At 69.3% G+C, this 56849-nt stretch carries 52 protein-coding genes, 2 pseudogenes and 1 riboswitch (1 of these 55 running past the window's edge); of the genes and pseudogenes, 23 read left to right on the top strand and 31 right to left on the bottom strand.

Features of this window, described 5'->3' with window-relative positions:
• Positions 1-2938, bottom strand: the 5' portion of a protein-coding gene (locus tag ACFU5V_RS39470) for an SNF2-related protein (RefSeq protein ID WP_378706422.1). It extends 275 nt beyond the left edge of the window; 2938 of the gene's 3213 nt are visible here — the first part of the coding sequence; its start codon is at positions 2936-2938; its stop codon lies off the left edge, out of view.
• Positions 2939-3072: 134 nt separating this feature from the next.
• Between ACFU5V_RS39470 and mddA the strand changes: the two genes are divergently transcribed.
• Entirely contained in the window at positions 3073-3855 is a 783-nt protein-coding gene (gene mddA / locus ACFU5V_RS39465; RefSeq protein ID WP_378706420.1) for a methanethiol S-methyltransferase, read from the top strand.
• Here mddA and ACFU5V_RS39460 read toward each other — a convergent pair whose 3' ends face one another.
• The 3 genes from ACFU5V_RS39460 to ACFU5V_RS39450 form a co-directional block, all read right to left on the bottom strand.
• Positions 3856-4587, bottom strand: a complete 732-nt coding sequence (locus ACFU5V_RS39460; RefSeq protein ID WP_378706418.1) for an SDR family oxidoreductase — start codon at positions 4585-4587, stop codon at positions 3856-3858.
• A 24-nt stretch (positions 4588-4611) separates the two neighbouring features.
• A complete protein-coding gene (locus ACFU5V_RS39455) occupies positions 4612-5100 on the bottom strand; it encodes a hypothetical protein (RefSeq protein ID WP_378432521.1) in 489 nt (162 codons plus the stop codon).
• 79 nt (positions 5101-5179) lie between these two features.
• Positions 5180-6691: an ATP-dependent DNA ligase gene (locus ACFU5V_RS39450; protein WP_378706416.1), complete on the bottom strand. Its 1512-nt coding sequence runs from the start codon at positions 6689-6691 to the stop codon at positions 5180-5182.
• A gap of 92 nt (positions 6692-6783) precedes the next feature.
• Between ACFU5V_RS39450 and ACFU5V_RS39445 the strand changes: the two genes are divergently transcribed.
• A complete protein-coding gene (locus tag ACFU5V_RS39445) occupies positions 6784-8079 on the top strand; it encodes an NtaA/DmoA family FMN-dependent monooxygenase (protein ID WP_378706414.1) in 1296 nt (431 codons plus the stop codon).
• Here ACFU5V_RS39445 and ACFU5V_RS39440 read toward each other — a convergent pair.
• Positions 8076-8777, bottom strand: a pseudogene (locus tag ACFU5V_RS39440) (DUF427 domain-containing protein); the annotation flags it as partial. The gene ACFU5V_RS39445 and the pseudogene ACFU5V_RS39440 overlap by 4 nt on opposite strands.
• A gap of 32 nt (positions 8778-8809) precedes the next feature.
• On the bottom strand, positions 8810-9487 hold the full coding sequence (locus ACFU5V_RS39435) for a DUF998 domain-containing protein (protein WP_378706412.1): 678 nt from the start codon (positions 9485-9487) through the stop codon (positions 8810-8812).
• 121 nt (positions 9488-9608) lie between these two features.
• Between ACFU5V_RS39435 and ACFU5V_RS39430 the strand changes: the two genes are divergently transcribed.
• The 5 genes from ACFU5V_RS39430 to ACFU5V_RS39410 all read left to right on the top strand — a co-directional run bounded on the left by ACFU5V_RS39430 (position 9609) and on the right by ACFU5V_RS39410 (position 16480).
• Positions 9609-12518 (top strand): FAD-binding and (Fe-S)-binding domain-containing protein, encoded by a 2910-nt coding sequence (locus ACFU5V_RS39430; protein ID WP_378706410.1) that lies wholly within the window; start codon positions 9609-9611, stop codon positions 12516-12518.
• A 1-nt stretch (position 12519) separates the two neighbouring features.
• Positions 12520-12948, top strand: coding sequence for a pyridoxamine 5'-phosphate oxidase family protein (locus ACFU5V_RS39425; protein ID WP_378432512.1), 429 nt, complete (start codon positions 12520-12522; stop codon positions 12946-12948).
• Positions 12949-13090: 142 nt separating this feature from the next.
• Complete coding sequence (locus ACFU5V_RS39420; RefSeq protein WP_378706408.1) at positions 13091-14686, top strand: FAD-dependent oxidoreductase; 1596 nt, start codon at positions 13091-13093, stop codon at positions 14684-14686.
• Positions 14683-15021, top strand: coding sequence for a 4Fe-4S dicluster domain-containing protein (locus ACFU5V_RS39415; protein ID WP_378684834.1), 339 nt, complete (start codon positions 14683-14685; stop codon positions 15019-15021). The genes ACFU5V_RS39420 and ACFU5V_RS39415 overlap by 4 nt, the downstream gene beginning before the upstream one ends.
• A 91-nt stretch (positions 15022-15112) precedes the next feature.
• The gene (locus ACFU5V_RS39410; RefSeq protein WP_378706406.1) at positions 15113-16480 is read left to right on the top strand and encodes a bifunctional lysylphosphatidylglycerol flippase/synthetase MprF; all 1368 of its coding nucleotides are present in this window, start codon (positions 15113-15115) and stop codon (positions 16478-16480) included.
• Positions 16481-16490: 10 nt separating this feature from the next.
• Here the strand turns inward: ACFU5V_RS39410 and ACFU5V_RS39405 are convergent, their stop codons facing one another.
• Both ACFU5V_RS39405 and ACFU5V_RS39400 read right to left on the bottom strand, forming a co-directional pair.
• Positions 16491-16643 carry a hypothetical protein gene (locus tag ACFU5V_RS39405; protein WP_378706404.1) on the bottom strand — a complete coding sequence of 51 codons (153 nt, stop codon included), beginning with the start codon at positions 16641-16643 and terminating at the stop codon, positions 16491-16493.
• A 144-nt stretch (positions 16644-16787) separates the two neighbouring features.
• Positions 16788-17843 carry a 2,3-butanediol dehydrogenase gene (locus ACFU5V_RS39400; RefSeq protein WP_378706401.1) on the bottom strand — a complete coding sequence of 352 codons (1056 nt, stop codon included), beginning with the start codon at positions 17841-17843 and terminating at the stop codon, positions 16788-16790.
• 190 nt (positions 17844-18033) lie between these two features.
• Here ACFU5V_RS39400 and ACFU5V_RS39395 point away from each other — a divergent pair, with 190 nt between their 5' ends.
• Complete coding sequence (locus tag ACFU5V_RS39395) at positions 18034-18675, top strand: restriction endonuclease (RefSeq protein WP_378441286.1); 642 nt, start codon at positions 18034-18036, stop codon at positions 18673-18675.
• Between the two features lie 112 nt (positions 18676-18787).
• Positions 18788-19033 (top strand): annotated as a pseudogene (locus tag ACFU5V_RS39390) (PH domain-containing protein); the annotation flags it as partial.
• Positions 19034-19114: 81 nt separating this feature from the next.
• On the opposite strand, the gene ACFU5V_RS39385 reads toward ACFU5V_RS39390, so the two are convergent.
• Complete coding sequence (locus ACFU5V_RS39385) at positions 19115-19576, bottom strand: 6,7-dimethyl-8-ribityllumazine synthase (RefSeq protein WP_378441366.1); 462 nt, start codon at positions 19574-19576, stop codon at positions 19115-19117.
• 23 nt (positions 19577-19599) lie between these two features.
• Positions 19600-20112, bottom strand: coding sequence for an Lrp/AsnC family transcriptional regulator (locus tag ACFU5V_RS39380; protein ID WP_072945874.1), 513 nt, complete (start codon positions 20110-20112; stop codon positions 19600-19602).
• Between the two features lie 137 nt (positions 20113-20249).
• On the opposite strand from ACFU5V_RS39380, the gene ACFU5V_RS39375 reads away from it, so the two are divergent.
• The 3 genes from ACFU5V_RS39375 (at position 20250) to ACFU5V_RS39365 (ending at position 26065) form a co-directional block, all read left to right on the top strand.
• Positions 20250-23762: an indolepyruvate ferredoxin oxidoreductase family protein gene (locus ACFU5V_RS39375; RefSeq protein WP_378706399.1), complete on the top strand. Its 3513-nt coding sequence runs from the start codon at positions 20250-20252 to the stop codon at positions 23760-23762.
• 6 nt (positions 23763-23768) lie between these two features.
• Positions 23769-24863: a Glu/Leu/Phe/Val dehydrogenase dimerization domain-containing protein gene (locus tag ACFU5V_RS39370; protein ID WP_378441361.1), complete on the top strand. Its 1095-nt coding sequence runs from the start codon at positions 23769-23771 to the stop codon at positions 24861-24863.
• 80 nt (positions 24864-24943) lie between these two features.
• Positions 24944-26065 carry a methyltransferase gene (locus ACFU5V_RS39365; RefSeq protein WP_378706397.1) on the top strand — a complete coding sequence of 374 codons (1122 nt, stop codon included), beginning with the start codon at positions 24944-24946 and terminating at the stop codon, positions 26063-26065.
• A 15-nt stretch (positions 26066-26080) separates the two neighbouring features.
• Here ACFU5V_RS39365 and ACFU5V_RS39360 read toward each other — a convergent pair whose 3' ends face one another.
• The 5 genes from ACFU5V_RS39360 to ACFU5V_RS39340 form a co-directional block, all read right to left on the bottom strand.
• Positions 26081-27538: a PQQ-binding-like beta-propeller repeat protein gene (locus ACFU5V_RS39360; protein ID WP_378706395.1), complete on the bottom strand. Its 1458-nt coding sequence runs from the start codon at positions 27536-27538 to the stop codon at positions 26081-26083.
• A 5-nt stretch (positions 27539-27543) separates the two neighbouring features.
• A complete protein-coding gene (locus ACFU5V_RS39355) occupies positions 27544-28890 on the bottom strand; it encodes a hypothetical protein (protein WP_378706393.1) in 1347 nt (448 codons plus the stop codon).
• A gap of 139 nt (positions 28891-29029) precedes the next feature.
• Positions 29030-30364: a hypothetical protein gene (locus ACFU5V_RS39350; RefSeq protein ID WP_378706391.1), complete on the bottom strand. Its 1335-nt coding sequence runs from the start codon at positions 30362-30364 to the stop codon at positions 29030-29032.
• Between the two features lie 70 nt (positions 30365-30434).
• Positions 30435-31097 (bottom strand): ESX secretion-associated protein EspG, encoded by a 663-nt coding sequence (locus ACFU5V_RS39345; protein ID WP_378706389.1) that lies wholly within the window; start codon positions 31095-31097, stop codon positions 30435-30437.
• A 14-nt stretch (positions 31098-31111) separates the two neighbouring features.
• Positions 31112-32017, bottom strand: coding sequence for a hypothetical protein (locus ACFU5V_RS39340; RefSeq protein ID WP_378706387.1), 906 nt, complete (start codon positions 32015-32017; stop codon positions 31112-31114).
• 123 nt (positions 32018-32140) lie between these two features.
• Here ACFU5V_RS39340 and ACFU5V_RS39335 point away from each other — a divergent pair, with 123 nt between their 5' ends.
• The 4 genes from ACFU5V_RS39335 to ACFU5V_RS39320 all read left to right on the top strand — a co-directional run bounded on the left by ACFU5V_RS39335 (position 32141) and on the right by ACFU5V_RS39320 (position 36123).
• On the top strand, positions 32141-33352 hold the full coding sequence (locus tag ACFU5V_RS39335) for an MFS transporter (protein ID WP_378706385.1): 1212 nt from the start codon (positions 32141-32143) through the stop codon (positions 33350-33352).
• Between the two features lie 19 nt (positions 33353-33371).
• Positions 33372-33803: a hypothetical protein gene (locus ACFU5V_RS39330; RefSeq protein WP_378706383.1), complete on the top strand. Its 432-nt coding sequence runs from the start codon at positions 33372-33374 to the stop codon at positions 33801-33803.
• A 401-nt stretch (positions 33804-34204) separates the two neighbouring features.
• Positions 34205-35782: an FAD-binding protein gene (locus tag ACFU5V_RS39325; RefSeq protein WP_378706381.1), complete on the top strand. Its 1578-nt coding sequence runs from the start codon at positions 34205-34207 to the stop codon at positions 35780-35782.
• Positions 35779-36123, top strand: a complete 345-nt coding sequence (locus ACFU5V_RS39320) for a ferredoxin family protein (protein WP_095865769.1) — start codon at positions 35779-35781, stop codon at positions 36121-36123. Before ACFU5V_RS39325 ends, ACFU5V_RS39320 begins: the two co-directional genes overlap by 4 nt.
• A 10-nt stretch (positions 36124-36133) precedes the next feature.
• Here the strand turns inward: ACFU5V_RS39320 and ACFU5V_RS39315 are convergent, their stop codons facing one another.
• A complete protein-coding gene (locus tag ACFU5V_RS39315) occupies positions 36134-37123 on the bottom strand; it encodes an alpha/beta hydrolase (protein WP_378706379.1) in 990 nt (329 codons plus the stop codon).
• A 178-nt stretch (positions 37124-37301) separates the two neighbouring features.
• Here ACFU5V_RS39315 and ACFU5V_RS39310 point away from each other — a divergent pair, with 178 nt between their 5' ends.
• The gene (locus ACFU5V_RS39310) at positions 37302-38660 is read left to right on the top strand and encodes a wax ester/triacylglycerol synthase family O-acyltransferase (protein WP_378706377.1); all 1359 of its coding nucleotides are present in this window, start codon (positions 37302-37304) and stop codon (positions 38658-38660) included.
• A 13-nt stretch (positions 38661-38673) separates the two neighbouring features.
• Here ACFU5V_RS39310 and ACFU5V_RS39305 read toward each other — a convergent pair whose 3' ends face one another.
• From ACFU5V_RS39305 to ACFU5V_RS39285, 5 genes are all read right to left on the bottom strand, one after another.
• Entirely contained in the window at positions 38674-39486 is an 813-nt protein-coding gene (locus ACFU5V_RS39305; protein WP_378706375.1) for an ABC transporter ATP-binding protein, read from the bottom strand.
• Entirely contained in the window at positions 39479-40300 is an 822-nt protein-coding gene (locus ACFU5V_RS39300; protein ID WP_276139944.1) for an ABC transporter permease, read from the bottom strand. Before ACFU5V_RS39300 ends, ACFU5V_RS39305 begins: the two co-directional genes overlap by 8 nt.
• Positions 40278-41318 (bottom strand): ABC transporter substrate-binding protein, encoded by a 1041-nt coding sequence (locus tag ACFU5V_RS39295; RefSeq protein WP_378706373.1) that lies wholly within the window; start codon positions 41316-41318, stop codon positions 40278-40280. Before ACFU5V_RS39295 ends, ACFU5V_RS39300 begins: the two co-directional genes overlap by 23 nt.
• Complete coding sequence (locus ACFU5V_RS39290; protein WP_378706371.1) at positions 41303-42025, bottom strand: TenA family protein; 723 nt, start codon at positions 42023-42025, stop codon at positions 41303-41305. Before ACFU5V_RS39290 ends, ACFU5V_RS39295 begins: the two co-directional genes overlap by 16 nt.
• Positions 42019-42114, bottom strand: a riboswitch (TPP riboswitch). It overlaps the preceding gene by 7 nt.
• Before the next feature lie 58 nt (positions 42115-42172).
• Positions 42173-42850, bottom strand: coding sequence for an NUDIX hydrolase (locus ACFU5V_RS39285; RefSeq protein WP_378706369.1), 678 nt, complete (start codon positions 42848-42850; stop codon positions 42173-42175).
• A gap of 112 nt (positions 42851-42962) precedes the next feature.
• Between ACFU5V_RS39285 and ACFU5V_RS39280 the strand changes: the two genes are divergently transcribed.
• Complete coding sequence (locus ACFU5V_RS39280) at positions 42963-44516, top strand: carboxylesterase/lipase family protein (protein WP_378706368.1); 1554 nt, start codon at positions 42963-42965, stop codon at positions 44514-44516.
• Here ACFU5V_RS39280 and ACFU5V_RS39275 read toward each other — a convergent pair.
• The 6 genes from ACFU5V_RS39275 to ACFU5V_RS39250 form a co-directional block, all read right to left on the bottom strand.
• Complete coding sequence (locus ACFU5V_RS39275) at positions 44509-45750, bottom strand: MFS transporter (protein WP_378706366.1); 1242 nt, start codon at positions 45748-45750, stop codon at positions 44509-44511. The genes ACFU5V_RS39280 and ACFU5V_RS39275 overlap by 8 nt on opposite strands.
• Before the next feature lie 84 nt (positions 45751-45834).
• On the bottom strand, positions 45835-46362 hold the full coding sequence (locus ACFU5V_RS39270) for a DUF3558 domain-containing protein (protein ID WP_378706364.1): 528 nt from the start codon (positions 46360-46362) through the stop codon (positions 45835-45837).
• Positions 46359-46898 (bottom strand): DUF3558 domain-containing protein, encoded by a 540-nt coding sequence (locus ACFU5V_RS39265; protein ID WP_378706362.1) that lies wholly within the window; start codon positions 46896-46898, stop codon positions 46359-46361. Before ACFU5V_RS39265 ends, ACFU5V_RS39270 begins: the two co-directional genes overlap by 4 nt.
• The gene (locus ACFU5V_RS39260) at positions 46882-47157 is read right to left on the bottom strand and encodes a GNAT family N-acetyltransferase (RefSeq protein WP_012688515.1); all 276 of its coding nucleotides are present in this window, start codon (positions 47155-47157) and stop codon (positions 46882-46884) included. The genes ACFU5V_RS39265 and ACFU5V_RS39260 overlap by 17 nt, the downstream gene beginning before the upstream one ends.
• Before the next feature lie 64 nt (positions 47158-47221).
• Positions 47222-48340, bottom strand: coding sequence for a DUF4185 domain-containing protein (locus ACFU5V_RS39255; protein WP_378706360.1), 1119 nt, complete (start codon positions 48338-48340; stop codon positions 47222-47224).
• Positions 48341-48522: 182 nt separating this feature from the next.
• On the bottom strand, positions 48523-49896 hold the full coding sequence (locus ACFU5V_RS39250; protein ID WP_378706447.1) for an FAD-binding oxidoreductase: 1374 nt from the start codon (positions 49894-49896) through the stop codon (positions 48523-48525).
• Between the two features lie 513 nt (positions 49897-50409).
• On the opposite strand from ACFU5V_RS39250, the gene ACFU5V_RS39245 reads away from it, so the two are divergent.
• Positions 50410-50739: a hypothetical protein gene (locus ACFU5V_RS39245; protein ID WP_011594545.1), complete on the top strand. Its 330-nt coding sequence runs from the start codon at positions 50410-50412 to the stop codon at positions 50737-50739.
• 29 nt (positions 50740-50768) lie between these two features.
• On the opposite strand, the gene ACFU5V_RS39240 is transcribed toward ACFU5V_RS39245, so the two are convergent.
• The gene (locus ACFU5V_RS39240; RefSeq protein WP_378431635.1) at positions 50769-51452 is read right to left on the bottom strand and encodes a Type 1 glutamine amidotransferase-like domain-containing protein; all 684 of its coding nucleotides are present in this window, start codon (positions 51450-51452) and stop codon (positions 50769-50771) included.
• A gap of 5 nt (positions 51453-51457) precedes the next feature.
• The gene (locus ACFU5V_RS39235; RefSeq protein WP_378706358.1) at positions 51458-52276 is read right to left on the bottom strand and encodes a maleylpyruvate isomerase family mycothiol-dependent enzyme; all 819 of its coding nucleotides are present in this window, start codon (positions 52274-52276) and stop codon (positions 51458-51460) included.
• Positions 52277-52444: 168 nt separating this feature from the next.
• Between ACFU5V_RS39235 and ACFU5V_RS39230 the strand changes: the two genes are divergently transcribed.
• Positions 52445-53986 (top strand): AMP-binding protein, encoded by a 1542-nt coding sequence (locus ACFU5V_RS39230; RefSeq protein WP_378706356.1) that lies wholly within the window; start codon positions 52445-52447, stop codon positions 53984-53986.
• A gap of 10 nt (positions 53987-53996) precedes the next feature.
• Here the strand turns inward: ACFU5V_RS39230 and ACFU5V_RS39225 are convergent, their stop codons facing one another.
• Together ACFU5V_RS39225 and ACFU5V_RS39220 are read right to left on the bottom strand one after the other, a co-directional pair.
• Positions 53997-54161, bottom strand: a complete 165-nt coding sequence (locus tag ACFU5V_RS39225) for a hypothetical protein (RefSeq protein WP_378706355.1) — start codon at positions 54159-54161, stop codon at positions 53997-53999.
• Entirely contained in the window at positions 54158-54559 is a 402-nt protein-coding gene (locus tag ACFU5V_RS39220) for a DUF488 domain-containing protein (RefSeq protein ID WP_072945947.1), read from the bottom strand. The genes ACFU5V_RS39225 and ACFU5V_RS39220 overlap by 4 nt, the downstream gene beginning before the upstream one ends.
• Before the next feature lie 270 nt (positions 54560-54829).
• Between ACFU5V_RS39220 and ACFU5V_RS39215 the strand changes: the two genes are divergently transcribed.
• From ACFU5V_RS39215 to ACFU5V_RS39205, 3 genes are all read left to right on the top strand, one after another.
• Positions 54830-55942: a Re/Si-specific NAD(P)(+) transhydrogenase subunit alpha gene (locus tag ACFU5V_RS39215; RefSeq protein WP_378706353.1), complete on the top strand. Its 1113-nt coding sequence runs from the start codon at positions 54830-54832 to the stop codon at positions 55940-55942.
• Positions 55943-56272, top strand: coding sequence for an NAD(P) transhydrogenase subunit alpha (locus ACFU5V_RS39210; protein WP_378706351.1), 330 nt, complete (start codon positions 55943-55945; stop codon positions 56270-56272).
• Positions 56272-56849 (top strand): NAD(P)(+) transhydrogenase (Re/Si-specific) subunit beta (locus tag ACFU5V_RS39205; protein WP_378706349.1); only part of this gene is annotated, 578 nt, incomplete at its 3' end. The genes ACFU5V_RS39210 and ACFU5V_RS39205, both read left to right, overlap by 1 nt.

Below are 56849 nucleotides of genomic sequence, written 5' to 3'. Positions count from 1 at the left end.
CGGCCTTGAGGCTGATCAGGAACACGGGGGCGTCGCCCTCCTTGAAATCGCGGAGTACGTCGCCGCGGCGCCGGGTGCCCCCGTCGAGGTAGGCGTGCGCGATGCCCGCGTCGTCGAGGCGGTCGCGGACCTTTCCGAGGAACCCGGTGAACTGGCTGAACACCAGCGCCCGGTGGCCCCCGGCGACGACGTCGGCGAGCTGTTCGAGCAGCGCGTCCACCTTGGCGGACGGGACGTCCCGGTACTCGTCGTCGACCAGTCCGGCGTCGAGACTCAGCTGTCGCAACAAGGTGAGCGACTGCAGGATCGTGAAGCGGTTCTTGTCGACGTCGGCGAGCAGGCCGAGGATCTTCTGCCGCTCACGCTGCAGGTGGGTGTCGTAGATCGTGCGGTGCTTCGCGTGCAGGTCGACGTCGAGCACCTGCTCCTGCTTGGCCGGAAGATCCTTCACCACTTGCTCTTTGGTGCGGCGCAACATCAGCGGTTTGACGCGGCGGCGCAGTTGGGCGAGGAGTTCGGCGTCGCCCTGCTGCTCGATCGGCCTGCGGTAGTAGTCGGTGAACCGGGCCGGATTCGGGAACAAGCCCGGGGCGGTGATGGAGAGCAGCGCCCACAACTCCATCAGGTTGTTCTCCATCGGCGTGCCGGTGATCGCCAGCTTGAACGGGGCCTCCAGCCGGCGGGCGCACTGGTAGATCTTCGACTTGTGGTTCTTGGTGAACTGCGCCTCGTCGAGGATCAGCCCCGACCACGCACATCCCGCGTACGCCTCGAACTCCAAACGGAACAGGGTGTACGACGTGACCACGATGTCGGCGCCCTGCACCAGTTCGTCCAGCGGAACCTTGCGTCGTTTCAGGGTATCGGCGATCGCGACGACCTCCGCGCCGGGGGCGAAGCGCGCCGACTCGGACTCCCAGTTCGACACGACACTGGTGGGGGCCACGATGAGGAACGGCGGCGCGGCCGGATTCGACCGCCGCGCATGGCAGATCAGCGCCAGCGCCTGCAGGGTCTTGCCGAGCCCCATGTCGTCGGCGAGGATGCCGCCGAGCCCATGCTCCCAGAGGAACGTCAGCCAGCGGAACCCCTCCAGCTGATACGGGCGCAACTGCGCGTCGAGCGTGCCCGGGACGTCGACCTGATGGACGGTGCCCGGGGCCAGCAGGCCGTCCACCTGCTGCCGCCACGCCTTCGCCTGGCGCTCGACGGTGCCGAGGGCCGCGAACTCTTCCCACAGGCTCGCCTGGAACCGGCTGAGCCGCAGCGACCCGTCGGCGCGGTCGTGGAGGGCGCGGGCCTCGTCGATCAGCTTCCGCAGCGTGTGGAGTTCGGGTTTGTCGAGGGAGAAGTAGGCGCCGTCGGGCAGCAGCAGTTCGGACTTTCCCGCGCTGAGCGCGGAGAAGACCTGGTCGAACGGCACGTCCCGGCCCTCCACGGTGAGCGTGACCCCGAGGTCGAACCAGTCGGTGCTGCCGGTGGACGCCGCGGTGGAGACCCCGATGGCGAGCGAATCGCCGGCCTCGCGGTAGTCGGCGCGGTCGCCGGAGACGTCGATGGACACCCCGGTGTTGCCGTCGAGCAGGGGCAGGACCTCGGTGGTGAACCGCATCGTGTCGAGTCCGCGCAGCAGCGTCGATTCGGGGCTCTCCGGCCCCAATCCGTATTTGCTCCAGTCGATGTCGAGTGCGTCGAGCAGGGCCTGTTCGCGGGTGTCGTCGCGGTAGTCGTCACCGGACGTGGCCGTGAGCGGCGTGCGGTGCTCGTCGTCCCCGACGGTGTACAACCATTCCCAGTCGACGGTGACCTCGTGGTCGGGCAGATACGTGGCCCGCAGCGTCAGGGTGGGTGCCGAGATCTCGGGTGGGACGAACGAGCCGTCCGAGGAGATGACCGTGGCCAGATTGCGCAACTTCGGCAAGAAGTCCGTCAGGAACCGGGACTCCTCGGAATCGGGAACCTCGATGCGGGTGCGGCGGCGCACCAGATCCTGCAAGGGGCCGGGCACTACGGAGTCGAGCCGGGCGAGGTGGATGCGGTCGTCCGCGTCGACGTAGAACAGGCCGTGCGCGCGGAGCCCGATGAAGCCCACGGCCGACGGGTCGACCCGCTCGCCGTCGACGACGATCACCGCTTGCACGACCAGCGCGTCGAGGTCGTGGTTCCGGGTGACGTCGAGGCAGATCTCGGCCGAGCGGTAGGGGGCGAGTGCGCCCAGGCGCTTCGAGGAGTGCAGGAGCTCGACACCCACCCTGGCCGCCTCGTCGAGCAGCGACCACAGCTGGCGGCTCGGAAAGACACTGAGGTCGAGGTCGGTGTGGTTCTGCCGGCGGTAGTTCATGCCCCCGCCGGCCAGCAGATGGATCTCGTGCAGCACACGGATCTGCTCGGCGGGATGCTGGAAGTGGCTACCCAGCTTGTTCCACGCCAGCCCGCCGACGATCCAGCCCTTCGAACCGGGCTGGACCGGCTTCACGAGCAGTTGAGGTGCCGAGTCCCCGGCCGGCGCCTGGACCCGGAACTGGACGGCGAGCGGCGACCGGCGGCCGGAATCGCCGAACGGATCGGCCGGGGTGAGCAGCGAGCTCAGCGATCCGTCCCAGGAGGCTGAGACAGGCGCCTGCGCCTCCGACGTCGCCTCACGGATCGCCGTGATCAGCAGGGCCGCGATGTGCTTGCAGTTCATCCCGACCGGACACGTGCAGATTCCGTACCGGTACACCGTGCGGCCGGGAACGGGCGCAACGAAGGCCGATGCCGAGTACGGCTCCCTCGCCGTGCCCACCACCTCGCCCCACAGCTCCTTGGCCGCCGGATCCCACGACATCTCGATGACCGCGTGGTCGCGGGCGTACTGCTCGCCGCGGGTGTACGTGGTGGTTCCGAGGACCGCCTTGATCGACGCCACGTCGATGTCGCGGAACTCCCCAGGCAGCATGCCGACAGCGTAGTCAACCGCTCCGACAGGTCCCTGGGGTGCGGTGACCCTCACCCCAGGGTTACTGGTCGCGCCCGTCGTGTGGTCGCAGACTTCGGTGCGTCGGGGGAACCCCATGGATCGGAGAGAACATCATGGCCGAGATGGTCGAAGCACCGCAGAAACACCGCACCGGCGGCGTCGCCAGAACACTGATCACCGTGTACGGAACGGTCGTGTACGTCACGTTCCTGGTCGTGTTTCTCTACGCGATGGGATGGGTCGAGGGCCTCGTCGTGCCCCACACGATCAACGACGGTCACGCCGCTCCCGTCGCGGTGGCCGTGGTCGTCGACGTGGCGCTACTCATGGTGTTCGCCGTGCAGCATTCGGTGATGGCCAGGCCCTGGTTCAAGAAGCGCTGGACGAAGATCGTCCCGGAACCGATGGAGCGCTCGACGTACGTCCTGTTCGCCACGGCCGCTTTGGCGCTGCTGATGTGGCAGTGGCGTCCGCTGCCCGACCAGATCTGGCACGTGGAGACGAGCTGGGTCCGTGTCGTGATCTTCGCAGTGTCGCTCGGCGGATGGGCCCTCGTGCTGGCCGCGACGTTCGCCATCGACCACTTCGATCTGTTCGGGGTGCGCCAGGTGCTGCGAAATCAGAGCGGGAAGTCGGCTCTGCCCAGCAACTTTCGGACACCCCTGCTGTACCGGGTGGTCCGGCACCCGCTGTACGCCGGTTTCATCATCGCGTTCTGGGTGGCGCCGACCATGACCTGGGGCCGGCTGCTGTTCGCCGTCGGGACCACCGGTTTCATCCTGGTCGCGGTGCGGTTCGAGGAACACGACCTGATCGACACGTTCGGCGACGACTACCGCACCTACCGCGCGCGGGTGCCGATGCTCGTCCCGAGGTGCGGCGCACAGCCGCGGTAGTCACAGACCGCCGGCGACGGCGATGGTGGTGGCGGTGACGTAGGACGCCTGGTGGGACAGGGCCCACAGCACCGCCTCGGCGATCTCCTCGGGTGTCGCGACCCGGCCGAGGGGGATCCGACCGGCAATGCGGTCGGGTCGCCCCGCGTCGCCCGCGGCCGCGTGGATGTCGGTGTCGGTGGTGCCGGGAGCGACGCCGACGACCCGGATGTTCGCGGCCGCCAGTTCCCGCCCGAGCCCCGTCGTGAGACTGTCGACGGCCGCCTTCGAGGCCGCGTAGCCGACGTATTCGCCGGGTGCCCCGGTTCCCGCCGCGACCGAACTGAGGTTGACGATCACGCCGGGTCGTCCCTCCCGAACCCAGTGCTCGGCCGCCGCGCGGGCGTAGTTGATCGTCCCGAACACGTTGACGTCGAACACCTCCCGCAGCGACGCGTCGGCGGTGGTGAGGAATTGGCCGAGCGGGCCGGTGGTCCCGGCGTTGTTGACCACCGCGACCAGTTGCCCGCGGTCGTCGGCCGCACCCACCACCGCCGCGGCCAGTGCGGCGTCGCGCACATCGGCACGCACGGCGGTGGCGCGGATGCCGCACTGGTGCACGAGGTGGTCGGCGGCCTCGTCGTCGTTCTGATAGGTGAACGTCACCTGATAGCCGCGATGGACGGCCAGGCGCACGACGGCGGCGCCGATGCCGCGCGATCCACCGGTGACGAGGATGTGTTCGCTCACCATACGAGCGTATCCGGGTGGGCGCGGTCAGCGCGGGGGCCTGCCGAACGTGATGCTCGGCGCCGTCACCGTGATCGATGCGATCCGGACCGCGAGACCGGGAGGTGTCGGCGGCTCGGCGTCGATGACGGTGGGATGACGGTCGACCTGCTGGGGCGCCGGACGGGCCGGTGAGAAGACGCTCCGGACCACCCCGATCGGCGTGCGGGCGATCGCGTCCGCCGACTGCTGGATCTGCTCGAGCGTCCGGAACATCGTGTCGACATTGTCGGACTGCCTGCCCGTGCTCACCGCCTCCACCACCGGACGCATCGTCCGCAGCAGGAACACGACCTCTTCGAGCAGTTCCTCGGTGAGCCGGAGGATGCGGAACGACGTCTTTCCGACCTCGATCGGCACGGTGACGGTGCACACGGCGACGCGGACGGGACCCTCCGCGGCCTCTGCCGCCCTCCGGTACGCGTCCTCGACCACCGGGGCGACACACGACGGCACGAAGCGGGAAACGAATGTCACTGGTCGACCCCCTCGCGGCACGGCGACTTGTTGTGCCGGGGAGGCTACCGCCCCGGCGGGCGCCACGCAGGACGAGCGCTCACCCCGGCAGCAGGGCGCGGACGGCGTCGATGGTGTCGGCGTCCGCGGCCGCCTTGTCGGGGCGATACCGCAGCACGCGCGCGAACCGCAGGGCGAGCCCGCCGGGGTAGCGGGAACTGACCTGGACGCCGTCGAGTTCGATCTCCACGACGAGGTCCGGGTGCAGATACACGGTGTGGTCGTCGCGGTGGCGTTCGTGGCGGGGGAATTCGTCCGTCTGCCACTGCAGCAGCGCGTCGGTGAGGCCCTTGAACGTCTTGCCCACCATGATCGGTGCGCCGCCGTCCGGGTCGCGCGCCCCGAGGTGCAGATTGGACAGGTATCCGGTGCGCCGCCCGTATCCCCACTCCGCGCCGAGCACCACCAGGTCGAGGGTGTGCTCCGGTTTCACCTTCTGCCAGGCCCGGCCGCGTCGTCCCGCCGCGTACGGGGCGGTGAGCGACTTGACCATCACACCCTCGTGCCCGGCGGCGAGGGCGTCGTCGAAATGGGTTGCGGCCCCGTTGCTGTCGGGGCGGATCAGTCCGGGGATGCGGTGTTGCGGCGCGACCCGTTCCAGCGCGTCCAACCGCTGCTCCAGCGGAGCGTCCAGCAGGTCGACGCCGTCGAGATGCAGGCAGTCGAAGAAGTACGGGTGCAGCAGCAGGTCGCGGGAGGACTCGGCGCCGAAGCGGCTCATCGTCTCCTGGAACGGCCGGGGTCTGCCGCTGTCGGTGAGTGCGAGGGTCTCCCCGTCGAACACCGCCGACGTGCACGGCAGACCGGCGACGAGTTCGACGAGTTCCGGCACACTGGCCGTGATCTCACGCAGCGTGCGGGTGAAGATCCGCACCTCGTCGCCGTTGCGGTGCACCTGGATCCGCGCGCCGTCGAGTTTGTATTCGACGCTGACATCGCCGCCGAGTTCGGTCCATGCGTCGGCGAGGGATTCGGCGGGCGAGGCCAGCATCGGCCGCACCGGACGGCCCACCTCCAGCCGGAACGCGGTGAGCGCGTCGACCCCGCCGCCGAACGCCGCGACCGCGGTCGCGGGCAGCCGTCCCGACAACATGAATGCCCGGCGCACCGGTTCGACGGGCAGATCGGTGGCCGCCGCGATCGCGTCCGTCATCACGCCCTCGAGTGCGCCCTGGCGGAGGTCGCCGGTGACCAGCCGGATCAGGAAATCCCGCTCGTCGGTGGTGGTGCGGGAGAACAGGTCTGCGAGCAGTTCACGCCTGCGTGCCGCCGACCCGGAACCGGTGACCTGGGCGACGGCGGAGACGGTCCCGTCGACCTCGGACACCGTGACGGAACCGACGTCGACGGGCGTCGCCGGAATGTCCGCGACTGTCCGCCAGCCGATTCCGATGCGGCCCTGCCGGAGCTCCCCGGACAGCCACGCGACCACCGGTTCCACCTCGGACGGCTCCAGCCGGGTGAGGACCTCGCGGAGCGCCCCGACCTTCACCTTCCGCGACCGGGTGGCACCCACGTCCCGGGACGTCGCGACGATCTGCGAGAACAGCACACCCCGACGGTAGCGGGACGGTGTCGTGGGCGGTCAGAATCCGGCTGATCCGAACGCTGGGCCGACCGGCCCGCCGTTCCTAGGCTGGGCGAATGAGTACTGCGCGACGCCGCCCACTGAAGACGGTGACGGGAGTCAGCGGCGCCGTCAGCACCTACGCGGCGGCGATCGACCCTCAGCAGTCGACCGTCGCTTCCTCGATCGAGATCGCGAAGATCGCGGAGGCGAACAAGTTCGACGCGTTGTTCGCCGCCGACCTGCTGAGCTTCGGGGCGCAGGGCGCGATCGGTGCGCAGGAACCGCTGATCTTCCTGTCCGCGCTGAGCGCCGTGACCTCGCACGTGGGGCTGATCGCGACGGCAACCACCACGTTCCACCACCCGTACAACCTCGCGCGGCTGTTCGGCACCCTCGACCACGTGAGCAACGGTCGCGCGGCCTGGAACGCCGTGACGTCGTCGCTGGGTGAGGAGAACTACAGCGACCGCGACCTCCCCAGCCCCGAGGAGCGGTACGCCCGGGCAACGGAATCCCTCGAAGTGGTCAACGCACTGTTCGACAGCTGGGAACCCGGGGCGCTCACGTCCGACGGTGCCGGAGGTACCAGGCTGGACGCCGACCGGGTGCGGCCGATCGACCACGCGGGCACCTATTTCACGGTGAAGGGCCCGCTCAACATCCCGCCGCTGCCGCAGCGCCGGCCCGTGCAGTTCCAGGCCGGCCAATCCGCGGCCGGCGTGGAACTCGGCGCCCGCTTCGCCGAGGTGGTGTTCACGTCGCTGCCCACCCTCGAGGACGCCGTCACCTACACCAAGAGCATCCGGGCGCGGGCAGCCGAACTCGGCCGCGCCGACGGACTGCCCCTGGTCATGAGTTCGTTCCACGCCACCTACGGCGCGTCCGAGGTGGAAGTGCGGCGGCTCGTCCGGGAGCAGGAGGAAGCCACCGACCTCGACGCGGGCCGGATCCGGCTCGAGGACATGTTCGGTGGCGACATCGACCTGTCCGGGCTGCCGCTCGACAAGCCGATCCCGGCGGACGTGCTGCCCGACGTCGGGTCGGTGAACCGCCGCCGCGGCCGGGTCGAGATCTTCAGCCGGCTCGCCGCGTCCGGGCGGACGCTGCGCGAGCTGATCATCGCGTCCAAGGACACCGGGCACTGGGCGGTCGCCGGCACCCCCGATCAACTCGCCGACGCCGTCCAGGAACGCTACGACGCCGGTGTTCTCGACGTCATCTCCCTCAGCGGGCTCGCCGAGGACCGGACCCGGGACTTCGTCGTCAACGGGTTGCTGCCTGAACTGCGGCGACGCGGAATCGTCGGCGACGACTACGTGGGCGGCACGTTCCGGGACAACCTCGAACTGCCGCCGCTGCCGGCCCGCTAGTTCTCCACCGGGGTGCCGTCGACGACGATCCGCACACGGTCCGGGTAGAACGAGACGTGGTCGTCGATGCCCGACGCCTCCGCGGTGGTGAACGGGTAGAACCAGGCTGCGTCCTCCACCGGATCCGTGCCGTCGGTCCCGGTGAACGACAGATACGACGCCGTCCCCTTGTACGGGCAGGACGTCCGGGTGTCGGAGGCGGTGAAGAACTCGGACCGCACGTCGATGCGGGGAACGTAGTAGCGCACCGGCAGCGACGTCTCGAACAGCAGACGCGGACGGACCGTGTCGGCGACCAGGGTGTCGCCGACGAAGACCTCTACGTGCCGGGACGACGGCAGGCCATCCACCCGGACGTACGGGTCGCGGGCGTGGACGAACACCTGCTGATCCTCCTCGTACCAGGCGTCCATCCGGTGCCAGTAGAACGCGACGTACGCGCCGAGGTCGAGGGAATCCGCGAGTTTCTCGTCGTAACCCCACACCGATTGCTCGGCGCGACGGTCGCCGACGACGAGATCCCAGTACCGCGCCTTGCCCTTCCACGGGCAGGTGGTGGTCGCGTCGACGGGCTCGAGGACGTCGAAGTTCACGTCGTCGCGGGGAATGTAATAGACGGGCAGGTGACCCTTCTCGAACAGGTACACCGAACGGGTGGTGTCGGCGACCGGCTGACCGCCGAAGAACACCCGGATGCGCCATGGTGGCACCTTCGGCGCCCCGTGCGTGGTTAAGGAGTCTCTGGACTCGTCAACCACGCACGGGCGCGAAGCGCACTGAACCCGGCGGTCACGACCCACACCGTGAACGGGTAGAGCGCGAGGCGTTCGGTGATGCCGAACGGCCCCTCTCGGAGGAGGATCGCCGCCATCCCGACGATCCCGACGAGTCCACAGAAACCGGTCCACAGTGCGAAGAGGCGCCACCGCCCGTACAGCCCGATCGCGACGATGATCATGGCGGCGTTGCGCGCGACGAACGTCGGGGTCGCGACGACCTGATGGAGGTGGGCGTCCACGTCGATCGGGACGAAACCCGTCAGCGCGGCGCTGACCGCGGCGATACCGAACAGGGCCAGCGCGGCGCGTCGGAGGAGGCCGGGCGGGAGGAATCCGCGCAGGCACACCGCCCCCACGAGGATGAGCACCCCGGTCAGCACGAACGCGCTGTTGATCACCGTGTGCAGCGGCGAGCACAGCCGGACGGCCGCGACCTGGGCCGCCGACCCGTCGCAGCCCGTGACACCCAGATTGCTCACAGAGTTCGTCCGCACCCGGTACGGCCGCGGCCAGGCCCGCGCGGTCACGACCTCCGCGACGAAATACAGCGCGATCAGCACCCACGCGGCGCCGCCCACCCGCACGGCCAGCTGTCGCCGGGCGGGTGCAGACGTTCGCGCGACGCTCACCCCTCCGTACCGTACCGGCTCACGGAGTGGATTGTTGACAATCTTCGGGGGCGGCTCGACGATGTAGCCATGGCCCCGCTGACGACGATTCCGGTTGCTGACTCCGAGGGCAGGGCCGCGCGTGGCTGAGCAGACGCGCCCCGCCGCCGACCTGCATGCCCAGCTCGCCGAGCTGGGCATCGACCTCGACACCGGAACGCGCCGGCGCGCCGAATACTCCTTCGACGCCTCCAATTACCGGGTGCCGCCGCTGGCCGTGGCGTTTCCGCACACCCCAGCCGACGTGGTGGCGATCGTGCGGGCCTGCACCGACCGCGGCATCCCCGTCACCAGCCGCGGCGGCGGCACCTCGCTCGCCGGCAACGCGATCGGCAGGGGAGTGGTGCTCGACTTCTCCCGGCACATGAACCGGGTGCGGACCGTCGACGCGTCCGCCCGCACCGCCGTCGTCGAACCCGGCATCGTGCTGACCGACCTGCAGAAGGACGTGCAACTGGCGACGGACGGCGCATTCACCTTCGCACCCGACCCGTCCAGCAAGTCCCGCGCGACGGTCGGCGGCGCCATCGGCAACGACGCCTGCGGCAACCACTCCGTCCGCTACGGCCGCACATCCGACCACATCGTCGCACTCGACGTGGTGACCGCGAGCGGGCACCGGCTGACCGCCACCCGCGACGGGCTGCGGGCCACCGATCCCGACGACACGCCCGCGGTGGGCGAGGCCGCCCGGATCGCTGCCGGACTCGACGAGCTGACACGGGAGCATCTCGGCGACTTCCGGCTCGAGCTCGGCCGCATCCCACGCCAGGTGTCCGGATTTCACCTGGCGAACCTGTTGCCCGAGAACGGCTTCGATGTCGCCCGCGCCCTGGTCGGCAGCGAGGGCACGTGCGCGGTGATCGTGGCCGCGACCGTCGCGCTGGTCCCGGTGCCGCCCGCGGCGATGCTGCTGTGCCTCGGATACCACGACCTGGTGGACGCGGCCCGCGACAACGCGATCATCCTCGACTATTCACCCGCCGCCATCGAGGGCATCGACTCGGCGATCGTCGACACCATGCGGCATCTCCGCGGCGCCGACTCCGTGGTCGGGTTGCCCGACGGTCAGGCGTGGCTGTACGTCGACCTCGACGGCGAGGACCTCGCGGAGGTCGAACTCCGCGGGGCAGAACTGGTGTCGAAGCTGCGCGCGGCCGGACGCCTCGTCGACTCGCGCGTCGTCGGGGACCCGGCCGAACGCGCGTCGCTGTGGCGGGTGCGCGAGGACGGTGCCGGACTGTCCGCCCGGCTCGTCGAGGGCGGCGAATCCTGGACGGGCTGGGAGGATTCCGCCGTCGCACCCGACCAGCTCGCCGACTACCTCGTCGACATCAAGGCGCTGCTCGCCGAATTCGACCTCACCGGGGTGATGTACGGGCACTTCGGCGCCGGCTGCATGCACATCCGTATCAACTTCGACCAGCGCACCGACGAGGGCCGGGACGTGATGTCGCGGTTCATCCACCGCGCCGCCGAACTCTGCGTGCGGTTCGGCGGATCGATGTCCGGGGAGCACGGCGACGGCCGCGCCCGGTCGGCGCTGCTTCCGATGATGTACACCCCCACCATGATGGCGGCGTTCGCCACGTTCAAACGGCTGTGGGACCCGGCGGCCGTGCTGAACCCGGGCAGCATCGTCGAGCCCGAACCGCTGCTCGGCAACCTCGCCCTCGACGGCGTGAATCCGCGGGCGTGGCAGACCAGTTTCGACCTCACCCCCACCAGCGACGTCCCCATCGCACCGTTCGTGCATGCCGTCCAGGGCTGCATCGGGGTGGGCCGCTGCCGAGCGTCGACCGGCGGGGTGATGTGCCCCAGCTACCGCGCGACCGGCGACGAGAAGGACTCCACCCGCGGCCGGGCCCGCGCCCTGCAGGAGATGGTCCGCAACTCGCCGACCGTCGCCGACGGCTGGCGGTCCGAGGACGTCAAGGAATCCCTCGACCTGTGCCTGTCCTGCAAGGCCTGCTCCACCGACTGCCCCGTCGGCGTCGACATGGCCACGTACAAGTCCGAGTTCCTCGACCACCACTACCGTGGCCGGGTGCGGCCGCTGTCGCACTACTCCCTCGGCTGGCTGCCGGTGTGGCTGAAGATCGCGGAACGCTCGGCGCCCGTCGTGAATCGGCTCACCGCCGGCCGGCTCGCGAAGGTCGCGGCCAGGCTGGGTGGTCTCACCCCGCACCGGTCGATGCCGGAGTTCGCGTCCCGCAAGCAGATCCGCCGCGAGGTCGGCGAGACGTCGCGGGACGCCGGCGCGGACGTCGTGATACTTGCCGACACGTTCACCCGCGGGTTCCGCCCCGAGGTGGTCGGGGCCGCGTCGCGGGTGCTCGCCGACGCGGGCCTGAGTTCGCAATGCCGCAGCGACGTGTGCTGCGGGCTCACCTGGATCTCCACCGGACAGCTGAAACAGGCCACCAAGACCCTCACCAGGGCCGCCGAACTCCTCGACGACGGCACCGACCGGCCCATCGTCGTCCTCGAACCGAGCTGCGCCGCCGCATTCCGCAAGGACCTGCCCGAACTCGTCCACACCGACGCCGCACGACGCGTCGCGGCCCGCATCCGTAGCTTCGCCGGTGCGGTGCTCGAACGCGCCGAGTCCGGATGGAGCCCGAGCACGCCGGTGCCCGAAGACGTCACCGTGCAGACGCACTGCCACGAATACGCGGTGTTCGGCGCGGCGGCCCAGCGGAAGGCGCTGCAGGCTGTCGGTGTGCCGCGCGTGCGGGAAGCCACCGGATGCTGCGGCGTCGCTGGTAACTTCGGATTCGAGGCCGACCACTACGACCTCAGCATGCAGGTCGCGGAGCAGGCACTCGCCCCGGCCCTGCGCGAAAGTCCCGAAGAGGCAGAAATACTGACGGACGGGTTCAGCTGCCACATGCAGGTGCGGCAACTCGATCCGAACCGATCGTCGAAACACCTCGCCCAACTGCTCGACCCCGCACCACCGTCGAAACCCGATCACCAGAGCGGAGACTGAAATGTCGCAGTTGTCGATGACCAGTGACGAACGTCAGAAGTTCCTCGCCGACGTGCACGTGGGGGTGATCGCCGTCGACCGCGACGGACGCGCCCCACTCGCCGTGCCCATCTGGTACGGCTACGAACCCGGCGGCCAACCGTACGTCTGGACCGGGCGCGGCTCGCTGAAGGAGCGGCTGATCCGCGACGCGGGCCGCTTCAGCCTCGTCGCCCAGCACGAGAAGCCGCCGTACCGGTACGTCAGTGTCGAAGGTCCGGCGGAGTTCGACGAAGCACCCACCGCCGACATCGTCCGCGAGCTCGCCGCCCGCTATCTCCCCGCCGAGGAGGTCGACCCGTTCGTGGAGCAGGCGTATGACGACAACGCGATCGTCATCCGCATGCGGCCGGAGCACTGGCTGAGCGTCGACTACGGCAAAGGCGCGTAGCGCCCGTGCGTGGTTGACGAGTCCAGGGACTCGTTAACCACGCACGGGCGATTCGGTTCACGGTGATTCTGAAGATGGCGAGGACGCCCGAAGTGCGGAAGCGTCGGAGGGCAGTTGTTCCGCCTCGACAGGAGCGCCCTTCATGACCGAACTTCTCGACCTGAGCACCGACGTCCTCGTCATCGGCGGCGGCCCCGCAGGAACGTGGGCGGCGCTGCGCGCACGCCAAGCCGGGGCGGACGTCGTCCTCGTCGACAAGGGGTACTGCGGAACCAGCGGCGCCACCGCGCCTTCGGGCACCGGCGTCTGGTACGTCGACCCCGACCCGTCCGCGCGGGCGAAGGCCAAGGCCAGCCGCGAAGCACTCGGCGGTCACCTCGCCGACCACCACTGGATGGACCGCGTCCTCGACCAGACGTACGCGAACATGAACCTGCTTGCCGAGGAGGGCCGGTACCCGTTCCCCGTCGATCCCGACACCGGCAGGCAGATCCGCACCGGACTGCAAGGGCCCGAATACATGCGACGCATGCGCGCGTGGGTGAAGAAGGCAGGCGTCCGGATTCTCGACCACTCACCGGCCCTCGAACTGCTGGTCGACACCGACGGCCGGGTGCGCGGCGCGGCGGGCTACCAGCGCCACGACGGCCGCGACTACCGGATCAGCGCGGGCGCCGTCGTGATCGCGAGCGGCGGTTGCGCGTTCCTGTCCCGCGCGCTCGGCACGAACGTCGATACCGGCGACGGCGCGCTGATGGCCGCCGAGGTGGGTGCCACGTTCTCCGGCATGGAATTCTCCAACGCCTACGCGATCGTCCCCGCGAACTCCACCATCACCAAGACCGCCTACTACGGCTACGCCACGTTCTTCCACGCCGACGGACGCGTCCTCGAAGGTGCCGGCTCCACCAAGGGGCGGTCGGTGATCGCGAAAACGCTGCTGTCCGAGCCGGTGTTCGCCCAGCTCGACCGCGCCGACGACGAGGTGCAACGCCAGATGCGGCTCGGGCAGCCGAACTTCTTCCTGCAGTTCGACCGCCGCGGGATCGACCCGTTCACCGACCGCTTCGAGGTCAGCATGCTCGCCGAGGGCACGGTCCGCGGAACCGGTGGCATCGAGGTGGTCGACGACACCTGCGCCACCTCGGTGCCCGGACTGTTCGCGGCCGGGGATGCCGCCACCCGGGAACGGATCTGCGGCGGCTTCACCGGCGGCGGCAGCCACAACTCGGCGTGGGCGATGTCGTCCGGCAGCTGGGCCGGGACCGGGGCCGCGCGGTTCGCGCGAACCGAACGTCGGGTCGCGGCGGGCGAACTGCGTCCCGCCGGCCGGGCCGGGCTGCGTCCGGCGGGGCGGCCGCGGCTGGAGGCGTCCGACGTCGTCGCGGCCGCGCAGGCCGAACTCATCCCGTACGAGAAGAACTACCTGCGGGACGGGGCGCGCGTGCAGGGTGCGCTCGGCGAACTGGAGTCGCTGTGGACGGCACTGTCCGCCGGCCTCGGCGGCGACTCCGGCGACGAGCGGGTCCGTGCCCGGCAGGCCGCCGCGATCACCGCGGTGGGCCGGTGGATGTACCACTCGACGCTGGCCCGGACCGAAACCCGCGGAATGAGCAAGCGCGCCGACTATCCCGACCTCGACCCCACCCAGCACCACCACATCCTCACGGGCGGGCTCGACGACGTCTGGACCTCGACCGCCGCGGTGCACGACGGGCTGTTGCGGGTGGCCTCGTGATCGAGGTGCTGCTGGCCGAGGCGTGCATCGGCTGCGACAAATGCGTCGACGCGTGCCCCACCAACGTGTTCGACCGCACCGACACCGGGATCCCTGTGATCGCGCGGCAATCGGACTGCCAGACGTGCTTCATGTGCGAGGCGTACTGCCCGGTGGACGCGCTGTACGTCGACCCGCAGTCCACCCCGCTCGTCGACGGGCAGCGCATCCCGGAGGACCACATCGGCCGGTACCGCGAGAAACTCGGCTGGGGCAAGGGGCGCGCCGCCGGCTCGCTCACCGCGGTCGGGCCGTCCCTGCCGCACGGTGCGCCGCCGCCCAGGCTCCGCCCGTGAGTGGGTAACGAGTCCAGGGACTCCTTACCCACTCACGGGTGGCGGAGCCGCTAGATTGGAGGTACGGAAGCAGTCGTTTCCGGGTGCAGGGGTGCGCGTGCAGAATTCGAAATCGACACCGGCGACCGTTCCCGGGCTGCGGGTCTACCGGCCCGAATCGCCCGCGGCGCGGATGGCGCTCGTCGGCGCGACGGTCGTGGTCGGGTTCGTGCTCATGTGGATGGCGGGACGGTCGGGTCCCGTCCGCACGTGGATGGTGGCGGCCGGAATCGCCGTCCTGCTCGTGGCCCGGGGACTGCACCTGCGACGGCCCGTCACCGTCACGCATGCGGCTGCGGCGGTGCTGATGGTGGCGGCCGCGGATGTGGCGTATTCGAGCGCACATTCGACCCCGGGGTTCCTGCTCCTCGTGGCCACCGGACCCGTCCTGATGCTTCCGGTGCGCAGTGTGCCGCAGCCCGAGGACCGGGCCCGCGTCTTCACGTTGATCCAGCAGACCAGCGGCGACCCGTTGTCGCCGTTCGCCCTCAATTCGGCGAAGTCGTACTACTTCAACGCGTCCGGCACCGCGGCGATCGCCTACCGGGCCCGGTCCGGGATCGCCGTCGTCTCCGGCGATCCCATCGGAGACCCGCTCGAGTTCGCGGCGCTCCTGGACGAGTTCGACGAGTTCGCGGCCGAACGCGGGTGGCGCGTCGCGGTACTCGGCGCGGGGGAGCGGGTCACGCGGCTGTGGGAGATCGGCGGCGGCACCCGAAAGCCGCTGACGGCGGTCCCGATCGGCCGCGACGTGGTGATCGACGTCGGATCCTTCACCCTGCACGGCCGGCAGTTCCGCAACCTCCGGCAGGCGGTGCAGCGCACCCGCAACGCCGGGCTCACCACCGAGATCGTCCCCGAAGCCGCGCTCGACGAACCGACACGCCGCGAACTCACCGACATCGTCGACGACGCCCGAGCCGGACATCAGCGCCGCGGGTTCTCGATGATCCTCGACCACCTGCTGGACGGCACGCTCCCCGGTGTTCTTCTGGTGGTCGCCCGCGACGGCACCGGTCGCGCTGTCGGGTTCCAGCGGTACGGCACCGCCGATTCCGCCCGCGAGCTGAGCCTCGACGTTCCGTGGCGCGGTGACGGCGCACCGAACGGCACCGACGAACGCATGACCGTCGACGTCATCCGGTACGCCGAGCGGACCGGTGCACGCTACGTCTCGCTGTCGTTCGCGGCGTTTCCCGAACTCCTCGACCCCGACGCACCCGGTGCCGGCGCCCGGCTCTTCCGCCGGGTCCTGCACCTGGGCGACGCGCTGATCGCGCTGGAGTCGCTGTACCGCTACCTCGGCAAGTTCCATGCGACGGGGAACCGGCGCTACGTGCTCCTGCGCTTCCGCTACCTGCTGCCGGTGGCGTTCGCGTGCCTGACGTTCGAATTCGTGTCGCACCGGGAACGGGACTGACGCTCGGGTTTCAGAAGTCGAAGTTCTTCTCGTTCGTCGCCGTGAGCGCGTCGACGACGGCCGCGAGATCGGTCTTGGAGACGTCCGCGGTCTCCTCCTTCGGCGTCGATCGTGTCGCCTTGTCCGGTCGGGTCTGATTCTTGCCGGGCCGTTCGTCCGTCATCTGTGCACCTTCGCGATAGGCCGAGCCGGGCAGGGTTACTCACCAGTACACCGTCGGGAGCCTGCGTCCGCAACCCGGCGGGGTCCTGATGTGACGCGGTGCACGTCAATCCAGCTATCTGTCAGCTATTACGCCGACCGGCGCTCACGCCCGGACCAGGATCTTCACCGCCGTGTCGTTGTGCTCGATCAACGTGGTGAGGCCCTCGGACACCAGGTTGTCGAGTTCGATCCGGCCGGTGATGAACGGGGCCAGGTCGATCACCCCGCTGCGGACCATCTCGATCACCGCCTCGTGATCGCGGACGTAGGCGATGGTGCCGCGCAGGTCGATCTCCTTGAGGACGAGTTTCTGCATGTCGACCGTCGCGGGTTTGCCCCAGATCGACACGTTCACCACCACGGCCGCGGGACGGACGGCGTCGAGGATGGTGTCGAGGACGGCGTTCACACCCGCGCATTCGAACCCGAGATCGGCGCCGACGCCGCCGGTCAACTCGAGAACCCGGGCCTTCACGTCCTCCAAGGACGGGTCGACGACGTGATCGGCGACCCCGCTGGACAGCGCCTTCTGCTTCCGGGCGTCACTGAGTTCGGTGACGATCGTGGTGACGCCCAGACCCTTCAGGACCGCGGCGACCAGGAGTCCGATCGGTCCGGCCCCGCCGACCAGCGCGACGTCGCCGGCCTCGGCCCCGCTGCGGACGACCGCATGATGCGCGACGCTGAGCGGTTCGATCAGGGCCGCCTCGTCGAGCGGGATGTTGCCGATCTTGTGCACCCACCGGCGGTCGACCACCACCTTCTCGCTGAGTCCGCCTCCGCCACCGGCCAATCCGATGAAACCCATCTTCGTACACAGGTGATAGTTGCCCGCCGTGCAGGACGCGCACTCGTTGCACACGAAGTACGGCTCCACCACCACGTTGTCGCCCACCGCGACATCGGTGACGCCCTCACCGACCTCCTCCACCGTCCCGGAGAACTCGTGGCCCATCGTCACCGGCGCGTTCTCGTGCGACAGCGGATGCGGATGTCCCGGCGGGGAGATGAAGATCGGGCCCTCCAGGTACTCGTGCAGGTCGGTGCCGCAGATGCCGCACCACCCGACCCGGAGTTTCACGGCGCCCGGCCGCACCTCCGGTTCGGGGATGTCGTCGATCCGGATGTCGCGTCGTCCGTGGAAGCGCGCTGCTCTCATGAATCCGCCCTCACCTCGTTGTGAACGTGCTGATGGGCCGAACGGTACGACGCCGCCACGAGGCCGGGAAGGGTTGCAGTGCGTTGCAATCCGACGACGACTGTGTGACGTTCACCGGCGGATAGCTGGTTTGGCCGGATCCGCGGGTATCTTCGAGGGGAATGACTGGTTCGATCTGGGGGAGTGAGGCATGGCACGCATACGCACGGCGGCTGAAGCTGAAATCAACGCCGCCGAGCAGATGCAGAAGCTCGGTTACGGCGACGCGACAGCGCTACTCGGCGGAGCGGACGGCGGCATCGACGTCTACTCGTCGCGCGCGTACGCGCAGGTGAAATGGCGAGGTGGCAGCGCAGGGAAGTCGGACCTCGCGAACCTCTACGGCACCCGCGGAACGAGTCACGCCCGGAAACTGCTGTACTTCTCCGGCCCCGGATACACCGACGAAGCCGTCGACTACGCGGACACGGTCGGCATCGCCCTGTTCCGGTGCGAACCCGACGGCGAAACCCCGCCGGTCGGCGTCCACGCCCCGAAACTGGTGGCTGCCGCGCGTAACTCGACGGTTGCGGTGGCCCCGTCCCCGCCGCCCCCGCCAGAGCCCGAATCGCCCGCGCGCATCGTCGCCCGCAACGCATGGGCGATGGTCGCCGGCTTCTTCGGCGCGCACTGGCAACTCCTCGGCGCCGTCGTCTGCACGATCGTCCTCATGGTCGCCCCCTTCGGCGAAGGGAACGTCGGGCTCCGCGTGTTCGCGACCATCCTCGCCGTCGTCGGCGCTCCGGTGTTCTGGCTCCTCTTCGTTCAGCACCGGAGCGCGGTGCGCAGATAGTTCGGTGCCGTAACGATCTCGCTCCCGCCGACGACAGCCAGCGTGACTGTCGACATTTCGAGTGGAATCGCGGAGATGAATATGGGCTTGATGAACGGCCTGATGGGCCTTCCTGTTCACCAACCGGCGGCTCATTCTCGTCGACAAGCAGGGAATCACGGGAAAGAAGATCGAGTACCACAGCGTGCTGTACAAGTCGATCACGCATTTCGCGGTGGAGACCGCCGGGAACTTCGATCTCGACGCCGAATTGAAGATCTGGATCTCCGGCAATCCGGTTCCGCTGCAGAAGCGGTTCTCGAAGTCGGTGGACATCTACGAGGTGCAGGCGATTCTGTCGCATTTCGTCGCCGGGTAGCGCACCCGACCCGGAAATACGAGAACACCACCGCCGGTGTGTACCGGCGGTGGTGTTCTCGTTGCGGATTCGGGCGGCGAGTCAGTTCGCGGTCGGCAGCGCCTTCAGCGATGTGACGGTGGCGACGCAGGCCCGTGCGGCCTCGGCGCCCTTCTTGACGAAGTGCTCGCCGAAGTAGGTGAGGTGCTCGTCGTGCTCGTGGAAGTGGTGCGGGGTCAGCACAACCGAGAACACCGGCACGTCCGTGTCGAGTTGCACCCGCATGAGGCCGTCGATGACCGCGGTCGCGACGAACTCGTGCCGGTAGATGCCGCCGTCCACGACGAGCGCGGCCGCGACGACGGCGTCGTAACGCCCGGTGAGGGCGAGGCGGCGTGCGTGCAGCGGGATCTCGAACGCGCCCGGCACCTCGAAGAAGTCCAGGTCGTCCTTCGAATAGCCCAGCGTGGTCACCTCGTCGGTGAAGCCGTCGCGTGCGCGGTCGACGATGTTGCGGTGCCACGTGGCCTGGATGAACGCGATTCGTCCCTGACTCTCACTCATGGTCTGAAACTACTGCACCGGTCCTAGCGGTGTGAACGGGGCAGTGCCGTCGACCGGCCCCACCCGGAGTCGTCGGTGAGGTGCTCGAGCAGCGGCTGAATCCGGTACGGCAGCGGGCTCGTCAGCGCGATGGTGGTCGTCGAATGGGTGATGCCGGGCAGGTTCGCGATCTTCTCCAGCAACTTCTGCAGTTCCGCGTGCGTGGACGTGGCCACCCGCACCAGCAGGTCCTCCCGGCCGGTGGTGGCGTGGATCTCGATGACCTCCGGCAGGTCGACGAGGCGGTTGCCGACGGCGGTCAGCTTGCCCTGTTCGAGTTCGAGCCCGACGAACGCCTGGATGGGAATGCCGACCTCGGCGAGGTCGAGGTTGGGGCGGAAGCCGGTGAGCAGCCCGCTGGTCTCCATGCGCTTCATCCGGGACTGCACGGTGTTGCGGGCGACGCCCAGCGAGTTGGCGAGTTCGGCCACGCTCATGCGTGAGTCCTGGCCGAGCAGTCCGAGCAACTGCACGTCGAGCTTGTCGATGCTGAGCACTTTGGGTACCTCCGGGAAGTGACCACCGTCACCTATTGCGTGAACTGATCAGTTGATCCGATTTGCGTTGACCAAATCATAGAGCAGATACAGGATCAAGCTCACGAAATGCTCAACGCGACGGATCGGGAATCGCAATGACTCAGCTAGACGACGCTCGCACCAGTGCAGCATCCTTTGATCTCGCCGACCGATACCGGGCCGACTCGGGTCCGGTGTTGATGACCGGTGTCCAGGCCATCGCCCGCCAGCTGGTGGAGCAGCACGAACGCGACCGCCGCGCGGGCCTGAACGTCGCGACGTTCGTCTCCGGCTACCAGGGCAGCCCCCTCGCCGGCCTCGACCGCACCATCGCCGCCATCCCCACGCTGAGCACCGACCACGACGTGAAGTTCGTGCCCGGCATGAACGAGGAACTCGCCGCGACGTCCGTCTGGGGCAGCCAGGTGGACCTCCCGCAGGGCGAGCGCACCCACGACGGCGTCGTCGGCGTCTGGTACGGCAAGGGCCCCGGCCTCGACCGCGCCAGCGACTCCATCCGGCACGCCGCGATGTACGGCGCCAATGCGCGCGGCGGCGTCCTCGTCCTCGTCGGCGACGACCCCAACGCCAAGTCCTCCACCATCCCCTGCGCCAGCGAACGGTCCATGGCCGCGATGGGCATGCCCGTGTTCTTCCCGCGCAACGCCGAGGAGGTCATCACGTTCGGCCTCTACGGGGTGGCGCTGTCGCGGATCTCCGGCTGCTGGTCGGGCATGAAGATCGTCGCCGACGTCGCCGACGGACTCTGGACCCTCGACCGCGACTTCGCCGGCCTCGACATCGTGCTCCCCGAGATCGAGTGGAACGGCAAGCCGTGGTCGTACCGGCAGCGCGTGCTCGCGTCCCCGCCCGACAGCGTCTACGCCGAGGCCGACCTCTACGGCCCGCGCTGGGCGATGGTCGAGGCGTTCAACGCCGCCAACGACATCGACGCGATCGAGGTGAACCCGCGCACCGCGTGGCTGGGCATCGCCGCCGTCGGCACCGCCTACGACTCGCTGCGCCAGGCCCTGCTCGACCTCGGGCTCGGCGACTCCCAGCTCGAGGACGCCGGCATCCGCATCCTCCGGGTCGGCATGCCCTACCCGCTGGGCGCCGACAAGGTTCGCGAACTCGCCGACGGCGTCGAGCAGGTCCTCGTCGTCGAGGAGAAGATGCCCTTCGTCGAGTCGCAGCTCAAGGACATCCTCTACGGCGGCGCCAGTGCACCCGCCGTGCTGGGCAAGAAGAACGCGCAGGGCAAGAACCTGATCCCGGTCGACGGCGAACTGACCGCCGCCCGGCTCACCGGTCCGCTGCGCCGCGTCCTGAAGGACCGGGTCGCGCTGACCCCGGCCCCGCCGCCGCGCCTCGAGCTGACCGTCCTCCCGACGTCGCGGACCCCGTACTTCTGCTCCGGCTGCCCGCACAACCGCTCCACCGCGGTGCCCGAGGGATCGATCGCGGGCGGCGGCATCGGCTGCCACACCCTGGTCACCATGTCCGGCCGCACCGACAGTGCCGTCACCATGCTCACCCAGATGGGCGGCGAGGGCGCGCAGTGGATCGGGCAGGCCCCGTTCAGCGACGTCAAGCACATGTTCCAGAACGTCGGCGACGGCACCTACTTCCACTCCGGCCAGCTCGCCGTGCAGGCGTGCGTCGCGGCCGGCGTCAACATCACGTACAAGGTGCTCTACAACTCGGCCGTCGCGATGACCGGCGCCCAGGACGCCGAGGCCGGGCTGACCGTGCCGCAGCTGACCCACAAGCTGGCGTCCGAGGGCGTCAAGCAGATCATCGTCTGCGCCGAGGACCCGAAGCGGCACAAGGGTGCCCACTTCGCCGCCAACACGCTGCTGTGGGACCGCACCCGCCTCGACGAGGCACAACGCGTCCTGCGCGACATCGAGGGCGTCACCGTCCTCATCTTCGATCAGCAGTGCGCCGCCGAGGCCCGCCGCAAGCGCAAGCGCGGTAAGCTGCCCGCCCGCCGCACCCGCGTCGTCATCAACGAGGCCGTCTGCGAGGGCTGCGGCGACTGCGGCGTCAAGTCGAACTGCCTGTCCGTGCAGCCCGTCGACACCGAGTTCGGCCGCAAGACCAAGATCGACCAGACCAGCTGCAACACCGACTACTCCTGCCTCGAGGGCGACTGCCCGTCGTTCGTGACGGTCGAACTGCCCGAAGAGGGCGCGCCGAAGACGTTGCGCGAGATCCCGGTTCCGCCGGAGGTCGGCGACCCTGATCCCGCCGTGTGGACCGGAACCCACAACCTGTTCATGGCCGGTGTCGGTGGTACCGGCATCGTCACCGTCAACCAGGTGCTCGGCATGGCCGCACTGCGTGCCGGGCTGCACGTCGAGGGACTCGACCAGACCGGTCTCAGCCAGAAGGCCGGACCCGTCACGTCGCACCTGCGGCTCAGCGACCAGAAGACACGGTCGGGAAGCTCGGCGCCGTCCAACCGGATCAGCCCCGCCACCGCCGACTGCGTCCTCGCGTTCGACCTGCTGACCGCCGCCGACGCCAAATACGCCGGGTTCGGCAGCTCCGACCGCACCATCACCGTCGCGTCGACGAGCCAGACCCCGACCGGCGACATGGTCTACGACCCCGCCGTCCGTTACCCGGACGAGGACAAGCTGCTCGAGCGTCTCGACGTCTCGGCCCGCGAACTCACCGCGATCGACGGGCTCGCCGCCGCCACCGCGCTGTTCGGCAGCACCGCCGCCGCCAACTTCCTGCTGGTCGGCGCCGCCTACCAGGCCGGCGGGCTGCCCGTCCCCGCCCGGTTCATCGAGGAAGCCCTCGAGATCAACGGGGTTGCCGTCGAGTCCAACAAGGCCGCGTTCCACTGGGGACGCGTCGCCGTCGCCGATCGGGAAGCTTTCCTCGCCGCCACCAGTTCCGCGGCCGTGCCGCAGCGCAGCGACACCGTCGTCCCGGTCCACCTGTTCGCCGGGTCCACCCTCCACGGCACGACGCGCGAGCTCACCGAACGCCGGGCCGCGAACCTGGTCGCCTTCCAGGGTGACCGCGTCGCCGCCCGCTACATCGCGCTCGTGCAGCAGGCGTGGGACGCCGAGCGTGAGCTGGGCGACCGGACCGAGTTCAGCGAGGCCGTCGCCGCCGGGCTGCACAAGCTCACCGCCTACAAGGACGAGTACGAAGTGGCCCGGATGCTCACCGATCAGGCCTTCCTCGACGCGGCCGCCGGTGAGGTCCCCGGCGCGGGGAAGCTCACCTACAAGCTGCACCCGCCGGTCCTCAAGGCCATGGGCCGTAAGACCAAGATCGGATTCGGCCCCCGCTCCCACGTCGCGCTCAAGACCCTCGCCAAGGCGAAGTTTTTGCGCGGCACCGCGTTCGACCCGTTCGGCTACGCCAAGGTCCGTCGTCTCGAGCGTCAACTGCTCGCGCACTACGAGGTCACGGTCGCCGACCTGATCGCCGACCTCACCGCCGACACCTACGACACCGCCACGCTGATCGCCGCGACTCCCGACCTCGTCCGGGGCTACGAGGACGTCAAGCTGCGCAACGTCACCGTCTACCTCCAGCGTCTCGCCGAACTCGGCGTCGACACCTCCACCATCACCATCGCCACCCCTTCGGAAAGGTCCTGAGAAGACATGACTCTCACCGCGGAACGTCACGCCACCGCACCGCTCCAGAACGCCGGAGTGTTCGAACGGACCGATTTCCCCACCGACACCGCGCACGAGCAGGTGACGTTCTTCCAGGACCCCGCCACCGGACTCAAGGCGATCGTCGCGATCCACGACACCACCCTCGGACCGGCGCTCGGCGGCACCCGGTTCTACCCCTACGCCGACGAGGCCGCCGCCCTCAAGGACGTCCTGCGGCTGTCGCGGGGCATGACCTACAAGTCGGCGATCGCCGGAGTCGACCTCGGCGGCGGCAAGGCCGTCATCATCGGCGACCCGGCCACCGGAAAGTCGGAGGCGCTGCTCGAGGCGTACGCCCGCTTCGTGCAGACGCTCGGCGGGCGCTACATCACGGCCGGCGACGTGGGCACCAACTCCGACGACCTCGACGTGATGGGTCGCGCCACCGAGTACGTCGTCGGACGCAACACCGCCGCCGGCGGATCCGGTGACAGCGCCCCGATGACCGCGCTCGGCGTCTTCCAGGGCATGCGCGCCGGCGCACAGGAGAAGTGGGGCACCCCGAGCCTCACCGGCCGCGTCGTCGGGGTCGAGGGTGTCGGGAAGGTCGGCTACCAGCTGATCAGGCTGCTGCTCGCCGACGGTGCCTCGGTGGTTGCCACCGACGTCAACGTCGCCGCACTCGACCGTGTGGCCCGCGACTTCCCCGACGTCAAGATCGCGTCCAGCGTCATCGACCAGGAACTCGACGTCTACGCGCCCTGTGCGATGGGCGCCACCCTCACAGACGAATCCGTCGCCGCGATCACCGCCCAGGTGATCTGCGGGGCCGCGAACAACCAGCTCGCCCACCCGATCGTCGAGCACGATCTCGGTGACCGCGGCATCACCTGGATCCCCGATTACGTCGCCAACGGCGGCGGACTCATCCAGGTCGCCGGTGAGCGACTCGGAACGTCCGCCGACGACGTCCGCGCACAGGTCGAGAAGATCTTCGCCACCGTCGTGCAGATCCTCGACGTCGCGAAGCGGGACGGCATCCTCGCCGGCGCCGCAGCCGACGCCGTCGCCGAGGCCCGGATCGCGGCAGCGAAGTAGGCGGCTCCGCCGCCCGTGAGTGGTTAACGAGTCCCTGCACTCGTTAACCACTCACGGGCCGTAGGCCTAGGCTCTCCCTCATGGAAACCGAGTTCGTCCGCTGGACCGAGGACGGCACCGAGCGTTCGGCGGTGTGGCGGTCCACCAGCGGGGCGGCGCCCCCGAAGAAGATCAGGGTCGCCGACGACTCGATGACCGCCGACGAGGCCTACCGTCTGGCGTGTGAGGGGACGGCGCTGCTGTGGCGCGGCGATTTCCACAACGCCCGCCAGCTCGGTACCGCCGTCGCCGCCCGCACAGACCGCAAGGCCCGCAAGACGTCCACGGACCCGGCCACCGCGTTCCATCTGCACCGGCAGACGCAGTCGCGGCGGGCGCGGATCCTCGGGATGCTGCTGGTGCCGTTCGACGCCGACCAGACCGTCCCGTTGCGCCGCGCCCCCGACGTGCGGCAGGCGGCGCTCGCGGCGTACGGACCGACGGATCAGCCGACGGTCACCACGCTGCGGGATCTGCTCGGCGCGATCGGCGCCTACGAGTGGCAGAAGAAGGGCGTCGAGATCCCCGCCCTCGGCGCGCGCATCCACCCCGGCTACGGGGTGTTCTCACCGATTCGCGGCGAATACGTCGACCTCGTCGCCGACACCCCGCTGCCCTCGCTCGCGAAGGCATTCGACATCGGCACCGGCACCGGTGTGCTGGCGGCCGTCCTCGCGCACCGCGGTGTCGAGAAGGTGATCGCGACCGAACTCGACGCGAACGCGCTGGCCTGCGCGCGGGCGAATCTGGACCGGCTGGGCTACGCCGATGGGGTGCAGGTGGTGGAAACGGATCTGTTCCCCGACGGCCGGGCACCGCTGGTCGTGTGCAACCCGCCGTGGATCCCGGCCCGGCCCACCTCACCGATCGAGTACGCGATCTACGACCCGGACAGTCGGATGCTCCGCGGATTCCTCGCCGGACTGGCCGAGCACCTCGAACCCAGGGGAGAGGGCTGGCTCATCCTGTCCGACATCGCCGAGCACCTCGGACTGCGGACCCGCGAGGACTTGCTGACCCTGATCGACGACGCCGGCCTCACCGTTCTCGGGCGGCGGGACGTGGCGCCCCGGCACGGCAAGGTCGCCGACCGCTCCGATGCGCTGCACGCCGCCCGCAAGCGGGAAGTGACGTCGTTGTGGCGGCTGGGCGCGCAGGACTGACGGGCACATGGCGACTCACTTCGCCGAACCCAGCCCGACCATCGACCCCGACGTCATGTACACCAGGCGCGTATCGGACGCCGCGACGACGGGGGTGCTGTCCCACGAGTCGTCGTCGATCACGGTGTGCAGGGGCAGCACCCACAGTTCCTCGCCCGAACGGACGTCCAGGGCGTGCAGGACGTCGGATTCCAGTGTGACCGCGGTGTCGTCGTCCGCGGCGACGACGGTGCCGTGCGAGTCGGAGTCCCGGTGCCACAACCGTTCCCCGGACCGCAGGTCGAGTGCGGTTTCCGTCTTGCCCTCGTAGTCGCGTAGCAACACCACGTCGCCCAGCACGGCTACGGCGGTGCCCTGCGTGGTGTTGGGGCCGTACGACTCCGGCGTGTCGACTCGCGGCGTCGACACGAGATCCGTGCTCGTCCACAACAGTTCGCCCGTCGCGCGATCGTAGGCGGCGTCGCCGAGCAGCATCGGAATCGTCGCGTCGGTGGGGCGATCGAGGGCGAGGGTGTGCACCGCCTCCACCTCCGACGTCGCGAGGACGCGACCGGTGCGGTCGACGGCCTCCGAGCCCAGCACTTTGCCGAGGTTGCAGTCGCTGTGGACGCGGACGACCACGCCACCCTCGGTTGCCCGGGCCGACTGCGTGCAATCGGGGAGCGTCCGCGTGAACGTCGGGCTTCCCGTCGCGAGGTCGAATCCTGCGACCTCGCCGCCGAGTTCGAGCACCCCCTGCCCGTGATCGGTGCTCATCAGGTGGCCGCCGAACGCGTCCTCCCACGCGGCGCCGAGGTCGAACCGCTGGGACCAGCGGGCATCGGGGTCGGCAGGGATGCCGCCGTGCACCCGGATGTCGTCGGATTCCGGGTCGCCCTCCATCACGTACAACCAGTCGTCGGAGGCGGTCATCGCGAGGATCGTCCAGTCGGTCGGGGTGCGGGTGACGTAACCGTTCTCGGTGTCGACCGCCAGGATGGTCGGCGCCTCCTCGTAGGGCGTCGTGTAGCAGACCATCCGCCCGACGGCGAGAGTGTCGGCGCATCCGCCCAGCGATTCGATCGGCGTCTGCCAGCGTACCGACCCGGTGTCGGCGTCCACGCCGACCAGTGTTGTCTCGTCCAGTCCCGACGTCTGCTGGTTCACCAGCCCGATCATGGTGACCAGCGTGTCGCCGGCGTCGACGAATCCAGGCTCGCCCGAGTCGAATCCGCTGCCGTACACCGGGTTGCGGAAGACGGCGAACTGCCGGTCGTAGGTGGCGGCCGCATCCAGCGACCACTCGGCGGCCGGTGCGTCGGGCGACGCATCCGGGGTGTCGGGATTTGTGCTGAATCCGGACAGCCCGGGGATGTTCACCTCCTGCTGCGGCGTCGGCTCGTGCACGATCACGGTGGTGACGGCGCCGGCGACGGTCACGGCCGCCACGAGGGCTGCGGCCCACAGGTTTCGGGTGCTCTTGTCGAGGCCCATGTCGGCTACAGCTCCAGTCCGGGTGTCGTGGCCAGGGATTCGAGAACCTCGTAGGGGAGTGGGGTCGCGGGGGAGACGGTGGTCGAGCTGACCGAGACCTGCGTGCCCGACGGCCGCGTCAGCGTCACGTAACGACCGGCCTCGTCGACGGCGGGCACTCCGGGCCCGGAGGCCGCCGTGGTGTACCCGTCCTGCCGCTCCAGCACCGAACCGTCGGGCAGTCGGGTGGCCTTCGCGGCCTGCGGGTCGTAGGACGGGTCGTACTTGTCGGGTTCGGCCGGAATGCTGTGGCCGCCCTCGATCGAGATTTTCAGGGTGCCCTCCGATCCCGGGGTGGTGACGTCGACGCTCTCGCACACCGAGTTGTCGCTGTATTCGGCCAGTTGCAGGGACCCGAGTGGTTTCGACAGCGCGATGGTCCGATCACGCCAGGCGGCGTCGAGGACGGAATTGAGCCGGTCCAGATCGTCGCGGGTCAATGCCGATCCCTCGTCCTCGGAGCCGATCCCGGAACCGCAGGCAGTCGGGGGAGGCGGGGTGCCCGGTGGAACGGGTGTGCTCACCCGCAGTTCGGGGCGCAGCACGATGGTGGTGAGATCGTCGAGCGTGAGCGGGACAGTTCCGCTGTGCTTGCCGACCGGGTCGGCCTCGGTGAAATTCTCGTCGGTCGCGTTGGCGTGGATCCAGGTGCCGTCCGGGAAGTAGCCGGCGACACTCCGGGACAGTGTGCGGCGGCCGTTGTACTCAGTCCACGTGTCGTCCGCATCCAGAACCGTGCCGTCGGGCAGCGTGGTGCGGCGGTCGAGTTCCCCGGCCACGCACGGCGGAACCGGCTTGTCCGCCTTGCTGACCGACATCCACAGCGAACCGGGAACCGAGTCCCGGACCAGGGGTCCCCGGGCGCTGGTGACGCCGCCGAAATCGTCCTCGAAGTCCGGTACCTCGGCCTGGTCGTACACCGGAATCGGTTCGAACAGCAGCGACTCCGTCGGACTGACGAAGGGGATCTCCACGTCCTCGGGCAGCGCGTCGAGGACCGCCGCGGTCATCGACGACGCCTTCAGCGCCGAGAACCACGGGTAGCGCGGGTTGTCGTAACTCTGTTCCCCGAAAATGGTGACGCCGAAAGTCTCTCCCTCGGAGGGTGGTTCCACCGCCGCGCACCCGGGAATGTCGACGGGGTACTCGACCGCCGGCGTGACGTACGACGGAACCGCGGCAGCGTCCTCGACGGTGGCCGGGCCGGATCCGGAATCGAGCAGTCCCGCGACGATCACCCCGCTCGCCATGATCGACACCACGACCAGGCCCGTCGTCCAGCGGTCCTTGCGCCTGTCCACCCCGTCGCTCACGTGACCCACCCCTGTCGCAGGCGCTCACTCCGAACGAAGGAGCATCCGAAGTCCTATTCGTCACGATTGTGAGGAGTGTTACGCCCGTGAGTGGTTGACGAGTCCCTGGACTCGTTAACCGCGCACGGGCGCGGAGCGCCTACGGCTCCTCGGGGTTGTTGAACAGTCCCATCTGCTCGGGCCGCGGTGTGGTGTCGGGAGCGTTCTCCGGCGGCGGCAGTACGACGGTCCGGAGGGCGTTGCGCAGTGTGCGGACGACGCGCTCCCAGTGCTCGACCGACGCGTCGTCCGTGTCCCGCAGTCGGGACACCCACGCGGTGCCGGTGTCGAGGAGTGCGAGGATCCGGTCGCGGTCGTGACCGCACACGTCGGCGACGACGGCCGGATCGGTGTCGCCACCGCACCCGGGATCGAGATGGAACAGCGTCTGGAGTTCCTTCGGCAGTTCGGTCGCCGAAGTCCCGTTCCCGGTGCGGGGCGCCGACACTGGTTCGGTGTCCTCGTCGGGGCCGGAGTCCCGGTTGAAGAACAGTTCGCCGCCGAACCGCGCCGCGAAGTCGCTGTCGACGGTGCGCAGGAAATCGGCGAACGACTTGCAGCTGTCCGTGAGGTGCTGGGGGACGAACGGGTTGCCCGACACCTCCAGGAACGCCGACAACCGGTCGTCGACCAGCACGAACTTGATCCGCGACCAGGTGCGGTTGAGGTCGGCGGTGACCTCGGCCGCCCGGGTGCGGTCGCTGATGTCGTGCACCAGCGGCGCGAACAGTTGCACGTCGACGCTGTCGGCGAGCGGCCCGACGAACAGGATGGTGTTGCCCATCCGGATCGGGACGTCGCCGTCGGGGTCGCGTTCGGGCAGCAGCCCGAGCATCGGCACCAACGAGAGCGTGATCAGCTCGTGCAGGTGTTCGACGTCGCGCGGAACGACGGCGGCCGCGGGGTCGAGTTGCGCGACCAGCGGCGGCCGCACCGCAACGGGGTCGAACGTCGCCGCGGGGTCGGTGCTCGACGTCTCGGTGCTCAGGAACGCGGGATGCGTGATTCCCCAGACGTCGCGGAACGCGGCCACCGCCATCGCGGCCAGCTGATCCGACCACGACAGTTTCTTGTCCACGTAGAACGCGGGGGAGCCGTCGTCGGGTTCGTCGTCCGGGCCGCGGGTCGGACGGTTCCAGCCCAGTTCGGTGAGGTACGTCTGCTCGGCCTCGGTCAGCGCGCGGTCGGGGTGCAGGTAGTGGTTCGACGGCACCTCGCAGCGCACCGTGTCGCCGTCCCACACCACGAACTGGATGCACGGCATCAGCCCCTGGGTTACGTCGAGCTCCTCGAATCCCGATTCGAGCACCAGAAGGTCCTCGTCCTGCATCGCCGCCAGATAGTCCGCGAGGCGCCGCTGGAACTCCGCCCAGTCGCGGTTCACGCTCGAATCCAGATCGAAGTCCTGCATGTCAGCTCCGTCCGGGTCGGCCACAGGTCACCTACTTCCGCTGTATACGGTAGCGGCGATCGCCGACACCGCAGCGCAGCAGGGGGTGCGGCGCTCAGACGGGGTGACCGGCCGCGATCGGTCCGGTCAGCTGGGTGACGGCGTCGAGGAGGTCCCACGACGTGCCCGGTTCCACCGCGACCGCGGTGTCGCCCCACACGAGGTATCTTCCGTCGCCGTCGATGTCGCGCCACGCCAGACCGCCGACGGGGCGCGGCGAGTGCCGCGCGCCGCGGACGACGGTGACGACCCCCTGGCCCGTCGACGGGCGGTCGAGGATCCGGGCGACCTCCGCCTGCCGGTGCGCGGCGGCCGCCCGGTCGACCACGATGCCGCGTTGCCTGCCCGCGTCGGTGTCGGGAAGCTGCGCGATCAGCTGCCGCCCGACGTCGTACGGTTCACAGCTGCGGATCACCACCTCGCCGCCCGGATGCTGCACCGCCGCGATCCCGTGCCCGCGCGCGAGCGCCCCGATCAGGCGGATCGGCGTGGCGCCCTCCGACCCGGAGACTTCGATCCGGAGGTCGGGTTCGGCGAGCACCAGCAGCGCCGACGCGAGCGGGTCGTGTTCCGGTCCGGAGAAGGCGGCGCGGATCCGGCGCTGCTCGGCCTCGTACTCGTCGGCGGTGGCCAGCGCACTCGTGACCGTGAACGGATACGGAATGCGGTCCTGGCCGGTCCGCGCCCACGACGCCGAGAACTGCGGACCGCTCAACACCCAGTGCCCCACGACTATTCGCCGATCACCGCGGGCGTGACGAGGGGCAGTTTCCCGACGAGTTCGCTTTCCTCGTCGATGCTTTCGAGGTAGGTCGGCGGTTCCTCCTCGTCCTCGCTTTCGGCGGGCAGGGCCACACTGCCGGGCCGTTCGGGGGCGGGCGCCCGGTGCGCGGCCACGATGCCGTGCGCGTACTGCGCCACCCCGCTGCCGACGGCCCCGGCCAGCGCCGCACCGGGGATCGAACCGGGAGCGGCCTGCGCGGCCTGCGGCGGGACCTGGTCACTCTCGCGGGGCCCGGAGTCCGCGCTGGGTTCCGATTCGGGTTCGGCCACCTGCTGATCGCTGGGTATGCCGTGCACGCCGTTCGGTCCGATGTCGAAGCCCGCCGGCTGCGCGTGGGCCGTCGCCGCAGCGTGCGTCGCGGCAAGACCCTCGGTGGGGAGTCGCTCGTCGGCAACCCGATGCGCCGACGCGTACAGGGTGTCCATGGCGGCCTTCGCGTCCTGTTCCGCGGCGTCGGCGTCGGCTTCCGCGGTCCAGTTGCCGGGTAGAACCCGGGTCCAGTCGGCCGGGTGGTCCCGGGGCGGGCCGACTGCGCCGCGCACCGCTTCGCCGCCGGCGCTCGCGTGCCGCAGCGCATCCCCCACGTCGGTGAACCGGCCGCCGATCTGCCCGGCCCGGGCGGCGTAGTCGTCGAGTGCCGACACCACCGCCGTCGCCGACTGTGCGTGCCAGCCGGCGCCGACCGCGGCCCGCGTCGCGTCGTGGAACGCGGTGACCGACTCCTGGAATCGCCTACCGAGGTCGTCCCAGGACGCGGCGACCGCCTCGGACTCGGCGGGTCTCAGCGCGTCAACAGCGCTACTGATGGCGCGGTGATCCCAGACGCCCGATCGAAAATTCTCCCCGCCGTTCATCCCCGACCTCCGCTGCTGGACACTCTCGGTCCCGGAGTGGACCCCCCAATCCGGCGGGAAGCCACCTTACCGACTCCCACATCCGACTTGTCACCGCTCCTCGACTCCGAGAGGCTCGAGACCATGCACGCGTTCTCGCCCGCAGCGTCCACGACGCGCACCGGCCGGTCACCCACCCTCGCCATCGGAGCGACCGCGTTCGCGTTCCTCGTCACGATGATGGGAACGACACTGCCCACCCCGCTGTATTCGATCTATGCGCAGGAACTGGCGTTCAGCCCCCTCACCGTCACGATCCTGTTCGCCGTGTACGCGGTCGGGGTCGTGGCCGCGCTCGCCGTGTTCGGGCGGCTGTCCGACGACGTCGGCCGGCGCCCGGTGCTCTTTTTCGCTGTCGCCCTCGCCGCGGTCAGCGCCGTGCTGTTCCTGCTGCCGTCGACGCTTCCCGTGTTCGTGGTGGCCCGGGTGATCTCCGGCCTGTCCGCAGGCCTCATGACCGGCACGGGCACCGCCGCGGTGATCGACCTGTTCCCACCCGATCGGAAGGCGGTCGGCGGAATGCTCGCGGTCGCGGTGAACACCGGCGGCCTCGGATTGGGCACTCTCAGCGCGGGGGTGATCGCCGACGTCACGTCGAGTCCGCTGACCATTCCGTACGCGGTGAACCTCGTGCTCGCCGCCGTCGCCGTCGCCGGGCTGTGGATCTTCGCGCCGGCGCCGGCCACCCGGCCGACGTGGCGCATCCGGCCCCGCCGCCTGCGGGTTCCGGCGTCGATCCGCGGCGCCTTCGTCACCGCGGTGCTCGCGGCCGGAACGGCGTTCGCGGTGACCGGCGTCCTCACCGCCGTGTCGGCGCTGTTCCTGACGAGATACCTGGGGACGACGAACCACTCCACGGCCGGGCTCGTCGTGTTCCTGACGTTCCTGTTCATGGCCGCCGGCCAACTCCTCGCACGCCGGATGTCGACGGCCATCGCGATGCTCGCCGGGTGCCTCGGATTGATCCCCGCCGCCGGGCTGCTGGCGCTCGCGCTGGCGAACATCGTGCTCGCGCCGCTGCTCGCGTCCGCGGTGGTGCTCGGCGTCGCCGGAGGACTGTGCCTCAACGCGTCGCTCGCCACCACCGTGGAACGGGTCGAACCGCAACTCCGCGGCGGAGTGTCCTCGGCATTCTTCGCCGGGATCTACGTGATGCTGGCCGTTCCCGCGGTCGGTGTCGGTGTGCTCGCGCGGTTCACCGACCTACGGGCCGCCGGGATCGTCTTCAGCGCGCTGGTCGCCGCGCTGGGTGCCGGGGTGGCCGTCGCGCAACTGATCGCGCGCAGACGGGCCTGAGCGTCAGCCTCGTGGCCTGGTGGTGACCGGCGGGATCGTGATCACCGGACGCGTCGTCGTCGTGGTGGTGGTGGTCGGCGGCACGGCGGCCTGCGGCGGAACAGTCGCCTCGGTCGTCGTGACGACCGGGGGCCGGGTCACGGGCGTGGTGACCGGGGCGAGGCTGATCGTCGGTGGAGGCGGAGGGGGAGGCGGAGGCGGCGCGAGCGTCGTCCGGACCGTCGGCGGAGGAGGCGGTGCGGGGGTCGTCGAGGGCGCGGGCGGCGGCCCGGTGGTCACCGGCGCCGGTTCGGTGGGGAGCGTGACGACCCGCGGGGTGGTCAGCTCCGCCATCTGCCACGTGGGGGTCGGCGGGACGAACACCTGGAACGTCGCCGGTTCGGCGCTGTACGGTCCCGCGGCCTGCAAACCCTCCGACGACAGCGGTGGTGGCACGACTGCCGGTCCGTGACTGCCGAACGCGCCGCCCGCGGCGCCGATCATCAGCCCGGAGACCGCCGAAACGGTGGCAATCGCAAGCGCCCCGATCGCTACAGTCCTGTCGTCCATGCTTTACCCGTCGTCGGCGTGCAAATGCGTCCACCATAGAGGGCGTTGCCCCCGGCTGGTGCACGTGTCGGCAGACGAGTCGCCCGGGAGGGGTTCGCTCGAAGGTTGCCAGGCGGCTGTCGGGGTTCGGCGCACGCTGACGAGAACCCTTGCCCGGATGAGGTCGCGAGCCGACGATCGAGCGGTGTCCATACCGCTCCGACCGGGGGTAACGATGTCTCTGCTCGACAGATTGTTCCGCCGCCGCCCGCTGTCCGAACGAGCCGGGGCGGCCGTCGCCGCGTCGGCGATGCTGTTCGCGTCGTGAGCGCACTCGAGATCGTCGCCGACGTCCTAGTCCTCGGCGGCGGACCCGCCGCCACCTGGGCGGCACTGTCCGCTGCCCGGGAGGGTGCCCGGGTGGTGCTCGCCGACAAGGGGTACTGCGGAACCAGCGGTCCCACCGCGTCGGGTGGCAACAACCTGTGGAACGTCCCGCCCGGCCCCGCCCGCGAACGGTCGGTGCAAGCCCGCTTCGAGGACGGCGGCCGGCTGTCCGAACCGGCCTGGATGTACCGGGTGCTCGAGGAGACCCACCGCCGGGTGGACGAACTGGCCGATTCCGGCTACCGGTTTCCGTCCGGCGACGACGGCCGGGAGGTGCGCACCAGCCTGCAGGGGCCCGAGTACATGCGACGGATGCGCAGGCGCGTGCACCGGGCCGGGGTCACCATCCTCGACCACAGCCCCGCCTTGGAACTGCTCACCACCGGCGACGGCATCGTGTCCGGCGCCGCCGGTCTGCAACGGCAGAACGGGTACGCGCCGTGGTCGGTGCGCGCCGGGGCCGTGGTCGTGGCGACCGGCGGCTGCGCGTTCCTGTCGGGGAGTTTCGGAACGAACGTCGACACCGGCGACGGACTCCTGATGGCCGCCGAGGTCGGGGCGTCGTTCTCCGGCATGGAATTCTCCACCGCCTACGCGCTGGCGCCCGCGTGGAGCGGGCACACCAAGGGGTTGATGATGCAGTTTGCGACGTACTACGACGCGGACGGTCAGTCGCTCGGGGACGGCGGCTCCTCCGCACGCGGCGCGGCGATGGCGCACCTCGCCACCGGGCGCCCGGTGTACGCGCGGCTGGACCGGGCCCGGCCCGACATCCGCGCGGCCATGCGCACGTCGCAACCGAATTACTTTCTGCCGCTGGACAAGGCGGGCATCGACCCGTTCACCCAGAAATATCCCGTGCGGGCGGTGCTGGAGGGCACGGTGCGCGGAACCGGAGGCATCCGGATCACCGGCACCGACTGCGCCAGTGACGTTCCCGGCCTGTTCGCGGCCGGCGATGCCGCCACCCGCGAGTTGATCACCGGTGGCCGCAGCGGCGGAGGCAGCCACAACGGGGCCTGGGCGATCTCCTCGGGAACGTGGGCGGGCGTGGGTGCCGCCCGGTTCGCGCGGGGGCGTCGCGTCCCCGACGGAGTGCGCGGCGCGGGAACGGCCGGTCTGCGCGGCCCGTCCGCCCGGCGGCAGGCGTCGCGCGCCATCGTCGGACTGGTTCAGGAGCACACCCTGCCGCTGCGGCGCAGCTACCGGCGCAGCGCGGCGAGCCTGCAGGACAGCGTGACCGCGCTCGACGAAGCCTGGTCGGGTGCCGCCGATCTGCTCGGCGGGAGCGAACGGGAACTGCTGCAGGCACGTTCGGCCGCCGCGATGCTCGCCGCGGCCCGGTGGGCGACCCACTCGGCGCTGGCGCGGACCGAGACCCGGGGCATGCACGTGCGCACGGACCTGCCCGACACCAATCCGGCGCAGACGCGTCGCCTGTTGTCGGGCGGGCTCGACGAGGTGTGGGTGCGGCCGGAACACGGCACCGCCGAAAACAGGACGGTGGCGTCGTGATCGAGGTCGTCCTCGCCGACCGGTGCGTGCAGTGCGACATCTGCATCAAGGTCTGCCCGACGGACGTGTTCCGCCGGGGCGAGGACGGGGTTCCCGTCGTCGCGCATCAGGAGGACTGTCAGACGTGCTTCATGTGTGAGGCGAATTGTCCCACCGACGCGCTGTACGTCGCGCCGTTCGACACCCCGGTTCCCGAGGACTCGACCCACACCGACGCCGACGCGTTGGCGGAGTCCGGGGCGCTGGGCGCCTACCGCGCGGTGATCGGGTGGGGCGGCGGTCGCACGCCGGGTTCCACGCTCGACCGAAACCACCTGTTCGCACCCGTGAGTACTTCCTAACCGCCGGCGGTTAACAAGTACTCACGGGGGTGGCCCTGCGGATGAACCGGCCGATCTCGCGGATGGCGCGGGTGCCTTCGGGGAGCAGTCCGGCGGCGGCCTGGAAGACGTGCACCTGCCGCTCCCACACCTGCAGTTCGCACGGCACACCTGCCTGGGACAGCCGCTCGGACATCAGTTCCGCGTCGACGTACACCATTTCCTGCGAGCCGGTCTGGATCAGGGCAGGCGGCATGGAGGCGAGGGAGCCGTCCACGGGGGACGTGGACGGCTCGTGCCCGCCCCGGGTGTCCAGGCGTTCGATCAGCCTGGACAGGGCACCGACCGCGCGTGTGGGGAAGACGGCGCAGAGGTCGGCGTTGGGATGGGCCAGCTTGTTCACCGGGTCGAGGTCGGTGAGCGGCGACAGTGCGACGTCGGCGGCGGGACGCGGCAGCCCCTGACGCAGCGCTTCGAGCGTCACCATGAACGTGAGGAATCCGCCCGCCGAGTCGCCGGCGACGACGATGCGGTCCGAGGTGTAGCCGTGCGCGAGCAGCCATCGGTACCCGTCGACGCCGTCCTCGACGGCCGCCCGGATGGGGTTCCGCGGGATCATCCGGTACGCGACGTTCAGCGTCGACGCCTGGGACTCCGCCGAGATCCGGGACACCATCTGGCGGTGCGAGTTGATCCCGCAGCACAGGAACGCCCCGCCGTGGAGGTAGAGGATCGCCCGGTCGCCGAGCTCGCCCGGAGGCCGGATCCATTCGGCGCGGCAGTGCGGCAGCCGGACGGGCCTGCGCTGGGTTCCGCGGATGGGGCCGAGCGAGTACCCGAACAGGTCGACGACTCCGGTGGGCCACGGCAGTTCCGGGTAGCGCGCCCACCCGTCGAGGAACGGCCGGACCGTGCGGCGGAGGGTGTGGGCGAGGGCCGCCGACTGCAGGCTGGTTCCGGCGAACTCCCGCCGGGTCACCGGGAGCGGTGACGGGCAGAATTCGTAAGTCGCAGTGCTCATTGTCTGCCTCCGTTCCGGCCTCGGTGCCCTCCGACGTGCTGCCTTCAGGTTTGCCACCTCGGTGCGCCGTGTGGACTACATCGAAGTAGGTCGCACGGACGCTACGCCCGACGTAGCATCCAGGCGGAAGTCGTAATGGGATAGTGACCGAGCGGGGGTGAACGTCCAGGTGGGGATCATGCCGGTTACCGATTCGATATTCCTTCTCGGCGAATCGCGAGAGCATCCGATGCATGTCGGATCGCTCGAATTGTTCACACCGCCGGAGGATGCCGGTCCCGACTACGTGAAGTCGATGCACGAAACACTGCTGAAGCACACGGACGTCGACCCCACGTTCCGCAAGAAGCCGGCGGGCCCCGTCGGCAGTCTCGGGAACCTGTGGTGGGCCGACGAGTCGGACGTCGATCTCGAATACCACGTGCGTCATTCGGCCCTGCCGTCGCCGTACCGGGTCCGGGAATTGCTGACGCTGACGTCCCGGTTGCACGGCACCCTCCTGGACCGTCATCGCCCGCTGTGGGAGATGTATCTGATCGAGGGCCTCTCCGATGGCAGGTTCGCCATCTACACCAAGCTGCACCACTCGCTGATGGACGGGGTCTCCGGGCTGCGCCTGCTGATGCGGACGCTCTCGACCGACCCGGACGTGCGCGACGCGCCGCCGCCGTGGAACCTGCCGCGGTCGGCGTCGGCGAACGGAGTTGCCGCCCCCGACCTGTGGTCGGTGGTGAACGGGGTCCGTCGCACGGTCGGCGACGTGGCCGGTCTCGCGCCGGCGTCGCTGCGCATCGCCCGCACCGCGATGGGTCAGCACGACATGCGGTTTCCGTACGAGGCGCCCCGCACCATGCTCAACGTCCCGATCGGTGGCGCGCGCCGGTTCGCCGCGCAGTCCTGGCCGCTCGACCGGATCCATGCCGTGCGGAAGGCGGCCGGGGCCAGTGTCAACGACGTCGTGATGGCCATGTGCGCCGGGGCGTTGCGGGGTTACCTCGAGGAGCAGAACGCACTGCCGGACGAACCGCTGATCGCGATGGTTCCGGTGTCGCTGCGCGACGAGCAGAAGGCCGACGCCGGGGGCAACGCGGTGGGGGTGACCCTGTGCAACCTCGCGACGGACGTCGACGACCCGGCCGAACGCCTGACAGCGATCTCCGCGTCCATGTCGCAGGGGAAGGAATTGTTCGGCAGTCTCACCTCGCTTCAGGCGCTGGCGTGGTCCGCGGTCAACATGTCACCGATCGCCCTGACCCCGGTGCCGGGGTTCGTCCGCTTCACGCCGCCGCCGTTCAACGTGATCATCTCCAACGTCCCGGGACCGCGGAAGACCATGTACTGGAACGGGTCCCGGCTGGACGGCATCTACCCGACGTCGGTGGTGCTGGACGGGCAGGCGCTGAACATCACGCTCACCACCAACGGCGACAACCTCGATTTCGGTGTCATCGGGTGCCGCCGCTCGGTGCCGAGCCTGCAACGCATCCTGTACTACCTCGAGGCCGCGCTCGGCGAACTGGAAGCCGCCCTGCTCTGAGCCGCCGCGGGTTTCAGCGTCTGCCCGACTCCTGCTCGACGAGGGCCCGCCGTGATTCCTCGTGCAGCACGCCGAGCAGTTCGTGTTCGACGTCCGCGAATTCGGGTGACGTCATCATCGACAGTTCGCGGGGGCGGGGCAGACCCACCGTCACCTCGCGGCGCACGGTGGCGGGCCGGGCGGACAGCACGACCACCCGGTCCGACAGGTAGACGGCCTCCCGGATGTCGTGGGTGATCATCAGGACGGTCCAGCGGTAGCGCTGCCACACGTCCTGCAACCAGGTCTGCATCTCGGTGCGGGTCAACGAATCCAGGGCGCCGAACGGCTCGTCGAGCAGCAGCACCGGACGGTCCTGGACGACGGTCCGCAGCATCGCGGCGCGTTGCCGCATCCCGCCGGACAGCTGGCTGGGGCGGGCGTCCTCGAACCCGCCGAGACCGAAGACGGAGAACAGTTCCCGGGCTTTCTCCCGCGCCTGCTTCCGGGGCACGCCCTGCACCTCCAGCCCGAGGGTGGTGTTGTCGAGGACGCTGCGCCACGGGAACAGCAGGTCCTTCTGCGGCATGTATGCGCATTTCGACGGGCCACTGCCCGCGGGACGCACGGACTCGCCGCCGATCGTGACGGTGCCGGTGTCCGGTTGGTCGAGTCCGGCGAGCATGGCGAACGCGGTGCTCTTCCCGCACCCGCTGGGGCCGATCACCGACACGAACTCGCCCGGTTCGACGGTGAACGAGACGTTGTCGAGGACGGGACGGATGCCGCCGCGGACGGGGAATCCCTTGCTCAGTCCGGACAGTGCGACGCGCGCGGTCTCACTCATGCCGGGCCCTTTCGTTCTTGATCCAAGGGGCGACGACGCGTTCGACCGCGAACGTGAGCAGGTAGAGGCTGACGCTGATCACGGCGGTCACGAGCACCGCCGCCAGCACGAGGTCGGTGCGGAAGGAGTTCTTCTGCGTGGCCATGTAGATGCCGAGACCGGACGTGGCCCCGACGTATTCGGCGAACACGGCGCCCACCACGGCGTACGTGATGCCGATGCGCAGGGCGGTGAAGAACCGGGGGATCGCCGACGGCAGACGCACGTAGCGGAACTCCTGCCACCGGGAGGCACCCATGCTGCGCAACAGCGCACCCGCTTCCCGGTCGGCGGCGGCGAAACCCTCGATCAGGCCGATCGTCATCGGGAAGAACGTGGCGAGGGCGATCACGAGGACCTTCGGCAGCAGACCGAATCCGAACCAGATGATCATCAACGGCGCGATCGCGATGATCGGCAGCGTCTGCGACACGACGAACAGCGGAACGAATGCGCGTCGCAGCCACGGCGAGAAGTCCACGAGCACGGCGAGAGCCCACGCGCAGAGCAGGGACACGGCGAACCCGATCAGCGTCACCTGCAGTGTCGCGGAGGCGTGACCGGAGATGGCGTCCCGCGCCCGCCAGCCCTGCTGCACGACCCGCAGCGGCGACGGCAGCACCTGCGGCCGGATACCGCTGACCGTCACGTACACCTGCCACGCGACGACGAGCAGTGCCACGACCACGACCGCAGGCAGCACCCGCCGCAGCAGCGGGGACGTGCCCGGGGCCGGGGTCCGGACGGTCGGGTCAGGGCTGAGCGAGGTACTCATTGGTGAAATACGTCGACCAGTCGGGTTCCGTGGTCAGCGGTGCCCCGTCGGGGCCGGTGAGCAGGCCGTGCTGGAACAGGAAACCGGAGTACCCCGCCCACTGCTCGGCCGTCTGGGTCCCGACCTTTCCGGAAGCGTCCTTCATGTACTCGGAGGACAGCATCTGCTGGCTCTCCCGCACGAGGGACTCGTCCGTGAACGCGCCGGGATTGGCGTCGATCAACATCTGCGCGGCCTCGTCCGGCCGGTCGGCGGCGAACTGGTAGCCGCGCTGCAGGGCCTGGACGAACTTGCGGGCCTGCTCGGGATGCTCGTCCATCCACTGCTCGTTGCCCTCGATGACGAGTGCGTACGCGTCCGGGAAGCCGTAGTCGGTGTAGTGGAAGTAGCGCATCGGGGTGCCCCGGTGCTCGGCCTCGATGCCCTCCCAGCCGAAGAACGACACGGTGAAGTCGGCGGTGCCGGAGTACACGGCCTCGTAGGCCGACGTGCCGAGCGTGACGGTGGTGAATTCGCCCTTGCCGCCGTCGTTCCGGATGATCTGCTTCAGGGTCTCCTCGCCGTCGGGGTCCGCGAAACCGGCGTAGATCTTGCCGTCGAGATCCCGGGGGCGGGTGATGTCGGCGCGATCCGCCTTCACCGCGATACCCGTCGCCCAGTGCTGCAGCGGGGCCATGACCGACGTGGTCTGGGCGCCCGCGGCCTTCGAGAACGTCGCGGAACTCTGGAAGCTCACGCCGAACTCCGCGTTGCCGGCGTCGACGAGGGTGTCGGGTGAGGTGTCGTTGTACGGCAGCACCTGCACGTCGAGTCCGGCGTCCGCGAACCAGCCCTCCTGCTGGGCGACGAACAGGCCGGTGTGGTTGGTGTTCGGCGTCCAGTCGAGTGCGAACCGGATGGTGTCGTCGGACTGCGAGTTTCCGGCGCAGCCGGTGAGCATCGACAGGGCCGAGACGAGGATGACGGCTGCGGTGGCCGCGCGCTTGGTACGGGAGAAGAGAGTCACGACGCCGGCCATTCCTGCTTGTTGAGTGCTGTGTCCCAGAACATGAGTTCGTAGCGGCTGGCGATCGTGAACGCCTCCACCATCTCTTCGCGCTGGGCTTCGGTCGCGGCGTCCGCGGCGGCGTCCACGAGTTCGCGGGCCTTCGCGACGGCGGCGTGGAACTCCTCCGCGTCGTACGTGGTCACCCACTGTGCGTACGGGTGCGACGGATCGGCAGCCAGCACGTCCCGGGCGCTCGCCGCGAGCCTGCGTCCCACGTCCGCGTAGATCCAGAAACACGGCAGCACCGCGGCGGCGGACACCGCGTACGGCTCGGTGGCGGCGACCGCCGTCAGGTAGGAGATGTACCCGAGGCAGGCCTGCGAATGCTGCGGTTCGGCGTCCGACGCGGGGAGCCGTCCGCTGGTCAGCAGGTTCTGGTGCAACGTCGCCTCGACCGTCGCGGCCTCGGCCGCCGAGCCTGCCCAGAAGCCGGCCTCGACGGGGCCCGGCGCATGCGCGGCGACCAGGGACAGGGCCTTCGCGTACCCGGTCAGATACAGGAAATCCTGCTCGATATACGTGCGGAACACGTCCAGCGGCAGCGTTCCGTCGCCGAGGCGGCGCAGGAACTCGAGTTCGTCGATCGCCTCGCGCAGCACCTTGGTCCGGTCCCACAAGTGGTCCGTGAATCGGGCGTGCCGGCCTGCGCCCGCAGCACCTTGGACAGAGCTATTCACAACGTTGACATCCCTTCGTCAGCATTACCTGAGCAGGTTCCCGGGTGTGTTCTCAGCCCCGCCCGTGCGGAGCACCCCGTGTCAGAACAAGCCGACCCTAGCACCGGCCGTGCCGCGAACGGAAAGGCCCCGGGTGGGTGGACGCGCTCAGCCTGCGAGGAACGCGGCCGCTCCCGGTGGGAGGGGCGCGGGGCCGCGCGTGTAGATCTCGGCGGGCCTGCCGGTCCCGACGACGGCCATGTCGCCGGTGTGCTCGAGCGCGGGCATCACGTGCCGGCGGAACGAGTCCTTCGGGAGGGGACGGCCGAACACCACCTCGTAGACCCGGCGGAGTTCGAGCACCGTGAACGTGTCGCCGGCCAGGCCCGACGGGTCGACGGACCGCGCGTACCGCTCGCGCAGGTCGGCGACGGCGAGGGTGACGACGTCCGCGTGGTCGAACGCGAGGTCCTGCGTCACCCGGTTGCCGTCGACGGGGATCAGCAGCGCGTCGCGGGGGAGCGCCGTGCGCGGCAGCGCCGCACCGTGCGTCATCGACAGCACCCACCCGCGGTCGTCGCGGCCGGGGTCGTCGAACATCGCCAGCTGGTGGAACTCGGCACCCGTCAGGCCGGCCTTGATCCGCAGGCACCGCTCGGCGGCGTCCCGCAGTCGCTCGCCTTCGTGTAGGAAGGTGCCCGGGAGTGCGAGCCGGCCCGAACGGTGCGGAACCACAAGCACTTTCAGCTCGGCGCCGTCGACGGTGAGGACGGCGACGTCGACCGCCACGGACGGCCGCGGGTAGTCGAGGAGGCTCTTGCCCTCGGGATCGGTCGATGCGGCCACGGAGCACATGTTAGCGCGCGGTTGATCTATATCGCGTTCGAGCGGCCCTGCCTGCGCATCGTTGGTAGTTTGGCGAGAGATTCCCGTACGCGCTGCGTGAGGAGATTCGGCCGTGGATGTCGAGAAGTCCGGCGACACACTCGTCGTCCGCGCCCGGGACGGCGACGTGCGCGGCTATCCCGAAGGCGACGTCTACGCGTGGAAGGGCATCCCGTTCGCCGCCGCCCCCGTCGGCGATCTGCGGTTCCGGGCGCCGGCCCCGCCGACGCCGTGGCAGGGCGTGCGCGACTGCGTCGACTTCGGCCCGATGGCCCCGCAGGGCCACGGCACCGCCGTCCCGATCGACGCCGGACTCGAGATGGACGAGGACTGCCTGTCGGTCAACGTGTGGGCACCCCGGCCCGACGGCACCCCGCGGCCGGTGATGGTGTGGATCCACGGCGGTGCCTATTGCCTGGGAACCGCAGCTCAGGGCATCTACAACGGGCGGATCCTGTCCACTCTCGGCGACGTCGTGCTGGTCTCGTTCAACTACCGGGTGGGTGCGCTCGGCTTCCTCGACCTGTCGTCGTTCTCGACGGCCGAGCGGGTGTTCGAGACCAACTGCGGGCTGCGCGACCAGGTCGCCGCGCTCGAATGGGTGCGCGAGAACATCGCGTCGTTCGGCGGTGACCCGGACGAGGTGACGGTGTTCGGGGAATCGTCGGGAGCCGGGTCGATCACCACGCTGATGACGTGCCCGAGCGCGGACGGGTTGTTCCACCGCGCGATTGCCCAGAGCCCACCCGCCACATCGGTCTACGGCAGCGAGCGGGCGGCCACGGTCGCGAAGCAGTTCCTCGACATCCTCGACGTGGAACCCGCCCGGATCGACACGCTGCTGCGCCTCCCGTACCGCACGGTCATCGAGGCCAGCGACACGCTCGTCAACGAGGTGCCGACGAAGATCCCCGGCACACTCGCCATGGCGCCCGTGGTGGACCGCGACTTCCTGCCCCGCTACCCGGTGGCCGCGTTCCAGAAGGGCTACTCCCACCGCATCCCCCTCATCATCGGTTCCAACAAGGACGAGTCGTCGATCTTCAAGTTCATGAAATCTCCTCTGCTGCCGGTCACCTCGGATTCGGTGCAGGAGATGCTGCGGGCGATCGCGACCGATCACCCGGAACTGCCCGCGGCCCGCCTCGCCGACATCCTGTCGGCGTACCCGGACCGCGGGAAACCGAAGGGCGCACTCGCGATGTCCCGCGACGCCGCGTTCCGGATGCCCGCCCTGTGGGTGGCCGACGCCCACAGCAGGCACTCGCCGACGTGGATGTACCGGTTCGACCAGGCCACGCCGATGCTCAAGGCCGCACGCATCGGAGCCGGGCACGCCACCGAACTCCCGTACGTGTTCGGCAATTTCGACACCCTCAACATCGATCCGACGTTCTGGCTCGGCGGCCGGAAGACGGCGCTCGAGGTGTCGGGCCGGATACAGCGCCGGTGGCTCGCGTTCGCGCGGCACGGTGTCCCCGCCGCCCTGGACGGGTCCAAGCACTGGGCCCCCTACGACGAGGAGAACCGCTCCACGTTGCTGATCGACGGCGCAGACACCCTCGTGAAGGACCCGGACCACGAGATGCGGGTGGCCTGGGGCAACGACGTCATGGGCTTCAACTGACCGGAACCTTCTCGTCCAGTTCCTTCAGCACGGGCAGCGCGAAGCACGCCAGCCCGATGATCAGGACCGGGATCGCGAGCACGAAGAACGTCGGCTGGATTCCCCACTTGTCGAGGATCGGGCCGGCCAGCAGGTAGCCCAGCGGACCCGCCGCATAGGCGGTGGACGTCATGACCCCGGTGACCCGGCCGCGCATGTGCTCCGGACTGCGAGTCTGCATGGCGTAGTTGGCGATCGGGCCGACCGGACCGAACACCAGACCCTGCAGGAGGGCCAGCGCCAGGATCGCCCACAGCGGCGGCAGGAACGCCATCGCGACCATCGCCGCGCCCAGCACGGTCACCGCCACCACCATCAGCAACCGGCGCGACACGAACGGCGCGAGCGGTCCGTACGCGAGGGCGCCCACCACGCCGCCGATGCTGAGCGCCATCAGAACCGAGCCCAGTTGCGCAGGTTTGTCGAGTTCGGTGAAGTACACCGGGAACACCACCGATTCGACCGGCATGTACAGCGCGACCACCGCCATGTCCACGAGCGCGATCGTGCGCAGGAGCCGGTTGTGCCACACGAACTTCAGCCCCTCGAGCGTGCCGTGCCAGATGGACGTCGGACGCGTGGCGGTGTCGGGTCTTCCGGCGTTCTCGAGACGCAGGAACGCGATCGTCGCCACGGACAGCACGAACCCGGCGGCGGCGACCCACAACGTGTTCACCGCACCCATGGTGGCGATGAGGACACCGCCGATGCCCGGGCCGACGAGATACGCCACGTTGTAGTTGGCCTCGTAGAGGCTGTTCATCCGGTCGAGTGACCACCCCGCGGACTTCGTGGCGGCGGGCAGCATCGACTCCCTCGCCGCGATGCCGGCCGGATCGAATGCGGCGCCGATCGCCGCGAGGACGGCGATCGCCGTGACGGTGAGGCCCGTCGTGGTCGCGATCACCGGGATGGCCGCCACGGACAGCGCCGACAGGCAGTCGGAGATCAGCGACGTGCGGCGTCGTCCGAACAGGTCGACGAACGTGCCCGCGAACAGGCTCGACAGCAACAGCGGCAGGGTGGCCGCGCCCGCGACGATCGCGGCGTCCGATGCGCGACCGGTCTGTTCGAGCACGAGCCACGGCAGCACGACGATCACGATGCCGTTGCCCGTGGAGGAGAACAGCGTCGCGACGTTCAGGAGGATCAGGGGCCCGAACCGGCGAGTCACAGCCGTCTCGGTGGCGGTCACGGCAGGGGTCCTCTGGTCGGCGCGGTCGGTGGTCCTTCGACGCTAACAGCGAGGTCGTGGCCACCGCGAGCGAATTCTCGGCCGCTACTGGTTGCGTTGCAGAGTCAACTCGGCGAGCGTGCGCGCACCGTCGCACGGGTCGCCCGTCCCGGACCGTTGCTGCACCCACCACGTGATGACACCGGAGTACGCGGCGGTGATCCCACACGTCGCCGAATCACCCGGCCGCCGGGCGCTGAACGCCGACGTGCCCACGATCGTCGTGGTCTCCACCTGATAGCCCAGCTGGTCCGCCACCGCCCGCTCCCGCTGCAACGAGTTGTTCTCGAACCAGCCGAACGTGACGTCGATCGATCCGGCGGCGGACGACACCGTCCACATGCACACCGCACCGTAGAAGTACTGGTCGACGCCTGCGCCGTGCAGTGTCTCCACGATCTTGTCGTTGGGGACGGCGTCGCATTCGCGCAGGAGCTTGTCGAACTGCGGCGAGCCGCCGTCGTCGGAGGAGGCGGCACCCTCGGGCAGGGGAGTGCCCGTGACGGAGGTGCCGCAGCCGGCCAGCACAATCGCCGACGCGACCGCCGCGGCGAGTCGCCGGCGGCCGGTCATCTGGCCTTCTCCAGCGTCAGCCGGCCGAGCGCGGTCGGTGCCTCGCACGGATCGGCGGGTGCACTGCCCGCTCCGTAGCGGACCAGCCAGTGCACGAAGTCGGAACCGGTGCCGAGCGCGACCTCGCAGAACCCGACGTTCTGCGACGAAAACCCGCGATGCCCGGCGATCTCGAGGTCGTTGACCTCGTGACCGATGCCCTTGGCCACCGACCGCTCCCGGTCGATGGGGCTGCCGCGGTACCAGGTGAACATCACGTACCGTTCGCCGCCGTCCGCTTCCCACCGGCACTTGATGCCGTTCCGCGACACCGGGGTGAGCCCCGCGATCCCCGCCCGCTCGTACACCTCGGCGTCGGTCAGCGAGCCGCATTCACCCACGAACGGGCCGGGCTGCACGGCCACCGAGGTGGTCGGCGCGGATGCCGGATCGGTGTCCGAACCGCCGCCGGAACCGCAACCGGCCAGCACGACCGTCGCGGCGAGAAGACACGTCGCGCGGACGGCCGGGCGGAGCGGATCAGACGAGCTCCGCATAGCTCGGATTCTCGGCGATGTACTTCTCCACGTACGAGCACGACGGGATCACGGAGAGCCCACTGGACTTCGTGTCGTCGAGGGCGGCCTTCACCACCACCGCCGCCAGACCCTGCCCGCGGAACTGCGGGTACGTCACGGTGTGGTGGAAGTCGCGGGCGCCGTTCCGCTCGAAGTAATCGGCGTATCCGGCCAGCTGGCCGTCGAGGTAGATCTCGAACCGGGATTCCGACACGTCGTGTTCCACCGTGGCCGCCACAGATCGCTCCTCTGCTCGTGTGGCGTGCGCGCTGTCCCGCGCACGCTGTCACTCGCAGATTACGTCAGTCCGCGAGGTTGGTGCGCAGCAGCATGACGTTGTAGTCAGACCAGGTGGTGGCCAGGAAATACAGGTCGGATCCCTTCGACCACGGGTGCATGTACGCGCCGTACAGCTCGGGCACGTCCCGGCTGCTCACGAGCACTTCGGGTTCGCTCCAGCCGGATTCGAGGTGGTCGGACCGGCGCATGACCACCGAGTTGCCGGCATCGGTGTACATCGCCACGAACTGACCGAGGTATTCGTTGAACTGCACCGACAATTCGCTGACCGGTCCGGGGATCACCGGTGCGGCGACGGTGGCGTTGGCCTTCACCCACGCCTTGCCGTCCCAGTACTCGTACAGCGTGAGGTTCCGGATGTCCGCCTCCCTGACCCGCGACAACCGGGCGTCGCCGGACCGCCCGGACGGGGTGCCGAACGCGTAGACGAATCCGTCGTGCTTGACGTACGAGCCCATCTGGAAGTTCTCGGCGCCCGTGCCCGGCACGTTGGGCCGCAGCGTCAGGGGATCGGTGATCCAGTTCTCGCCGTTGTCCACGGAGTACGCGATGCCGGACGCGTTGGTGTCCCACTCGCCGGGGGCACCCCAGCTGCGTACCGACATGTAATCGATGTACTGCGTCGCGGCCGGTCCCTCGCCGACCGAGATGCCGGTGGTGGGGATGACGGTCTGCTCCACGCCCGGGATCTTCTTGCTCTGGATGATCTCCTTGGAGTGGTTCGGCGCGTCGACCGGGGAATTGTCGATGCCCATCCCGTCGGTGAGGTCCTTGTCGGAGCTGCGCAGCAGGATGTTGCTGCGCCAGTCGCCGACCAGACCGCACAGCGGGTTGTCGCTCAGCCCGACGGTGTCACCGAACGCGGTGAGGATCTCGCCTCCGCCGTTGTCCCACATGATGCCGAGGTCGGTGCCGAGCACCCGGAACCTGCCGATCGTGTCGTTGGGGCTGCGGGGCCCGGTGATGTGTGCGATTGCCTGAGTTTTGCCACGCAGCTCGGGTAGGCGGCCGTCGCTGCCGTTGAGCCAGGGAATGGGGTTGATGCCCTGGCCAGAGCCACTCGATCCGAGGCTGCCGGTTCCGCCGAGGCACGGCGCCGCCGTCGCGACAGGGGGCGTCATCGTGAAAAACGTGCAGGTGGAAGCGAGTAGGGCGGGCATCGCCAGGGAGGCGACACGGCGGAGTCTGGTCACGAGCGCACCTCTCTGCGACGAGTCGAGTTCGGTCCGGTCACGCTAGCAATACCTCACCTGTCACACCAGTCCCCTGGGTAACCATTGGGTATCGCATCCGCCCTGGGTAGCTACAGGATCGCTCCGGGGTTGAGTATCCCCAGCGGGTCGAGTGCCGTCTTGATCCGCTGCGTCAATTCCATGACGTCCGGGCCCAACTGGTCGGGCAGCCAGGCCTTCTTCAAGCGGCCGACGCCGTGCTCGCCGGTGATCGTGCCGCCGAGAGCGAGTGCGAGGTCCATGATCTCGCCGAAAGCGAGGTGGGCGCGCTCGGCCATCGCGGCATCCTCGGGGTCGAACACGATGAGCGGGTGCGTGTTTCCGTCGCCGGCATGGGCGATCACCGCGACCATCACGTCACGCTCGCGGGAGATGGCGGTGATTCCCTCCACCAGCGCAGGCAGTTTCGGCAGCGGCACCCCGACGTCCTCGAGGAGCAGGCTGCCCAGTCTCTCGACCGCGGGGATCGCGAATCGTCTTGCCGCGGTGAATGCTTCGCCCTCGTCGGGGTCGTCGGTGGTGAAGACCTCGGCCGCGCCGTTCGCCGTGCATGCGTCCGCCATGACGGAGATCTCTTCGGCCGCAATCGCTCCGGGGGCGTCCGAACGGGCGATGAGCATCGCCTCCGCCGTCCGGTCCAGGCCCATCTTCAGTGCGTCCTCGACGGCGCCGATCGAGGTGCGGTCCATGAACTCGAGCATCGACGGTCGCAGGGTGCGGGTGATGGCCAGCACGGTGTCGGCGGCCGCCTGCACGGAGGCGAACGACGCGACGAGGGTGCTCGCAGGCGGCTGGGCCGGAATCAGCCGCAGCGTGGCTTCCGTGACGATGCCGAGCGTGCCCTCGCTCCCGACGAACAGCTTGGTCAGCGACAGGCCTGCCACGTCCTTCAGGCGCGGCCCGCCGAGGCGCACGTCCGTCCCGTCCGCGAGGACCACCCGCAGCGCGAGGACGTAGTCGGTGGTGACGCCGTACTTGACGCAGCACAGCCCGCCCGCGTTGGTCGCGACGTTGCCGCCGATCGAGCACATCTCGAACGACGACGGATCGGGCGGGTACCAGAGGCCGTGTTCGGCGGCCGCGGCCTTGACCTCGGCGTTGAGCAGCCCCGGTTCGACGACGGCGATCCGCGTCACCGGGTCGACCTCGATCCGGCGCATGCGTTCGGTGCTGACCACCACGCTGCCCGCTACGGCGGTGGCGCCGCCGCTGAGCCCGGAGCCGGCGCCGCGCGGGATCACGGGGACGCGGTGCTCGGTCGCCCAGCGCATCACCACCTGGACTTCCCCGGTGGTCGTGGGGCGGGCGACGGCGAGGGGAAGGACGGCGTCGGGATCGCGCGCCCAGTCCTGGCGGTAGGACGCCAGGACGTCCGGATCGGCGACGAGGCAGCCCCGGGGGAGCGTGCTCGAGAGCGCCGCGAGTGCGTCGTCGGTGACCGTCATCGTGACTCCTGGAATGCGGGTGTCGGGGACCTCGACGGTAGCCCGGCGCACGACGAGTGTCCTCGAATTGGTCATTCGTCCAACTGAACCGATTCCGACCGGATTTCCCGGATATCGCTCCAACCTGGACGTTCGGTGTAGAAGCGACACCCCATTAGCCCATCCGTTAGTTACTTACGCGTAGGAGTCTCACGATGTGGGATCAGGGGGGTGAATTTTTTCGGGGGGTCCACCGATGGGCTATGCAACCGTGCCCGGAGGGGAAAATGCAGGTAGGGGCGTCCCGCGAACCGGGCGGACCCGGACAAATCGGGTGTAACACAGGTCACAATCGCCACTCTGTTACCGGATCGTATCGACCAGGCAATGCAAAAACCCACTTCTACGGGTTAGCGTCTTGCATCGTCAAACACCGGCGAGGCGTTACACCCAAACGGAGATTCTCACGAAATGTGAGCCAGAACACCGTTGGGGCCGGGTTTTGCCGCACCGACCCTGGAAGGACCCGCACCGATGAATGCACTCCACCGAGATCCCAGCAGCTACATCTCCGCGATGTTCTCGTACGAGTTCCTTGATGGTGGTATCGACTACGACTCCATCGAGCAGATCCACCGTGGCGAGTTCGACGAATGGATCTTCGCACTCGCCGGTTCGGGATTGTTCACCAACGAGGAAGTCCGGTCGATGGTCCAGGAATGGCGCCTGAACCCGAAGACCCTCCTGAACACGCTCCTCGCCGACGCGGACGAAGTCACCGCCAAGCGCTGCGAGGTCACCTGGGCCGCACTCGACCGCGTCGCCCCCTTCACCCCGTCCGTGCCGGTCGCCGTCTTCGGCTGACGGCCTTCCCGCCGCAGGGCTCGCCGTCGTCAGACGAGTTCGGTTCGATCCCCGTTCACGACGATCGCCTGATCGTCCGTCAAGGTGCGGTACTCGATGCCGGCGAGCCTCAGGGCGTCGACCGTGCGCCGAACGGCGGCCGCGTCCTCCAAGGGCACCGCGTTCTCGGCCCCTGGAAGCTCCGCAGGCGGGTGATGCGGCACGATCGCGAAGCCCACCATCCCCAGTCCGTCCCAGCGCGGCTCCACGCCACAGGTCGCGACCACCTCCGCCGGGTCGTCGGAGGAGTCGAGACCGTGCAGCGTCGGAGTCATCACGCACGCCCCCGCGCTGTAGCCGGCGTACACGAGCGAATCGCTCGCCAACAGTTCCGGGATCACCCGGTCCGCCCCACTCCGGGCCATCTGCGCGCGCAGCACGAACGTGTTCCCGCCGCGCACCCAGACCATGCCGAAGGCGCCGAGCCGCTGCCTCAGCGCGGCCGCACGCGGCTGCCCGTCGTCACCGACGTAGTCGCGTAGATCCACCTCTTCCGCGGTGAATCCCAGGCGCGTCAGCGGCATCACGTCACTCACGACCGCGGATGTCCGCGCCGCCCGCGGCCACGCGTCCGCCGCCGCCGCGATCACCCCGACGCGCCCCGGACGGCCGACGAGCGCCAGCAGCGGCGCGGGGTCCGCACCGAACCGGTACGAGGACAGGAATAGGCGCACCGCGGTCAGATCGTGAACGCGAGGTTGTCGACGATCCGCTTGCCCGCGTCGGTGTCGCCGCGCAACGCGATCTCGTCGCGGTGGTCCGCGGCCGTCGTCCTGCCACCCGCCAGGCGGGTGAACAGCCGGGAGTCGAGAGTCACCGTCGTGGTGGCCTCCGACGGCAGTTCGTCGACCACCGCGGCCCTGCCGTCGACGGCGATGTGGATGTTCCGCGCGAGCGGACCGGTCAACTCGAGCGTGATCCTCGACCCGTCCGGAGCCTTGCCTCGCTTGCCGACGAGGAACGCGACGGCGCCTGCGATCTCCGCGAACGCGGTCTCCCCGCGCAGGCCGCCCTCGTCGCCGGGCAGCCCGAGCGCGTCCCGCAGGTCGAGCTCGTGCATCCAGCAGTCGAACACGCGGATACGCATGAACCGGAGATACGGCGCCGGCCCGACGGGTGTGGTGGTCTCGGCCGCGAACATCTCGTCGGTCATCTCGCCGAGTTCCGACCGCCTGCGGGCGACGATCATCCGGAAACGCTCGAGCATCTCGGGGCCGGAGCACCCGCGCAGGCCCTCGACCCACTGCTCGTTGAACGCGCCGATCTCGTTGCGGACGTGGGCGAGGCCGCGGACGTCGATGGTGGTGTGCGGCGCGGAGATTCCGGCGAGCAGCGACTCCGTGCCGATCAGGTGTGCGGTCACGTCGTGCACCGTCCACCCGGGCAGCGCGGTGGGCGTGAACCACGCGTCGCCGGACAACGAGGACAGAACGTCGTCGAGTACGTCCCATTCCTCGAACAACGCGTCGAGGATCGGTTCCTTCTGTAGGGCATTCACGGGTCGTACGCCTCCCTTTTGCCTCAACTCTAGGACCTTCCGCCGGACAGTCCGAGCATTTTCGCCGCGGACGGGCGAATGCGCCGGTGAGAGCGTCGAAGGCCTCCCCGTCCGGGGTTCGGTGTGGTAGACCGATGGTGAGAATCTCCATTAACAAAAGGAGTGCGGATGTTCCCTGGAAACTTCGTGGCGACCACCCCGGACAAGCCCGCTGTCATACGTCCCTCGACGGGGGAGCGGCTGACCTACCGGGAGCTGGACGAGCGGTCCACCCGCCTCGCACGGCACCTGCGCTCGCTCGGCCTGAAGGTCGGCGACCACCTGGCGCTCGTGTCGAGCAACGACCTCCGGGTCCTCGAGGTGTACTGGGCGGCGCTGCGATCCGGGCTGTACATCACCGTGGTGAACTGGCACCTCACTCCGGAGGAAGCCGGTTACGTCGTCGACGACTGCGGAGCCGAGGTGCTCATCGTCTCCGCCGACGCGGGCGGCGCCGTGCCCCGCGACCCGAGTCAGCTGCCCCGCGTCCGCCACCGGCTCGTGTACGGCGGTGCGCTGGACGGATTCGACAGCTACGAGGACGCCGTGGCGGCGCAGTCGGCCGAACCGCTCGATTCGCAGCCCCGCGGGCAGGACATGCTGTACTCGTCGGGCACCACGGGCAGGCCCAAGGGGATCAAACCCACACTCCCCGAGGGGGAAGTGGACACGACGACGGACCCGTACACCGCGGTGTTCGCCCCGATGTACGGATTCGATTCCGACACCGTCTATCTGTGCCCGGCGCCGCTGTATCACGCCGCGCCGCTGCGCTTCTGCGGCACCATCACCTCCGTCGGCGGCACGATCGTCCTGATGGACCGTTTCGACGCCGAGGAATCGCTGCGGCTCATCGAGGAGTACCGGGTGACCCACAGCCAGTGGGTTCCGACGATGTTCGTCCGGATGCTCAAGCTGCCGAAGGACGTTCGCGACAAATTCGACGTGTCGAGTCTGAAGGTGGCGATCCATGCGGCGGCGCCGTGCCCGCCCGACGTGAAGCGGTCGATGATCGACTGGTGGGGTCCGGTCGTCCACGAGTACTACGCCTCCACGGAGGGCGCCGGTGCCACGTTCATCGACAGCGCCCAGGCGCTCGCCAAGCCCGGGTCGGTGGGCCACGACGGGGTCATGGGCATCGTCCACATCTGCGACGACACCGGCGCGGACGTCCCCGTCGGCGACGTCGGAACCGTCTACTGGGAACGGGAGGAGCGACCGTTCGAGTATCACAACGACCCCGCGAAGACCGACTCCGCGACGCACCCCGACCACCCGACGTGGACGACGAGCGGCGACATCGGCTACATCGACTCCGACCGCTTCCTGTACCTCACGGACCGGGCCGCGTTCATGATCATCTCGGGTGGAGTGAACATCTACCCGCAGGAGTCGGAGAACGTTCTCACCATGCATCCCAAGGTGTTCGACGTCGCGGTGATCGGCGTACCCGACGAGGAGATGGGCGAACAGGTCAAAGCCGTCGTCCAACTCGTCGACGGGGTGGAACCGTCGGACGCCGTCGCCCACGAGCTGCTCGACTACGTGCGGGAGCGGGTCAGTCACTACAAGGCGCCCCGCAGCATCGACTTCTCCGACGACCTGCCGCGCACCCCCACCGGCAAACTCGTCAAGCACAAACTCCGCGCCCGGTACCTGAACGCCGGCTGAACCCCGACCGTCACCTGTCCCGTGCCGTACCGCAGCGCGGGCAGGTGCTCGCGCTGCGGTCGGTGAGGAACAACCCGCAGTCGGGGCACACGCGGTCGAGCCAGCAGACCGGGTCGCCGCCGAGGTCGCCGTCCGGCTCGGCGAGGGGGACGGCCTCGTCGCCGGGAGACGTCACAACCGATCCAGCATGTATTCGGCGAGGACCTCGGCATGACTGTGACTGACGTCCTTCGTCGCGGTGAGCAGAACGATCGGCCGCCCCTGCGCCAGTTCCTGCACCCGTGCGACCGCCTTCCGGCCGGTCGGCGAATCGAGCTCGTGGACGTACCGCTCGCGGAACTCGCTGAACGCGGCGACGTCGTGCGAGTACCAATGACGCAACTCCGTCGACGGCGCCAGGTCCTTGGCCCAGTCGTCGAAGTGGAACGCGTCCTTGCGCAGCCCCCGCGGCCACAGCCGGTCCACGAACAGTCGCAGTCCGTCGCCCTCGGTCGGATGGTCGTAGACCCGCTCGACGATCACCGGCGGATCCGCGGTGACGTCCTCCGCGCTCCGTTCCTTCGGTTTGCTCATGGCCGAACCTCCGCTTCCGTGCGGCTGTCTACCGTCAGACTACGACGAATCGCCCTGTGATCGGGTTCACAAACGAGCAGAAAGATCTGTGAGAACGACTGTTCGGACTCGATTCAGACGCGTACGCACGGACTTCTCTGTTCCCTACGTCACGCGATCTCTGGCTACTATCAGCTAACTCAGTCGAATCGGGGGAATTTTTTTCCGCTCATCATCGGTTGATCGCCGCTCGTCGCGGCACACACACCATCTACCGCAGGAAGTCGATACATGGATACATCGCAGAGCGCGTCCACTGCGCGCCCGACGATCGGTGTCGTTCGGGAGTCGAACGACGGTGAGCGTCGGGTGGCGTTGGTGCCGAAGGTTGTGGCGTCGTTGATCGCCAAGGGCGTCGACGTGGTGGTCGAGTCGGGTGCCGGGTTGGGCGCGTTGATTCCGGACGAGTTGTACAAGGACGCGGGGGCGACGATCGCCGATCCGTGGTCGGCGGATGTGGTCGTGAAGGTCGCGCCGCCGTCGGACGAGGAGGTGGGCCGGTTGCATGCCGGGCAGACCCTGATCGGGTTCCTCGCCCCCCGCAACCAGGACAACCAGGTCGCCGCGCTGAAGGCGGCCGGGGTGGCGGCGTTCGCCGTCGAGGCGATCCCGCGGATCTCCCGCGCCCAGGTAATGGACGCGCTCTCGTCGCAGGCGAACGTCTCCGGCTACAAGTCGGTGCTGCTGGCGGCGTCGGAGTCGACCCGGTTCTTCCCGATGCTCACCACCGCCGCGGGCACCGTCAAGCCGGCGACGGTGCTGGTCCTCGGGGTCGGGGTCGCCGGCCTGCAGGCGCTGGCCACGGCGAAGCGGCTCGGTGGCCGGGCCACCGGCTACGACGTGCGCCCGGAGGTCGCCGATCAGGTCCGGTCGGTCGGTGCGCAGTGGCTCGATCTGGGGATCGACGCCGCCGGTGAGGGCGGCTACGCCCGGGAGCTGACCGAGGCGGAGCGGGCGGCCCAGCAGCAGGCGCTCGAGGACGCGATCAAGGGTTTCGACGTGGTCATTACCACCGCCCTGGTCCCGGGCCGCCCGGCACCGCGTTTGGTGACCGCGGCCGCGGTGGAGGGCATGAAACCGGGATCGGTGGTGGTCGACCTGGCCGGCGAGACGGGCGGCAACTGCGAGCTCACCGAACCCGGTCGGACCGTCGTCAAGGCTGGGGTGACGATCTGCTCGCCGCTGAACCTGCCCGCGTCCATGCCCGAGCACGCCTCCGAGCTGTATTCGAAGAACATCTCCGCGCTGCTGGAGCTGATGCTCGTCGACGGGGCGCTGGCCCCCGATTTCTCGGACGAGGTCCTGGCCGCGTCCTGCGTCACCCGTGAGGAGGGTGTGTCCTAGATGTATACCGAATTGTTGGCGAACATCGCGATCCTGGTGTTGTCCGGGTTCGTGGGGTTCGCGGTGATCTCGAAGGTCCCGAACACGTTGCACACCCCGCTGATGTCGGGGACGAACGCCATCCACGGCATCGTGGTGCTCGGCGCGCTGGTGGTGCTCGGGAAGGTCGACAACCCGCCGTGGGGCCTGCAGGTGATCCTGTTCGTGGCCCTGGTGTTCGGAACGATCAACGTGGTCGGTGGTTTCGTGGTGACCGACCGGATGCTGGGCATGTTCAAGTCCAAGCCGGCTGCCCCTGCTGCTGTGTCTGAGAAGGGTGGGGACCGGTAATGGAGTACCTCGTCAACGTGCTCTACATCGTGGCGTTCTCGATGTTCATCTACGGTCTGATGGGTCTGACCGGCCCGAAGACCGCGGTCCGCGGCAACCAGATCGCCGCGGTCGGCATGGGCGTGGCCGTGGTCGCCACCCTGATCTCGATCCGGGACACCTCCAACTGGGTGCTGATCGTGTCCGGTCTGGTGATCGGTGTGGTGCTGGGTGTGCCGCCGGCGCTGCGGACGAAGATGACCGCGATGCCGCAGCTGGTGGCGCTGTTCAACGGTGTCGGTGGCGGCACCGTCGCGCTGATCGCGTATGCGGAGTTCCTGGACTCGGACGGGTTCACCGCGTTCGCCCATGGTGAGTCGCCGACGGTGCACATCGTCATCGCCTCCTTGTTCGCGGCGATCATCGGGTCGGTGTCGTTCTGGGGCAGCGTGATCGCGTTTTTGAAGCTGCAGGAAACCCTGCCCGGACGGCCGATCGGCATCGGCCGGTTGCAGCAGCCGCTCAATGCGGTGCTGCTGATCGGTGCGGTCGTGTTGGCGGTGGCGATCGGGGTCAAGGCGATCGACCCGGCCGGACC

Source organism: Rhodococcus sp. NPDC057529 (assembly GCF_042802055.1).
Taxonomy (GTDB): Bacteria; Actinomycetota; Actinomycetes; order Mycobacteriales; family Mycobacteriaceae; genus Rhodococcus_F.
This window is presented reverse-complemented; position numbering and strand designations above follow the sequence as displayed.

What these genes read in the sequence shown, in the direction of transcription:
- mddA (WP_378706420.1), top strand. Translation starts at nt 3,073, where the DNA reads ATGGCCGAGATGGTCGAAGCACCGCAGAAACACCGCACCGGCGGCGTC.
- ACFU5V_RS39460 (WP_378706418.1), bottom strand. Translation starts at nt 4,587, where the DNA reads ATGGTGAGCGAACACATCCTCGTCACCGGTGGATCGCGCGGCATCGGC.
- ACFU5V_RS39445 (WP_378706414.1), top strand. Translation starts at nt 6,784, where the DNA reads ATGAGTACTGCGCGACGCCGCCCACTGAAGACGGTGACGGGAGTCAGC.
- ACFU5V_RS39425 (WP_378432512.1), top strand. Translation starts at nt 12,520, where the DNA reads ATGTCGCAGTTGTCGATGACCAGTGACGAACGTCAGAAGTTCCTCGCC.
- ACFU5V_RS39420 (WP_378706408.1), top strand. Translation starts at nt 13,091, where the DNA reads ATGACCGAACTTCTCGACCTGAGCACCGACGTCCTCGTCATCGGCGGC.
- ACFU5V_RS39405 (WP_378706404.1), bottom strand. Translation starts at nt 16,643, where the DNA reads ATGACGGACGAACGGCCCGGCAAGAATCAGACCCGACCGGACAAGGCG.
- ACFU5V_RS39400 (WP_378706401.1), bottom strand. Translation starts at nt 17,843, where the DNA reads ATGAGAGCAGCGCGCTTCCACGGACGACGCGACATCCGGATCGACGAC.
- ACFU5V_RS39395 (WP_378441286.1), top strand. Translation starts at nt 18,034, where the DNA reads ATGGCACGCATACGCACGGCGGCTGAAGCTGAAATCAACGCCGCCGAG.
- ACFU5V_RS39385 (WP_378441366.1), bottom strand. Translation starts at nt 19,576, where the DNA reads ATGAGTGAGAGTCAGGGACGAATCGCGTTCATCCAGGCCACGTGGCAC.
- ACFU5V_RS39375 (WP_378706399.1), top strand. Translation starts at nt 20,250, where the DNA reads ATGACTCAGCTAGACGACGCTCGCACCAGTGCAGCATCCTTTGATCTC.
- ACFU5V_RS39370 (WP_378441361.1), top strand. Translation starts at nt 23,769, where the DNA reads ATGACTCTCACCGCGGAACGTCACGCCACCGCACCGCTCCAGAACGCC.
- ACFU5V_RS39365 (WP_378706397.1), top strand. Translation starts at nt 24,944, where the DNA reads ATGGAAACCGAGTTCGTCCGCTGGACCGAGGACGGCACCGAGCGTTCG.
- ACFU5V_RS39360 (WP_378706395.1), bottom strand. Translation starts at nt 27,538, where the DNA reads ATGGGCCTCGACAAGAGCACCCGAAACCTGTGGGCCGCAGCCCTCGTG.
- ACFU5V_RS39340 (WP_378706387.1), bottom strand. Translation starts at nt 32,017, where the DNA reads ATGAACGGCGGGGAGAATTTTCGATCGGGCGTCTGGGATCACCGCGCC.
- ACFU5V_RS39335 (WP_378706385.1), top strand. Translation starts at nt 32,141, where the DNA reads ATGCACGCGTTCTCGCCCGCAGCGTCCACGACGCGCACCGGCCGGTCA.
- ACFU5V_RS39315 (WP_378706379.1), bottom strand. Translation starts at nt 37,123, where the DNA reads ATGAGCACTGCGACTTACGAATTCTGCCCGTCACCGCTCCCGGTGACC.
- ACFU5V_RS39310 (WP_378706377.1), top strand. Translation starts at nt 37,302, where the DNA reads ATGCCGGTTACCGATTCGATATTCCTTCTCGGCGAATCGCGAGAGCAT.
- ACFU5V_RS39305 (WP_378706375.1), bottom strand. Translation starts at nt 39,486, where the DNA reads ATGAGTGAGACCGCGCGCGTCGCACTGTCCGGACTGAGCAAGGGATTC.
- ACFU5V_RS39300 (WP_276139944.1), bottom strand. Translation starts at nt 40,300, where the DNA reads ATGAGTACCTCGCTCAGCCCTGACCCGACCGTCCGGACCCCGGCCCCG.
- ACFU5V_RS39295 (WP_378706373.1), bottom strand. Translation starts at nt 41,318, where the DNA reads ATGGCCGGCGTCGTGACTCTCTTCTCCCGTACCAAGCGCGCGGCCACC.
- ACFU5V_RS39270 (WP_378706364.1), bottom strand. Translation starts at nt 46,362, where the DNA reads ATGACCGGCCGCCGGCGACTCGCCGCGGCGGTCGCGTCGGCGATTGTG.
- ACFU5V_RS39265 (WP_378706362.1), bottom strand. Translation starts at nt 46,898, where the DNA reads ATGCGGAGCTCGTCTGATCCGCTCCGCCCGGCCGTCCGCGCGACGTGT.
- ACFU5V_RS39255 (WP_378706360.1), bottom strand. Translation starts at nt 48,340, where the DNA reads ATGACGCCCCCTGTCGCGACGGCGGCGCCGTGCCTCGGCGGAACCGGC.
- ACFU5V_RS39250 (WP_378706447.1), bottom strand. Translation starts at nt 49,896, where the DNA reads ATGACGGTCACCGACGACGCACTCGCGGCGCTCTCGAGCACGCTCCCC.
- ACFU5V_RS39245 (WP_011594545.1), top strand. Translation starts at nt 50,410, where the DNA reads ATGAATGCACTCCACCGAGATCCCAGCAGCTACATCTCCGCGATGTTC.
- ACFU5V_RS39230 (WP_378706356.1), top strand. Translation starts at nt 52,445, where the DNA reads ATGTTCCCTGGAAACTTCGTGGCGACCACCCCGGACAAGCCCGCTGTC.
- ACFU5V_RS39220 (WP_072945947.1), bottom strand. Translation starts at nt 54,559, where the DNA reads ATGAGCAAACCGAAGGAACGGAGCGCGGAGGACGTCACCGCGGATCCG.
- ACFU5V_RS39215 (WP_378706353.1), top strand. Translation starts at nt 54,830, where the DNA reads ATGGATACATCGCAGAGCGCGTCCACTGCGCGCCCGACGATCGGTGTC.
- ACFU5V_RS39210 (WP_378706351.1), top strand. Translation starts at nt 55,943, where the DNA reads ATGTATACCGAATTGTTGGCGAACATCGCGATCCTGGTGTTGTCCGGG.